Raw genomic sequence first — 57,671 nt, 5'->3', positions numbered from 1 at the left:
TGCTGTTTGTGGTGCAGGTTCGATAACCTTTAAATCAAGCTGTGTCTGCGCAGGATCGTCACGAAGTAGATCGCCATCGGCGGTTGCAAACATGATGGTATCGGCGCGGTCCAGTTCAGGGATGGTTCGGGTTACTTTTGGCGTGACTTTCATGGTGTTTTCGTCACGGGTATTCAGCATGGCGCAATTGAGCGTCAGCGTAACCGCACCTTTCTTGCCAGTTTCACGGACTGCTTTAATCACTTCGGCCAGCGCTTCAGTCAGTTCAGCATCCAGTGTGCCTTTATTGATATAAGCCAGTTGCTGGCTGAATGGTGTGGTGTTCTTTGTTTCTGACATAGTTATCTCCAGTTATAAACGAGGATCGCCTTTCTGAGTGAGTAACCTGCATAACCAGCTACGCCGCCAGAAATTAGCGATTGTTTTTGGATTACGAACAGCCTGCACACCGCGAGTGACGCGCATCAGGTCGCCGTAGTAAAAATTAACGTTACGGAAGGTCATATAAGTCACCATTTGATTAGGTATCTGGCAGGAGTTGAACCCGCGCTGGGTAGGGAGTCCCAGCCGACACCGGAAGCGGACATATTGAATAAAAAGGGCGGCTATCTGTCAGAACATTATCTTCTTCCTCCTGTGAGTTGGTGGAAGACCAGATGGCCGCCAAAGAAAGTTGTTGTTCAGGTTACAGTAAATGAAGGTATATTCGATAAAAAGGCCACTTATGTGGCCTTGTGGGAATGAATAAAATGCTATCGGGACTTAGCCCAGTAACTGGAGTTCGTATAAGTATCAAATTTGTCAATGAAATACTTAGTGTCAATCAGGTAGTTCGGGTAGGCATATGATAATTTTTTTAAATCATCCATTTCAACAAATAAACCATTAGCTTCTTCATCCTTTTCAACGTCAGAGTAGGATGCTATGGCTAAATGTTTTTGGCTGTGCGCGAAAACCTGAAAATAAATATGGTTGTTCTTCAGTGCAATGATAACAAAACCACCTTTTCTATCCGAAAGGTTTAGTTTTTTATCTGAGAATAGTCTATTGAACGAACGTAGTTTATCAATCGCATTTAGTTTTTGGTTAAGGCTTATTAGTCTTTCTTTTATTCTGTTTTTATCTGTTGGGGCTATGAATATAAATCCTTCCTCATCAGCGATAAATTCACTCATCAGTTGGAAAAATTCAATCCAGGACGGGTTTGATTCAAAGGGATTGGTTTTAAGGGCACGTCCCTCACATAAATCTACAACCTCTACTGTGGTAGCCCACAAATGCTGGAGCTTTGTTCTTAGTTGTACTTCTATATCAAACCCTTTCCACTGATGGGTTTCATTTTTAGCATAACAACTATAAATCCTATGAATACCTCGGTACCCAGTCTGTTTTGGAAATTTTATATAATCTTTAACCTTAGATTTATGTGTGGTTCGACTTTTATCTAGTGATGAGTCTAATAAAAGTAACTCATACCGGTTATCGACGATGACTCGGCAACCACCAATGTCACTCATTCGGGTTACAGCTATAGAATTGGGCGTTTTTCCATCAAGAGTTTTACGGCGTAGCTTATCAATAATGGTAGGAAGACGTTTCAATCTACGTGCAATGATAGCATTTTTGTTTATTTTCTGTGCATGCTTCCACACTAGATTTTTAATGATCATCAGTGGGTAAAGGTGAGCTGCTCTATACTGCTGGATAATCTCGATTGATTTATCGATATCACCATTTCCTTTTCGTATGCACTCCCCTGCTTTCTTGACCTGGGATTTAGTGTACTCAAGTATGATTTTTCCTTTCTCATATTGTGCATTTGCCATTGGAACGCCTTCAAGTGACCGCTTGGATAGTGGCACTATAACCCCCTGAAATGATTGACACAAAGGAACAGAATGAATGTGTGCATTTCGTCTGGTTTCTAAGTGTTCACAAAGCTTTTGACATCGAAACTGTGGAAATGTTTTGGCGGTGAGATGGCCGGCGCTTATCTTCGGCTTGCCTCTGAGGGCTGCAATTCATCACACCCCAAAGCATTCCTATGGTCTTAAGGCTTTTTTGGTATCGTTGAATGTGAGAACATATGGATGCTGAGAATTCATTCAGCAGACTACCCGCAAGGGTAGGCGTGGAAACGTAAATGACCCAATATGATTACTTAATCATGTCATTGCTGCTGAGTCATTGTGAACCAGTTACAGCGACACTGATTTTCATCACTATGTTAATCGTGAAGAAGTACTGCTCATAATTTCTCACACATCCTCCCGGGTAACCGGGAGGAACTTCTGTCAACTGCATCTACTTACGAAGTGAGCAGATAGCATCACTAAGTAACAGCGCTTCCCCTTCAAGACATGCAGTATATTCCTTGTATGTTCGTTCTCTCATGGTTCGCAGGCTCCTCTCTTTTCACTGTTAAAGTAATACCGTAGACTTAAACATCAACGGTTAAGATAAGGAGGTTTTTATGTCTAAATTCACATCAAAAGAAGTTGCACTGGCATTTATGCAAGCTAATGGCACAGGAATGAAAGCTGATGATTTTTTAGTTCAACTAATTGATAAGGAAAAGGAATTTGAAGAGCTTCTGTCAAAGGATGACCTCAAAAAATTTTTGAAGACTAGAAAGGTGGAAGCTCTTAAGAAGTTTGTCTCCTGATAGTTTTTGATAGCATACACTGCTAAAAGTATTTCACATCATATTTAGCCCAGCCCACTCGATGAATGGGCTGGAATAAATCATTAGTTCAGCGTCGACTTCTCGCCAGTGTTGCCCATTCTCACGCCGTTCTCGCTCTCGCGCGGGGATAACCTCACACCAACCGGATCGCGCCTGGTGCTACGCCACGTTTACGTGTAGGGGTCTAAACAGGTCATTGACGCTGTAAGTGTTCATATTGTTAAAGAGCGGCGCGGTGCTATGCGCATCTGGCAACGAACACTAACCGTTATGGTTGTTTCGGTTTGTTCGCTGTTCGTGATATTGAGTTTAATCTTTCAAACCAACCTGTCAATGGTTTTGTTTGAATGTTTAAACAAAATAAGATGGGACGAAAAAAAACCAGCACGAGGCTGGTTTGTTTAGAAGGGAGTTTTAATAGTTTAAAGCAAATCCATTTCTACGCGTACACAGACACCTACAATCTCACAGGTAGAGTCAATCGATATGGGTTGGAATGCTGGATTCAACGGCATTAAGTAGACATTTGGGCCGTCAATAGCCAGTTTTTTAACTGTGGTTTCATTGGTCCCGTTAATACGAGCGACAACGATTCTTCCATTTGTTGCTTCTACTTCTGGGTCAACTATAACGATCGAGCCATCAGGGAGTGAAATCCCACTACCTGAAGGTGCAGACATAGAGTCACCGGATACTCGCAAGGAGAATGAATAAGGTGAGACCTTCGCGGTAGTCTCGATCCATTGAGTAACTTCTTCCCAATTACCTTGAATCATCTCTTTCCAGTTACCTGCCTGTACTGATGAAATTAAAGGAACTCGACGTCGCAGGTCGGGGCCGGGTTCAGCATTACCAGTAGTCTCTTCGATTAAACCACCTTCAGTTAACCAGCGCTCGCTCACACCAAGAACATCTGCAAGTTTGCTTATAAATTTTGCAGACGGTTCAGTCCCACCGTTAACCCATTGGCTTACAGTGCCCTTTGATGCTCCAGTAGCCGCCATAAGGTGGGTACTTTTCAGCTTTAACGCTTTCATGCGCCGCGCAATGCGGTCGCTCATGCTTTCAGTGTTCATGTTTAAATAATCAAACAAAATGGAGTTTAAAATCTTGACTATTTTTAGTTTGAAACGTTAAACTTCTTTCCATTGTTCTTACCTCGGAGAGGGAAATGTTAAAGCGAGACCTGATTAACCATTTTGGAACGGCGACAGCTGCTGCAAAGGCGCTTGGGGTTTCTAAATCGACCGTAAGCCTTTGGAAGGAAGTTGTTCCTTGGCAATACGCATTGTTAGCCGAAAAGCAAACAAACGGAGCGCTGGCCTTTGACCCTAAGTCATATGGCAAGACTAACGAATCTGCAGCGTGACAGTAACCACAGCATTAAGAGGTGAGTCGTGGGTAATCAACCAGAGTGGAAAGTAGAACGACAACCGGCATGGCTGGTGGCTGCAATCAAAAAAACGATTACTGGTTTGCCTGGTGGGTATGTCGAAGCCGCTGAGTGGTTGGGTGTGACGGAGAATGCTCTGTTTAACCGCCTCAGAACGGAAGGCGACCAGATTTTCCCTCTCGGGTGGGCCATGGTCTTACAGCGTGCTGGAGGTTCCAGCTACATAGCTGATGCCATTGCCAAACACTCTCAGGGGGTCTTCGTTCCTCTGGCCGATCTTGATGATGTTGATTACGGCGATGTCAATCAGCGCCTGATGGAGTCAATCGAGTGGATTGGCAAGCACTCTCAGTACATCCGAAAGGCCACAGCAGACGGCGTTATTGATGCTGACGAACGGGCCCAAATCGAAGAGAACAGTTATCAAGTGATGGCTAAGTTGCAAGAGCACTTGACCCTGCTGTTTCGCGTTTTCTGTGTTCCCGAGGATGCCGTCCGTCCCCCTGACTGAATAGTCGATCGCCCAATGCGCTAATCGCGCCGGAGGGCCAATGCACCAAAACGAATTTAACTACATAGCCCTACCTGCGTCCTTTTCACGTGAGGACGGGCCATGGATACGAGAGAAGCTGGCAACACTGCCCGTAGGAGTACGGGAAAAAATCGCTTTAGCGTACTCGCAAGCGTGGCAAGAGGCGTTTGACACAGAACCGGTTTCATTCCGGAAAGATAACGCAGCCAGGCGAACGGCTAACCGCCGTTTACGTGAGTTTTGCACGAGGTATACCCCGGCTGTTCAGGGTTATACGTCGCTCCCACCAAGGGTTTGATTTTTTAGTCTTGGGTTTGGGGGAAAGGGGGCGGTGTTGGGTTTAGCCCGAAGGGCTGGAACAGCTTTACCAGAAGAAGCAGATCTAACAGATAGATCACTGTATGGGGTTAAAAACGTCGCTCGGAAATCCAGACGTTTAGCCATCCAAAGGAGTTGAAAGATGAACTATTCAGACGTTAACGAAAAATGGGCTCCAGTGCCGGTAGAGCTTTACGCAAAAGCGTACGAAGTGAGCTCACTGGGACGTGTACGCAGCATCCCACACCTTGCCAATTCTGAATATTTTATTCGCCATATCCACGGCGGCTTCCTGAAAGGCCGGGAACGCAAAGACGGCACTAAAACCGTTACGCTGTCAATACAGCGCCAGCGCACCAAGTTTGTGATTGCTGAGCTGGTGGCTATGGCCTTCGGGGAGGTATCAGCCAATGCTTAACATCCAACCCCGCGAAAAACAGATCGTCGCGTTGAATATGCTGCGCGGCGCTTGGAAGAAAAATAACTCCTTCATGCTGTATGCCCCGGTTGGGTTTGGGAAAACGGCGATTGCTGCACTGATTGCTGACGGCTTTGTTAGTCGTCAGATGCGAGTAATGTTTGTGGCCCCGTATACCGTTCTGCTGGACCAGACAGCGGCACGATTCATGGAATATGGCCTTCCTGGCGAAGAGATCAGTTACGTCTGGCGTGATCATCCGTCATACAACCCGACTGCGCTGATTCAGATCGCCAGTGCCGATACGCTTATTCGTCGTGAGTTCCCGGATAACATCGACCTGCTGATCGTTGATGAAGCCCACCTGAAGCGCAAAAAGCTGCTGGAGGTCATCGACAACCTGAACCGCAACACAAAAACGAAGGTGGTCGGTCTTTCCGGTACGCCTTTCGCCAAGTTTCTGGGCAATTACTATCAGTGCCTCATCAAACCTACGACGATGAAAGAGCTGATCGCTATTGGCGCACTGAGTAAGTATGAATTTTACGCTCCCTCACATCCTGATCTGACTGGGGTGGAAACGTCATACGTCTCTGGTTATGGCAGTGACTACAAAGAAGGCCAGCTCAGCAAAGTCATGAGCGAAGCCAAGCTAGTTGGCGACATCGTGAAAAACTGGCTGGAGAACGGGCAGGACCGCCCAACAATCTGTTTCTGTGTTGATGTAGCCCATGCGAACTACGTCACGATGGAATTTGCTTGTGCCGGGGTAACCGTTGAAGTCATGACGGCAAGCACACCCCATGAAGAACGCCAGTTGGTGATCCGCCGATTCGAACAGGGCATTATCAAAATAATCGTGAATGTCGGTGTGCTGGTCGCCGGGTTCGACAGCGATGTTCGCTGCATCATCTTTGCCCGTCCGACCAAAAGTGAAATTCGCTGGATTCAGACGCTGGGTCGCGGCTTACGCGCTGCCCCTGGCAAAGATCATTGCCTCATCTTCGACCACAGCGGCACGGTGAACAAGCTGGGCTACCCGGACGATATTGAATATGACTACCTCCCATCGTCATCGGACGGCATGGAAGAAGCTCCCCAGCGCGTCGTAAAAGCCGATGAAGCGGAGAAATTGCCGAAAGAATGCAGCCAGTGCCACTTCGTTAAACCAGCGGGTATTTATATCTGCCCTAAATGCGGATTTAAGCCACTCGCCGGGGAAGACGTTGAAACGGATAAATCCCGAGGGCTGACAAAGGTCAGCAAAGCGGAAGTTAAGTACACCACTGAGCAGAAGCAATCATGGTGGTCACAAATTCTTTTCTATCAGCGCACCCGCGCAGCGCAGGGACGACCTGTCAGTGACGGCTGGTGTGCTCATACCTATAAACAAAAATACGGCGTATGGCCTCGGGGGTTACACCACACCCCACAGCAAACCACACCTGAAGTATCGAATTTCATCAAATCAAAACTGATCGCATTTGCTAAGCGTAAAGAGAACCAGGGAGAAGCGGCATGAATACCAAGAAAGCAGCAATAGGCCGCTGGGCAGAAATTTATAAACACTTTGGTCTTCCTGGCATTACCGGGAAAAACCATCTCAAGGGGGAATGTCCTCTGTGTGGTCGTACCGGGAAATTCCGCTGTGACGATAAAAATGGTACCGGGTCTTATATCTGTGTGTGTGGCTCTGGTGATGGTTGGACATTACTAACAGCTAAGACAGGGAAAGAGTTTAAGGTTCTGGCATCTGAAGTGGATCGGCTGATCGGAAACGAATATACCTCAGACCGTACCACCACAAACCCAGCGCGTACCTCGCTGGCGCAGCAGCGTGAAAAGGTAAGTCGTAAATTTGCAAAGCTCACCCCGCTACGCGGTACTGGTGCTGAAGGCTATCTGAAAGGGAGGGGAATTAACTCCCTTCCGGTTGAGAGCATCAGATACTGCGACAAACAGCCCGTAGACGGGAAAAATCTCCAGGCTATTTATGCGCTGGCTACAGATGACAAAGGAGAGCTTTGCTACCTGCACCGCACTCTGCTTGACGGGGATAAAAAGGCCAAAACCGAAGGCTCGGCTAAAAAGATGATGAAGCTGCAGGAAGATAGCTACGTTGAGTACGCCAAATCCGTAGCTATTCGTTTATTCCCCGTAGCCTCGACACTCGGCATTGCAGAAGGCATCGAAACAGCGCTGTCTTGCCATCAGATCACCAAGTGCAACACCTGGGCAACGATGAACACTGCTTTCATGAAAAAGTTCCGCGTTCCTGCCGGGGTAAAGAACCTCATTATTTTTGCTGATGCCGACGCGAACGCCGCTGGTCATGCCGCTGCTTTTGAATGCGCAACTGCAAACCTCCACGCAAAAAACGATCTGGAGACTGTCTCCGTCCGCTGGCCTGCCCAGGGGGATTTCAACGACCTGCTGAACAATGGCTCCGAAGTCTACGAGTGGGTATTTCACAGAGGGATGAAGCAATGAAAAAGCCGGTAAAGGCAAAGGTGAAAACCTACAAGCCGAAGGTATGCGCTCAGTGCGGGGAAACCTTCACACCTACTCGTAACCTTCAAAAAGTGTGTGGCCCTCGTTGTGCCATTGACTACAACCGAGCGCAAAAAGCTAAAAAAGCCGCACAGGAGAGCAAAGCAAGCCTGAAGATTCGCAAGAAGGCGCTCCAGCCTCGTGGGTATTTTGTTAGTAAGGCGCAGACGGCGTTTAACGCTTTCATCCGCGAGCGCGATGAGGGGAAACCTTGCCCATCCTGCGGGAACTACCATCCTCCAATGATATTCGGTGGCCAGTGGGATTGTGGGCACTTTCTAAGTGTTGGTGCACGGCCTGAGCTCCGGTTCGAAGAGATGAATGCTCACCATCAGTGCAAAGCTTGTAACGGTGGCGCTGGGCGCTTCACCGCTAAAAACAAGACGGTACATGAACGCTACAGAGCAACGCTGATCGAATGGTTTGGTCTTGCGCTGGTGGAATGGCTGGAAGGTCCGCACGAGGCGAAGCACTACTCACGAGAAGAGCTTGAAGATATTGCGGCTACTTACCGCCGTAAAACCCGCGAACTGAAAAAGCAGAGGGCAGCATGACATACGACCTTATCTACTGTGATCCTCCGTGGGAATACGGCAACAGAATCAGTAATGGTGCGGCCTGTAATCATTACAGCACTATGAGCATGGAAGAACTTAAACGCCTTCCAATATGGAAAGTGGCTGCTGAAAACGCTGTTCTGGCGATGTGGTACACCGGGACCCATAACCGCGAGGCTGTAGAGCTGGCTGAATCATGGGGATTCCGTGTCAGAACGATGAAGGGCTTTACGTGGGTGAAGCTGAATCAGAACGCTGCTGATCGCTTCAATAAGGCGTTGAGCACTGGAGAACTAGTGGACTTCTACGATCTGCTTGAAATGCTGGACCGTGAAACCCGTATGAACGGTGGCAACCATACCCGCAGCAACACCGAGGATGTGCTGATTGCTACCAGAGGAACGGGCTTACAACGAGCCAGCGCAGCAGTAAAACAGGTTGTGCATACCTGCCTTGGCGAACATAGCGTAAAAACGCTTCACCAGTCGGGAGCGGATAAAGTAGTGGTTGAGCGTCCAGGCGAGCAGCAGCGCCAGCAGCGTCGCCAGCAGAATCAGCCCGCCGCTGACGCGAACAATCTGCTCCAGGCGCTGATTAAAGCTCTGCATTTGCTGATGACTGCTGCCCAGTTGCGCCTCAAGCAAGGTACGAAAGCGCCCAAGCGTCGCTTCTCTGGCGTGATTAGCATCAACGAGGGCCTTTTGCGCCGCCACGTAGTCGCGCATTGTGTCGGGCATTTTATTTTTCATCATGCCAATTTCCAGCAACTCATCAATAGTTTGGCGCAACGTTATGGTACTGGGCCAGTCATCCAGCGTACGGATATTTTCATCCGCCGTTGTTTTCAAATTTGCCAGATAACGAATGTGGGTCTCCACCAACATACCGTCATCGCTACCGGACTTCAGCTCGTTCAGCCTGTCACGCAGATCGTCGACGATTTGATTCTCAATTCTCGCCAGTGTGTAAACCTGCTGCTGTTCGTTTTGCACTTCCCGGGCACGTTTCAGGTATTGCGCCGCATCACCATTTTTGGCCTCAATTTGATCCAGCAGTGTTCCCTGTTGCCAGGTAAAATCCTGCACCAGTGAATTCAACTCGGTCGTAAAATCATCATGCAGCCAATCTATGCGTGCAGACAATTCACTTACTTTTTCTCGCACCAGAAACATGTTATAGAGCACCCTGTCCAGCTCCGTCATCAGGGTACGGCTGTCTTGCAAAATGACCGCCAGTTGCTGCTGTTCCGCGGGCTGCAATCCACGGCTTAACGCCTCAATCTTATCCAGATGCTGGATTATCTGGTTGCGCAGTTGCAGTCTTACCGTGGTATTGGGAGCCAACAGGAACTCATTGAGCTGATCCACCACCAGGTTGAGATTGCCTTCAATTAAAAAAGCGGAATGGACGCGCGGGAAGTAGTCATCCAGCGAATAGCGGATCTGCGAGCTCTGCTCATGCCAGGAATACAGACTGACGCAACTCACGCTTAACGTCAGCAACGCCCCTGTCAGGAATGCCCCGCGCAGACTGCTGCTAATGCTAAGCTGACGAAGACGTTGCAGTAACGACCCGCCCTTCATTTTAATTCTTCCAGTTTGGCGATAGCCTGGCGCTGGTTTTTGAGAAACCATAGCTGCCATTCCATCATCTGCTGTTCAGCAACGCTTTTATTCTCGAATTGCGCAAGCCAGGCCTCATCTTCACTACTGCTGGCGTCTATCGGGACGCTGGTCAATAACGCTCGTATTTCAGGGAGTGGCCGTTTTAGCCGCGCTTCGGCGCTATACAGCGCTCGCCAGGCATCCTTCAATTGCGCGAGACGAAAACTGATGGCGGTATCAAACATCCGCTGCACCAGCTGCTGCCGCTTGAGGATCAGGCGATAATTTAGTGGTGGCTGGTCCATCAGAATGGCCTGCTGAGCAGCACGCGGATTATCGGCGGGCAACCGCGTGACCGGATATTTCCCGGTATTCGCATCGGCAAGGATCCGCTGCCCTTGAGGACTCAATAAATAGCGAATAAAACGACGGGCTTCACCGGCATGCTGGCTATTGTTCAACACCGCCACATAAGTTGGCGACACCGCGGAATGCGGAAAATAGTTAAACGCCAGATGCGGGTCGTTGAGCAGCAGATTGGCGTAATTATCAATCACCGGCCCAGCGACGCCCAATCCACTCTTAATTTTGTCGGCAACGCCGAAACTGCGCGAGGAAATCGTCACCAGATTGCCGGCACTCGCCAGCAGCGTCGCCCATCCTTGTTCCCACCCTTTTTGTTGCAGCAGTGATTCCACCATCAAATGGTTGGTATCCGAACGTGACGGGCTACTCATCAACAGCGCGCCCTGATACCGGGGGTGCGTTAAATCCCCCCAGTCAGTCGGAGCCGGTAAATGCCGCGCCGCCAGCGCAGAACGGTTAATCAACAGGCCAAAACCTGATATTGCCACCGCCACGGACGTAGAACGGATGGACTCCGGCACCAGGCGTTGACTCTCTGGCAGCGCATTATCAAACGGAGCCAGCTTCTGATGCTCCTGCAAATGCTGCAACAACATGGGAGAGGAGGTCAAAATCAGATCAACATTGTCCGCGTTCGCCGTATCGAGCAGTTGTTCCAGAGAGGCACTGGTGCGGTTTAGCGTACGAATCATGACCGACCCTGGCTCGGTTTGCCATTGCTGGATAATCCATGCCGTCGCGCCAGGGGAGAACGTCGTGGCCATGACGAGCTCTTTACCCTGTGCCTGGCTGGCCGTAGACAGCAACGTAAAACAAAGCGACAGGATGATCATCCGCCCCTGGTCGCAAAGCCTGTTTGTGATCCCGTTCATAAATACCAACATGTTCGAAAAATAATATTGAGACAAAACTTACCCGTTTACCCCAACTCAGGGGAAAGGTAAGGTGGTTATAAAAATAACCAAGCCGAAAGCGAAAGCATGGGTACAGAATACCTTAAATTACCGATTAAAATTGTTAGTACCCGCACATGCTGGCTATAAATTCCCGCTAAAAATAAAAAACACACACCTCTGTTAATTTAAAAGAGTCAAAATTAGTCATTCTTTGGTTAAGTTGAGTCAATACTGACACATTTCATCGAGTTGAATTCCATCACCGTTTATTTCACCCTGCACAACGAAAACTCCTGATATTCACATCAATATAAATTTAGGTGATGATATGCTTTCAATATTTAAGACAGGGCCATCGGCAAATAAAGTCCCGCCGGAGCAAGTCCAGGCGACATATGGTCGATACCGGATGCAGGCGCTACTTAGCGTATTTCTCGGCTATCTTGCGTACTATATTGTACGTAATAACTTCACACTCTCTACGCCGTACCTGAAAGAACATCTGGATCTCAGTGCCACCCAAATTGGTCTGCTCAGCAGTTGCATGTTGATTGCCTACGGGATCAGTAAGGGTATTATGAGCAGCCTGGCCGATAAGGCCAGCCCCAAAGTCTTTATGGCATGCGGTCTGGTCTTGTGCGCCATCGTGAACGTCGGGTTAGGTTTCAGCACCGGATTCTGGATATTTGCCACACTGGTAGTGTTCAACGGCTTATTCCAGGGGATGGGCGTTGGCCCCTCATTTATAACTATTGCCAACTGGTTCCCACGTAAAGAACGCGGACGCGTTGGCGCCTTCTGGAATATCTCGCACAACGTTGGCGGCGGTATTGTCGCCCCGATTGTAGGCACCGCTTTTGCCATTCTGGGTAGCGAACACTGGCAAAGCGCCAGCTATATTGTCCCCGCCTGTATCGCCGTGTTATTTGCCTTTATTGTTCTAATGCTGGGTAAAGGTTCGCCACGTAAAGAAGGTTTACCACCGCTGGAAGAAATGATGCCGGAAGAAAAAGTCGTGCTCAACGCCCGACAGGTCACCCAGGCACCGGAGAATATGAGCGCCTTCCAGATCTTTTGCACCTACGTGCTGCGTAATAAAAATGCCTGGTATGTCTCTCTGGTGGACGTGTTTGTCTATATGGTGCGTTTTGGCATGATCAGCTGGTTGCCGATTTACTTGCTTACCGAAAAACACTTCTCAAAAGAACAAATGAGCGTGGCATTTCTGTTTTTTGAATGGGCGGCCATTCCTTCCACATTGCTGGCCGGTTGGCTTACCGACAAGTTGTTTAAGGGTCGCAGGATGCCGCTGGCAATGATTTGTATGGCGCTGATCTTCGTCTGCCTGATCGGCTACTGGAAAAGTGAATCCCTGGTGATGGTAACTATTTTCGCCGCCATTGTCGGTTGCCTGATTTACGTTCCTCAGTTCCTGGCATCCGTGCAGACCATGGAAATCGTCCCCAGCTTCGCCGTCGGTTCAGCCGTAGGGTTACGCGGATTTATGAGCTACATTTTTGGTGCATCACTAGGAACCAGCCTGTTTGGTGTGATGGTCGACAAAATGGGCTGGCACGGGGGATTTTACCTACTGATGGGGGGGATCGTCTGCTGCATCGTGTTCTGCTACTTGTCTCACCGCGGCGCGCTGGAGTTGGAACAACAGCGAAAAGATGCCCAGCAAGAGGAAGCGGCTTTAGAGCTTGCTGATGCCCGGTAATCTGTTCCAGGTCGATAAAAAAGTGCCAGCGATGCTGGCACTTCAGGATATGAATATCCTGGATGAAAAAACGTGTGACACTCATTTTGTTATCATCACTAATGACACGTCGTTTTAATGCTTCTCGTCACCGACCATAAAGCGGATGATCAGCCCACAGGTCGGAGCCAGAAAAAGAAATATTCCCGTGACCATTTCATCACCATGAGTCAGCCACAGAGTAGTGAAGTAAATTAATGCCGCCAGGATAGCCATGCCGATTAAAGAACTGATTGATGCTAACGCGCCCAAAACCTGCCAGATATAGCAACTAACGCACAGAATGCTCAATATGAGAAAGGTCCAGAAATAGAGCATCGCGGTACCTCCTGTCTGCCGTAAAACGTCATGTAAGTCCTTACACTCCTTGAATTTATAGTCTAAGACAATTCCTATACACAGACAATCCAGGCAACATTTTTGTTACAATAAATACGACTATGGCGGCGAACCTCGACATTCGATGGACAGTTAACCAGCACAAAAACAACAGGTTATACCCCTCTCCCTATTTCAGTTTCTCTCCCGCATAAACATTTACGCTTATTGAGGATTTATCTCTGGCTGACATTAATCTCCAGGTGGTAAAGTATAAGCCCGATCATTCATGTCCCCCCGTGGTTTTGTCCTGACTAAGTTTTACACTCTTTACAGGAACCATTGTCCTTCATGGTGGCCTAACGATCAGTATCAGAGTGTAACGCTGTCGACAAAGAATCTTCGCGATACATCTTATTAGTATCAACAACAGGTGCTTATGTTCCCCCAATGTAAATTTTCACGCGCGTTTTTGCATCCGCGCTACTGGCTCACATGGTTTGGTGTCGGTGTGCTCTGGCTCTTGGTGCAACTCCCCTACCCCGTATTGTGCTTTTTGGGTACGCGTACCGGAACGCTTGCTCGCCCGTTTTTAAAACGTCGTGAATCTATTGCCCGTAAAAACCTCGAACTGTGCTTCCCGAATCTGCCACAGGCAGAACGGGACAGACTGGTCGAAGAAAACTTTCGTTCTCTTGGCATGGCGCTGCTTGAAACCGGCATGGCCTGGTTCTGGCCTGACCGTCGCGTGCGTAAATGGTTTGACGTCGAAGGTCTCGACAACCTGAAGCGTGCACAGTCGCAAAACCGCGGCGTGATGGTAGTAGGCGTACACTTTATGTCTCTGGAGTTGGGGGGCCGCGTGATGGGGCTTTGCCAACCCATGATGGCAACCTACCGCCCGCATAACAATAAGTTAATGGAGTGGATCCAGACCCGTGGTCGGATGCGCTCAAACAAAGCCATGATCGGCAGAAATAACCTGCGTGGCATTGTCGGCGCCCTGAAAAAAGGGGAAGCCGTATGGTTTGCTCCCGATCAGGACTATGGCCGCAAAGGCAGTTCGTTTGCACCCTTTTTCGCCGTCAAGGACGTCGCGACAACCAATGGTACCTACGTACTGTCACGTTTATCAGGTGCTGCAATGTTGACCGTCACCATGGTGAGAAAAACGGACAATTCTGGCTACCGTCTGTTTATCACGCCGGAGATGGAAGGTTACCCAACTGATGAGGGCCTGGCTGCGGCTTATATGAACAAAATAATTGAAAAAGAGATTATGCGTGCACCCGAGCAGTATCTCTGGATCCATCGTCGTTTCAAAACCCGCCCGATGGGTGAAGCCTCGTTATATACGTAAAAAGAAAGGCCAGATGGCCTTTCTTTTTTCTGCGGCTGAATTACTTAATGCCCCATTTGTTCTGTAGTTCAGTCATCCGTTGACTGTATTCGCGGGAAAGACAGGCTGGCTTATCCTGCTCTTTCCAGCACTCGTTGCGGCCTTTGATCCAACCGCGCTGCTCGGCTTTCAGCGTCGAATCATTGTTTGATTTCACCAACGCCTGCTTGTAGATGCCATTCAGTTTCAAGTCCATTGCGGAAAGTGACGGGCTCTGACAAATAATGTCCTCCATACTTCCCTTGTCGACCGCGGCACAGGAGAAAGACGGGCCAACATTCACCGATTTTTTCGCCGGCGCATAGCTCTTCTCATCGTCAGGCTGGCAAATCCCGTGCTTACGATTAGGGCCAGTCCAGGAAACGGCCGGGCTACCGTCATCATTACGGGAAATAGAAACGGTATTTTTACCGCTTTTCGCTTCCCAGTAATTTTCGTTGAATGTCTTAACGGTGGCTTTCTCTCCATCAATCCAGACATTACCTTTACCATCACTATTCACACCACCAATACTTGCACAGCTGAAATTCAACGCCTGCGGAGCTGCCGCCATCGACGTCAGTGGGGTAAGAACGAGTGCTAACATCATTAATCTGGTCATTTTTAACCTTTTCATTATCAATTTTTGCGCAAAATTAGCCGCATTATGAGCATGGTGATATGAGAATTCTCTGAGTAATCAGCGCGTCGCTCAGTGGCGATTCATTGCTGAAGGAAATCAAACTGTCGCCGATTCACGACACATGTAAGTTATTAAAATTAAATAAAAAAATGCCTCTTGTCTCGCTTCATTTTTAGGCGTACATTAGCGCCGTCTGGAGCATTACAGCTCAGAATTCTGAGATGATGCAGCGAAACAAACGCGGGGTATTCTCCCTTTCGTTGACGCTGGCGTCAGCTCTCTATCAGGTAAGTGTATGTTCATTTAGGCGTGCTTTAATACGCGGAGTGATGAAAAGTGAAATATTTCTTTATGGGCATTTCATTTATGGTCATCGTTTGGGCCGGTACATTTGCCCTGATGATCTAAATTAAAAGATGCAGCAAAAAACAGGAGCCCTCAGGCTCCTGTTTGCTTTTGTGGGTTAACCGTTTGGTTAATCGGCGCTTTCAGAGGCTGATTTCGTGCTGGAGGGCAGCAAACCATCTGCACGGAACATGGCTTTAATTCCTCGGATCGCCTGGCGAATACGGTCAAGGTTCTCAATTAACGCAAAGCGCACGTGGGTATCGCCATAATCACCAAAACCCACCCCCGGTGACACACAGACCTTCGCGTCATTCAGCATTTTTTTAGCAAACTCAAGCGAGCCCATTGCAGCATACTGCTCAGGAATTTTTGCCCAGACATACATCGACGCCTTTGGCATCTCTACCATCCAGCCCGCTTCATGCAGCCCTTTAACCAGCACATCGCGTCGACGCTTATACTGCTCTGCGATATCCCGTACGCACTGCTGATCGCCTTCCAGTGCGGCAATGGCCGCAACCTGCAACGGTGTAAAGGTTCCGTAATCGTGGTAGCTCTTAATCCGCGCCAGCGCATTAACCAGCGTTTTGTTACCCACCATAAAACCAATACGCCATCCCGCCATGTTATAGCTTTTCGACAGCGTAAAGAATTCAACCGCCACATCGCGGGCGCCAGGCACCTGCATGATCGACGGCGCTTTCCAGCCATCGTAGACGATATCGGCATAGGCGAGGTCGTGAACCACCAGCACGTCGTAGCGTTTAGCCAGCGCGACCACTTTCTCAAAGAATTCCAGCTCAACGCACTGCGCGGTAGGATTGGATGGGAAACCTAAGATCATCATCTTTGGTTTCGGGTAGCTTTCACGGATCGCCCGCTCCAGCTCATTAAAGAAGTCGACCCCTTCCACCAGCGGTACAGAACGCACCTGTGCCCCGGCGATCACCGCACCGTAAATATGAATAGGGTAACTTGGGTTAGGCACGAGGACCGTGTCACCGTGATCGAGCGTAGCCAGCATCAGATGCGCCAGCCCCTCTTTAGATCCGATGGTCACAATGGCTTCGGATTCAGGGTCGATCTCGACATCATAACGGTCCTGATACCAGCGGGAAATCGCCCGACGCAGACGCGGAATACCGCGAGAGGTTGAATAACCGTGGGTATCCGGGCGCTGGGCCACGGTACACAGTTTTTCGACAATGTGAGGAGGCGTAGCCCCATCCGGGTTCCCCATGCTGAAATCGATAATATCTTCGCCGCGCCGACGCGCAGCCATCTTCAGTTCAGCAGTGATGTTAAAAACATAAGGGGGAAGACGATCAATACGCGTAAAGCGACGTTCAGGGCGGGAGTCAGCCATAGTATCCTCAGATTCACGTTAGCGCCCGGACCGTCCGAGCGACGCTGCCACGATGGTGGCACGTTTAGAAAATAGCCTGAATAAATTCCTTCTGTCGAGAGGCAACGCAAAATATTTTCTCCTGCTCTAAAAGAGGATCAATAAAAATAAACAGGGAAATAAACATTTTACGTGGCCTGCAAAAATCACCATTCATTAACATATTGAAGTCATAAATTTTACTCTGAAAATCAATCAATCCTGGAAAATTCGGAGAAACACACTTTTCCTTTACAATCCCCTTTTAATTATATGGTTTTTCCTCATTAGCCCGGCGCAATGGGGATGCTGGTCATCCTTGCTCAGGTTACCTATCATAGAGGTTTAATCTATTCGCAAGAGTCACCCGTGCACGAAATATTCAATATGCTGCTGGCGGTCTTTGATCGGGCAGCGCTGATGCTGTTCTGCCTGTTTTTTCTGATTCGTATCCGCTTGTTTCGAGAACTGTTGCACAAGTCAGCCCACTCCCCGAAGGAACTGCTCGCCGTAACGGCCATTTTCTCTCTGTTTGCCCTGTTCAGTACCTGGTCCGGAGTACCGGTCGAAGGTTCTCTGGTAAACGTGCGTATTATTGCGGTGATGTCGGGGGGGATCCTGTTCGGTCCGTGGGTTGGCATCATTACCGGCATCATCGCAGGTATCCACCGCTATCTGATCGACATTGGCGGCGTCACCGCCCTGCCGTGCTTTATCACCAGTATTTTGGCGGGCTGTATTGCCGGCTGGATCAACCGTAAAATCCCCAAAGCACAGCACTGGCGTGCCGGTATTTTAGGTGGGATGCTGTGCGAAACGTTGACCATGATTCTGGTGGTCGCCTGGGCCCCCACCACCGAACTGGGGCTGGATATTGTCTCAAAAATCGGTATCCCGATGATCCTCGGCAGCGTCTGTATTGGCTTTATTGTGATGCTGGTACAAAGCGTCGAAGGAGAGAAAGAGGCCAGCGCCGCCAGGCAGGCCAAGCTGGCACTGGATATTGCCAACAAAACCCTGCCGCTCTTTCGCCAGGTCAACAGCGAGTCGTTACGTCAGGTATGCGAAATTATTCGCCATGACATTCACGCAGATGCGGTTGCCATCACCAATACCCAGCACGTTCTGGCCTATGTTGGCGTCGGGGAACTCAACTATCGCAATAACGATGACTTCGTCAGCCCCACTACGCAGGAAGCCATCAATCACGGCAAAATAATAATAAAAAACAATGATGAAGCGCATCGAACTCCGGAAATACACTCCATGCTGGTGATCCCGCTCTGGGAGAAAGGCGTCGTGACCGGCACGCTGAAAATCTACTACTGTCACGCCCATCAGATCACCTCCTCGTTACAGGAAATGGCGATCGGTTTGTCGCAGATTATCTCTACACAGCTTGAGGTTTCCCGTGCAGAGCAACTGCGGGAGATGGCAAATAAGGCAGAGCTACGTGCTCTGCAAAGTAAAATCAATCCCCATTTTCTGTTTAATGCGCTAAACGCTATTTCGTCATCGGTCAGGCTTAACCCAGATACCGCCCGCCAGCTGATTTTTAATTTGTCGCGTTATCTTCGCTATAATATTGAATTGAAAGACGATGAGCAGATCGATATTAAGAAAGAGCTGTATCAAATTAAGGACTACATCGCCATTGAACAGGCTCGCTTTGGCGATAAGCTAACGGTTATTTATGATATTGATGAAGAGGTAAGCTGCTATATTCCCAGCCTGCTGATTCAGCCGCTGGTAGAAAACGCCATCGTTCACGGTATCCAGTCGTGCAAAGGAAAAGGCGTGGTCACTATCAGCGTCGCAGAGTGCGGTAACCGGGTACGCATCGCCGTCAGGGATACCGGTCACGGTATCGATCCAAAAGTCATTGAGCGGGTCGAGTCCAACGAAATGCCGGGCAATAAAATCGGCCTGTTGAACGTGCATCATCGTGTGAAGCTGCTCTACGGCGAAGGGCTGCATATCCGCCGCCTGGAACCTGGCACCGAGATTGCGTTTTATGTGCCCAATCAGCACTCCCCCGCTGCCGCACCGGCGACCTTATTGCTTTAACCAGGAGTGAAGTTTTGAAAGTCATCATTGTTGAAGATGAATTCCTGGCCCAACAGGAACTGAGCTGGCTGATAAAAGAACACAGCCAGATGGAGATTGTCGGCACGTTTGACGACGGTCTGGACGTGCTAAAATTTCTGCAGCACAACCGCGTCGACGCCATTTTTCTCGATATTAATATTCCCTCGCTGGACGGCGTATTACTGGCGCAAAACATCAGCCAGTTCGCGCATAAACCCTTTATTGTGTTTATTACTGCATGGAAAGAACACGCTGTTGAGGCGTTTGAACTCGAAGCGTTTGACTACATTCTGAAGCCGTACCAGGAGTCACGGATTGTCGGAATGCTGCAAAAGCTGGAAGCAGCCTGGCAGCAACAACAAACGGGAACCCCACACATAACCCCCATCACGCGTGAGAATGACACCATCAATCTGATCAAAGATGAGCGAATCATCGTGACTCCGATCAACGATATCTACTACGCTGAAGCACATGAAAAGATGACGTTTGTCTACACACGACGGGAATCGTACGTCATGCCGATGAACATCAGCGAATTTTGCAGCAAACTGCCGGCTTCACATTTCTTCCGCTGTCACCGTTCGTTCTGCGTGAATCTGAATAAAATCCGTGAAATCGAACCATGGTTCAATAACACCTACATTCTGCGCTTAAAAGACCTGGAATTTGAAATTCCGGTCAGTCGGAGTAAAGTGAAAGAGTTCAGGCAGTTAATGCATTTATAGCGCTTATTCCACAGAGAAAGAGTGATGAAAGAGTCAGGCTTGCCCGCAGACCAACAGTTTTTTGCCGATCTGTTCAGCGGCCTGGTGTTAAACCCACAGCGCCTGGGCCGCGTGTGGTTTGCCACTCAGCCAGCCAATTTACCGACTGGCAGTTTATGTATTGACCTCCCGCGCCTCGAAATCGTGCTGCGCGGGGAGTACAGCAATAAGCTGGAGAAATCTCAGCACAGTCTGCCAGAAGGCGAAATACTGTTTATTCCGGCGAGAGCGGCGAATCTTCCCGGTAGCGACAAACCGGTAATGTTGTTGAGTTTGGTATTCTCACCGGCCTGGCTGGGCCTGTCGTTTTACGACAACCGTACAGCATCCCTTTTGCGCCCCGTTCGCCGTATTGAATTGCCGCATCCGCAGAGGGGTGAAGGCGAAGCGATGCTTACGGCATTGACTCACTTGAGCCGCTCTCCTCACGCTCAAAGTATCATTCAGCCACTCGTACTCAGCCTGCTACATCTGTGCCGCAGCGTGGTCAATACCCGACCTGAAACGCTGCGCCCGCGCGCTGAATTTATCTATCACAGCATGTGCAATTGGGTACAGGACAACTATGCCCAACCGCTGACTCGCGAAAACGTGGCGCAGTTTTTCAACATCACGCCAAACCACTTATCAAAACTGTTTACCCAACACGGCACGATGGGGTTTGTTGAGTATGTCCGCTGGGTCAGAATGGCGAAAGCACGCATTATCTTACAAAAATATCATCTGCCAATGAGCGAAGTAGCACAGCGATGCGGATATCAGGACAGTGACTATTTTTGTCGCCTTTTCCGCCGCCAGTTCGGCCTGACGCCGGGAGAGTACAGCGCTCGCTTTCAGTAGATCCCATTGCCCAATGATGGCTGTCCTTTGTTTGTAGTATATTGGTGGTTACTCTATTTTTTACAGGTGATGTCATGGCGAAGCTGAGCGGGAAATATCAACGTGCATATCAACGCGAATACGCCAAAGAAGCAGAGAAAAATGCCCTGGTATGGATAAGTCAGGATGACTATTTAGCTGAATGTCTGGATACTCATAAGCAATGTCACCAAGGTTATTCGCTTCAAGAGCAGATAAGCTCATGGCTTTTTATGTTACGCATGAAACGTATTCCGGATTTGTTAGGATTTAAAACCGCGATACAGTCAAATAATATGGAAATCCTACACTCATCTCTGCTGCAATCAGCCATGATTAAACATGCAACACTGGGTGTGGATTCAGGTTGTGACCACTGTATTAATATATGGACAACCCTGGATGTGCTTGCAGCAGGTCTGTTCGATCGCGTTCCGCTGTTATTACCTGAAAAATTAGGTATGAGTGATAACGGACACCCCGTTGCTATCGCGATGACTAATTTAATGATGGCGCTATGGTACCAACGTGCTGACTTTAAAGCCGATGCCAGAAAAAGAGCACAAAAGGTTCTGGCAACGAAGCAAGCGTCGGCCGACGTGTGTACCCTCCGCTATCTGATAGCACTCCTTGAAGAGGATGTGACAGAAGCAGGCACGCAACTCGATTTATATTGTAAAAGCGTATCTGCATTGAGGGAGCCGGGGATCACTAAGCTCCATAAAATGTTCTGGTCATATGCACATGGCTTATACAATATGGCTTTTATTATATTGGGCAGAGAACAAGCCAGTTTGATGCAAACACCAGAAGCGGATTGTTTTATTGATGACCTGGCGGAATGGCAAATTAAGCATAATTATCGCCATGGACCACTTTTTTTTGCATATCCTGAACCTATTGACGTTATTAATACTCTCATCTCGTGCACACCCCCAGAATGTTCTTTGCATCAACCCTACCTGGGTACGGATAAAAAATACAGAGAGGAAAGATACCTGCACGCAGAATGTTTTGAACAAAAGATGATAAAGATAATTTTGGATAAAGTTGTCGGTTAAAGCAGCCAGGCCGGACCAGACGCAGATACGTCATCATCCGGCCTGCCACGCAGACTCAAAACGTTAATTCTGTCTCCAGCAGCGCCAGAATACTTTCGGCATTTTCAGCGGCAAACAATGACTGGCGGAACGATTTATTCACCAGCTTACGCGCCAGCTGCGAAAAGACTTTCACATGGTTAATACCTTCATCCGCGCCCAGCGTCAGCATAATGACCAGTTCAACTTCACCCATTTCTGACTGCCAGTCAACCGGCCCGGCAAGCCGGGCTATGCTGATGCTGGAATGGCGGATCCACTGAGATTTCGTGTGCGGAATAGCCACGCCAAACCCGACGGCGGTAGTGACAATTTCCTCCCGCTGCCAGACATCCTCTTCCAGTTCAAACGGATGTTCAGTTCGTCCATTCACGCCAAGATTGCCGCACAGGAACTGGATCACCTGCTCTTTGTTGCTAAGATGTTCGCCAACAAAGATGTTCTCCAGTGCCAGCAACGGACGGACGTCTTTTTGCGGTGTAAACTGGTTCAATAACGCTTCTATTTCCTGCGCGCTGCGACATTCGCAGGCCTGTAGCGCGAGTTCCCGACATGCCTGACTATCCAGTTGACGGAGCTGACTTTTCAACGCCGGAACCCGCGGGCTGCTCATACTTAACTCGTCAAGCCCTAAGCCTACCAGCAGCGGCAAATAACGACTCTCCCCGCCCAGTTCACCGCAGATGCCAACCCATTTACCGCGATCATGCGCCACCCGGACTATCTGCTGCAACATACGCAGAAACGAAGGGGTAATCGGATTGTACAGCGGCGAAACACGCGGATTATTACGATCGACCGCGTACAGGTATTGGGTCATATCGTTTGAACCAATGCTGAAGAAATCCACTTCCTCACAAAAATGATCGATGATGTAACACACCGACGGCACTTCCACCATAATCCCCAGTGGGATGGCTGAGGCATGGCGTAAACCGTCCGCTTTCAGCTCAGCCATCGCTTTTTGCAGTTCGCTTTTTACCCACAGGATCTGGTCAAGGCTGTGCACCATCGGGATCATCAGCTGTGCGTTACCGAAGGTCGCCGCGCGTAAAATGGCCCGGAGTTGCGTGCGAAAAAGTCCGGCAAATTCAGGATAGATACGCACCGCGCGATAGCCGAGAAACGGATTCTCTTCCTGCGGAATATTGAGGTAAGGGATACTTTTATCACCGCCAATATCCATGGTACGAAAGATAACCGGTTTGTCGCCAGCGGCCAGCAGTACCTGCTGGTAGGCTTCAAACTGTTCCTGCTCATCAGGAGCGCTGTCCCGGTCCATAAACAGCATTTCGGTACGAAACAGACCAATACCTTCAGCACCGTTGGCAAAAGCCCCGGGGGCTTCCAGCGCGGTGCCAATGTTTGCCGCAACGTCGATTCGCTGACCATCGCGCGTCAGTGCAGGCTGTGCGGCATCAAGCGCCTGTCGCTGCTGGCATTCGTCGGCAAGCTTTTGTGCAATGCCATAATATCCACGCACGCCATCATTAGGATTGATCGCCAGTACGCCGCAGCGGGCGTCCAACACTGCCTGCTGCCCGACATACCGACTAATGGCCTCCACGGGCAGACTGCTGAGCACCGGGATCGCCGATGCGCGCGCCAGGATCAGAGTATGCGATGTACGCCCGGTCTTCTCGAGGATCATCCCGGACAGATGTTGTAAATTAAGGCTTAAAAACTGGCTAGGGGTAAGGTCTTCGGCAACCAGAATAGTCGGTTTGTCCAACACCAATGCATTACGTGGTCGTCTTTCAGGCCAGGTGATGTGCAGCAACTGCTCGCTGATATCACGAATATCACTGACTCGCTCACGCAGATAGTCGCTCCCGGAAGCTGACAGTTTTTCACATACCTGCTGCATATTAGCGATAATCGCCGCGCCCAATCCCAGATGCTGCTCGAGCATTAAGCGGCGAATGTTACCCGCAAACTCATCGTCCTGAATCAACGACAGGTGCGCACTCAGGATAGTTTTGCTCTCACCGTCACGTTCACGCAGTTGCTGATTAAGCTGTTCCGCCAGCGTCGCCAGGCTGTGCTCCAGCCGGGTGTTATCCTCCGCACTCACCGCAATAACGCGATAGCTTTCCAGGTTATCACTCTGCCATAGCGTCAGCATACCTGCACCTACGCCGCCCGCCAGCACGTTGCCATACAGCAAATCCGGGTTAAGGCGTATCAGCGATCGCGGCAGCGGATGTGCCGCCAGCTCTGCAGGCGTGGGCTGAACGCTGTCGCTGTCGATAAACCGGTGCTGGAGATAGGATTCCAGCGCACGTCTGGCCGGTTCTTCATCGCTACCGATCAGGGTTAAACTACAACTGTCATTAAACAGCGTTCCTGTGCCGATCAGCGCCAGCGAACTTTTCGCATCGGCCCGCGAGTTCTGCCGATGATTGATAAACGTCACCTCACTTTGCCACTGACTGCACTGTTCTTTCAGCTCCCACGCAGGGCGCGCATGCAGGCCATTGGGCAGCGGGCAAAGAAATTGAATCGTAAGCATAACAACTCCTGGTTAGCGCGAAATCAGCACCTGAAATCCGTCAGATGAACAACGGTTTCGCACGTAAGATGTGAAATAAGAGCCGACAGCAGTTGCTGTGTCTGGCTGATGTCACGACAGTCAGCAATCGACGCCGCGCAGTGCCCATGGCGGGTGGCGGGCCCCAGCACCACCGTCGGGATGCCCGTGCCGCTGACATGCACCGCCCCGCCGTCGGTGCCACCGTTGCTGAACATATCCAGCTGTAGCGGTATCCCCGCCTCAGCGGCAATGTTTTCGATCCATGCTGTTAATTTTGGTGGGGCAATAAGCGACTTATCGCTCAACACCAGCATCGGGCCTTTACCGAGCTGTCGGTGGTTCGCCGCGCCATAGTCAAAGTTTTTTGCCCAACAGGCGGTATCCAGCACAATCGCTATATCAGGCGCTACCGCCCGCGCTGCCGTTTGCCCTCCACGCAGCCCGACCTCTTCACTGGAACTGGCCACCAGCCAGACCTCACAAGGCAGTTCAGCGCTATGCCATTCACGCAGCAGAGCTATCAGCAAATAGCACCCGAGTCGGTCATCAAAGGCCTTGCCCATCACACGCTGATGCGGCAAAACCTGAAAAGTCGTGTCGAAGGTGACGCGATCGCCCGGGCGAACACCAGCCTGAATCACCTCGTCATAAGAACGTGCGCCCATATCGACCCGCAATGCGCTAACGTCACTGCCGTTGCGCTCCCCGTCAAGCAGCCCGGGGATTTTGCTCTCTTCCCGCGTGGTGATACGAACCGGCTGCAACTGTCTGGCCGCCATCCGCACATTGCCCACCGGCAAGACATCAATCGCCCCTTCGCTGGAGATACTGCGTACGATAAATCCCACTTCATCCATATGGGCGCAGATCATCACCTTCGGACCCGTTGATTCATTGAGGCGGATCAGTACCGATCCCAGACCATCGAAGCGCACCTCTTTATGCAGGCGATCCGCCTCTTTGAGTAAGATCTGACGAACCTCGTGTTCTGATGCGGCGATCGCATCCGCCTCGCTCAGGGCTTTCAGTAGCGATAAATCCATTACGCTTCTCCCGTGTGTAACAATGTTTTCGGCATGTTGTAGAGCACTTCACTACCGTCTGGTGTGACTAACACCACGTCCTCAATACGCACGCCCCCCAGCCCCGGCAAATAAATCCCCGGTTCGACGGTCAGCAGCATACCCGCCATCAGTTCGGTGGTATCGGTTGGGGAGAATCTTGGGTTTTCATGCACTTCAATGCCGATAGCGTGTCCGGTGTTATGGCCAAAGCAATCACCATAGCCAGCGTCGGCAATGACCTGGCGGGCCGCGGCATCTACCTCATGGCAAGGCCGGCCAGGGCGAATTGCTGCCACTGCCGCACGCTGCGCCGCAAGAACCGTCTGATAAACGGAAAACAGCACGCTTTCTTCTGCCGCTCCTGCATCAGAGATCCAAAACGTTCGCGTCATATCCGAACAATATCCCTGACACTGTGCGCCAAAATCCAGCGTGATAAACTCACCCGCCTCGACACGCTTGTCACTGGCTTTCCCGTGCGGCAGCGCGCCGCGCCAGCCGCTGGCGACAATGGTGTCAAAAGAGGCTTTTTCCGCACCCTGCCTGCGCATAAACCACTCCAGCTCAGCAGCTATCTCACGTTCACTAAGACCCGGCTGAATAAAACGACGAATGTGCTCAGCGCTGAGATCGGCAACCCGGCAGGCTTCGCGGATACAAGTAATTTCCTGCGCAGTTTTTACCTGCCGGAGCACATCCGGTACAGCACTCACCAACCGGGCATGCAGTTTGTCTGACCACCTGTTCGCCGTTTCCCAGCTCACCTGCTCGCCTTCAAATCCCACCGCGGACAGCTTTTCGTCATCAATAATGTGATTTATGCACGAATACAGCGTCTGCGTCGCATCGAGTAAATGGATCTGGTAGCCACGCGTGCGCGTTTCGACATCCGTGTAGTAACGCGAGTCGACCAGGATATGCGCACTTTTATGACTGACAAACACAAACCCGGAACTGCTGGAGAGCCCCAGATGCGGCTGTTTATTCTGTCGTGATGAAAGCAGTACCGCATCGAGGTGCTGCGCCGTTAGCCATTCCCGCAGTGAGATCAGTAAGCTCATGGTAACAATCCTTATACTCAGAGGCTTTCAATCAGCAGTTTGCCTTTGCGGTACATCATGTGGCGCAGGAACACCACCATCAGCGCCGTAATCACCGCTCCCAACACAATCCCCGCGATATAGACGCCGAGATTGGTGACCAACGGCCACGCCCAGATAGCCGACTCGGGGAACCACTGCACCGCGCCCAACCAGACAGCGGCTGTCGAACCCACAATCGCCCCAACCATATACGAAGGGATAGCCGTAATCGGGCTTTCCAGCGCAAAGGGAATTGCCCCTTCACTGATGCCCATAAACGCAAGGAACATCGCCGTTTTCCCTTGCGGGTAAAGCTGGGCACTGAACAGGCGATGACCGGTTAAACGACGGTCAATCAACGTGGCAAGCCCAAGGCCAATCGGCGGAATAACAATCGCAATAGAACGCGCCGTCACTGGCAAAACATGGTCTGTCGTAAAGCTGAAGGCAACAAATCCTGCGGCCTTATTGATAGGACCGCCGAGGTCAATCGCCGTTGCCGCCGCGATCCCCATGGCATACATCAGTGTGCCTTTCTCTCCGGCTGCCGTCAGCAGAGTACGAATGCCGCCGTTGATCCAGCCACCAAACGGGGTGATCACGTAATACATTGCCAGCATGACAAAAATAGCGGAGAGGATGGGCAGTAAAAAAGTGGTTTTGAACGCCAGCAGGAAATCCGGTAACTGGATTTTTTGGTTCATCCACTTCACCAGATATCCGGCGACAATCGAGATAATCAGTGCACCAATAAAAGTTGACGGGACGGGAGCACTGGTTGCCCACTGTAGAGTAGTGGGGTCGAAATTCAGTATCTGAGTCGGCTGGGTAGACATCAACCCACCGATAAATCCAGCAGGAAACGCCAGCTTACCGCCGATAGAGTTAGCCACAAACGCAGCAAACATCGGAATCGCAAAACCAAACAGCACGCCACCAAAGGATTGCGACAACCAGGCAAACTTCAGTAGAGAGAGATTAAAGCCATCGAATTTCCCACTATTTAGCGCATCCATAATGCTGGTGTCAGCGGGAATCTTGAGCCAGCTGTAGGCGATCAGTTGCGAGAAGGCGAGGATCACCCCGCCCATGATTAACGTCGGAACCATGCGCGAAATACCCGACATCACGTGCTGCGGGAGTTCGCCCCAAAAGCTATTGCGGGAGACCTGGGGATTTTTTATTGCCGCTGCCGCACCTGATGCGCCAGGCACAACGGTTGCACTGCGTTTTTTAATGGCCATACGTGTTTCCCTGTAGACAATTATTGTTGTTCTGCGGCAACCATCTCTTCGATCTCTTTAATGATGCCAGCAGCATTTTTTATTGCGTCCTGCAACGTAATTTCGTACACATCGCGCGTTTCAAAACGTTCGTTATCTTCCGGGGTGACGGCAACAGAATGGATAATTAACGTCGCCTCCGCGATATCTTGCGGCGTCAGGCGGTTTTGAATACCGTCTGCGCCCTGGGTTTCAATTTTCACTTCATAGCCGGCTTCAACTGCCGCCTCTTCCAGCGCCTGAGCGGCCATAAAGGTGTGGGCCAGGCCCATAGGGCACGCACAGACTGCAATCAGTTTTTTGCTCATAACAGATTCCTCGTAATAGTTAACGAGTGAAATTATGGCTGCAGGAAAGCAATGACCGTTACCAGATAAATAATGCTTTTACTGGACAAATAATTCCGCAATGCGGAAATGTGATGTGTGTCGGAAAGGGGAATAGCAGACGAAAAAAAACCGCGTAAATAACGCGGTTTCGGAATCTTGTCGTGAAACAATTACAGAATATGCCCCAGCGTCTGGCGCAGATGCGCACCGGAGCCCAGCAGGCCTGGGTTATCATGCACAATCAAATACACCGGAATATCCTGTACGTAGGCTTTAAAACGACCTTTATCTTCAAAGCCACCGCGGAAACCCGATGCTTTAAAGAATTCAAGGAAGCGCGGCACAATCCCGCCGGCAATATAAACACCGCCAAAGGTCCCCAGCGTTAACGCCAGATCGCCACCAAAGCGTCCCATGATCACGCAAAACAGCGACAGCGCCCGACGACAGTCAGTGCACGAGTCTGCCAGCGCACGTTCGGTGATATCCTTCGGCTGCAGGTTTTCCGGCAGACGTCCGTCGGATTTGACGATAGCGCGGTACAGGTTCACCAGCCCCGGACCGGACAGCACGCGTTCTGCAGAAACATGGCCAATCTCAGCGCGCAGGACTTCAAGAATAATCGCCTCTTCTTCGCTGTTAGGCGCAAAATCTACATGGCCGCCCTCTCCCGGCAGGCTCACCCAGCGCTTATCGACGTGCACCAGATGCGCTACGCCTAAACCGGTTCCCGCACCGTACACGGCAATCGGTTTACCTTCTACCGGCTCCGTGCCACCAAATTGGATCAAATGCTCTTTTTTCAGCATCGGGATCGCCATCGACACGGCGGTGAAATCATTGATGATTTCCAGATGGCTAAAACCGAGATTCTTTTTCATTTCAGCAATAGAAAACGCCCAGGTATGGTTGGTCATTGCCACCCAGTCGCCGGTAATCGGACAGGCAATCGCAATACACCCGTCTTCGACGCTGACGCTATGCTCATCCAGGTACACGCGAACCACGGCCTCAAGGCTGGGGTAATCCAGTCCTGAATAGGTCTTAGCCTGCGAAATTTCACCGCTGGCAATGTCGCACAGAGCAAGACGCGCGTTGGTGCCGCCAACATCACCTACTAAAGCATATTTTGTCATTCTTCTACTGCTCCGCTAAAGTCAGAATAAATCTTTGCCACACTGTAAATTCATGGGGGCATAACAACAACGGCCTGAAGGTTGATGCCGGTAAAATATCGACCTAGATCACAGAATTACTTTATCGTTTCAGCACCATTTGCAGCGATGTCAGCAGGCAGGCTGTGCAAACTATGCTTATGACTCTATTTGAGGGAATAGAAAATGCTCCATCCGCGAGCCAGAACGATGCTGTTGTTATCCACTCCCGCACTGATCATTGGCGTTGCCTCAAGCCTGGTGCTGATCATCGTCATGAAAGTGGCCGCCGTTTTACAGCAATTTTTATGGGAGCGCCTGCCCACCAGCATCGGCATTGCTCATGACTCTTCGCTGTGGATAATCGGTATGCTCACGCTGACCGGGATACTGGTCGGACTCGTCATTCGCTACAGCCACGGTCATGCGGGACCGGACCCAGCCTGTGAACCGCTAATCGGAATGCCGGTCCCCACGTCAGCACTGCCGGGCCTCCTGGCTGCGCTGATCCTCGGCCTGGCCGGCGGCGTCAGTTTGGGGCCTGAACACCCAATAATGACCGTGAATATCGCGCTGGCGGCGGCGATTGGCGTGCGTCTGTTCCCTCGAATTAATAAGCTGGACTGGACCATTCTCGCCTCTGCGGGCACCATCGGAGCGCTATTTGGTACGCCTGTCGCCGCGGCACTGATATTTTCACAAACGCTGAATGGCTCCAACGATGTGCCGCTATGGGATCGCCTGTTTGCACCACTACTGGCTGCTGCTGCCGGTGCACTGACGACTGACCTGTTCTTTCATCCGCATTTTTCATTGCCCATCGCCCAATATACTCAGCTACAGCTGACCGATATTTTTAGCGGCGCGGTGGTTGCCGCCATTGCCATTGCGGCAGGCATGGTGGCGGTGTGGTGTTTACCCCGTTTACATCAGTTGATTCATCGCCTGAAACACCCGGTATTGATCCTCGGCGTCGGCGGCTTTCTGCTTGGGATTCTGGGCATTATTGGGGGACCACTTACCCTGTTTAAAGGGCTGGATGAGATGCAGCAAATGGCGTTTAGCCAAACGCTGGGGGCATCAGACTATTTCATGCTCGCGGTGATCAAACTGGCGGCGTTAGTGATTGCTGCCGCCAGTGGTTTTCGTGGAGGACGTATTTTCCCGGCGGTATTCGTTGGCGTGGCACTGGGATTGATGCTGCATGCCCATGTCGAAGCGGTTCCGGCAGCAATCACCGTCTCCTGTGCCATTCTGGGACTGGTGCTGGTTGTCACCCGCGACGCCTGGCTAAGCCTGTTTATGGCGGCTGTAGTGGTCCCCGACGCCAACCTGCTGCCTCTGCTGTGCATCGTCATGCTTCCCGCCTGGCTGCTGTTGGCAGGCAAACCAATGATGATCGCCAACCGCCCCGATCAATAACTATCCCCCGTTACGGGATTCCAGCGCACGGGTCACCGTGCGCAGAAGCTCAGGCAGATCGACTTTTGGCAACATCACTTCAATTAACGAAAGCCGCTGCGGGCACGCCAGCCGGGCCAGAACTTCCTCCAGCTGTACAGCCTGCGTCACGCACCAGCACTCCGCCTGACACTCGCGGCTCAGCGCCTGTGGCACCTGCGTCCAGTTCCATCCGGCAATGTCGTTATAACGCTGGTTTGCCCCGTGAATAGCCCGCTCCACGGTATAGCCGTCATTATTGAGCAGCAAAATAACCGGCGTTTGTCTGTCTCTGAGCATCGTACCCAATTCCTGAATGGTAAGCTGGGCAGCACCATCGCCAATAATCAGGATCACCCGCCGATCCGGGTATGCCGTTTGCGCTCCCAGTGCGGCGGGTAAGGAATAACCAATCGATCCCCACAGCGGCTGTACCAGTACTTCCGCCCCGGAAGGTAACGAGAGCGTAGCGGCGCCAAATGCCGCGGTCCCCTGATCGACGAGGATAATGTCGTCAGGCGCCAGGTATTGCTGCACCGTATGCCAGAAGTTTTCCTGTGTCAGTGGCCCCTTTTCAACCTGACGTCGCCCGACAGGCGGGCGTTCTGGCGGCAGAGAAAACGACAGCTCCAGGCACAACTCCCGTAGCGTGGTAACCGCCTGCTCCATCGGGATGTTAAACCACTGGCTTCCCACACGTGAAGCATGCGGTTGAACCTCAATCGTGCGCTCCTGCGGCAAGCATTGTGTAAAACCGGCGGTTAGCGTGTCGACAAAACAGGTACCCACGCAAAAAACGGTGTCGGCATCTTCTATCGCCCGGCGCACATATTCACTGCTGGCCCCCGCGCTGTAGGTGCCAACAAACGCAGGATGACGTTCATCAAAAAGCCCTTTACCCATTAACAGTGTGGCATGAGCCATTGGCGTTTCTGCCATCCAGCGCTGCAAAACAGGCTGCAAACCAAAGCGCTGCGCAAGAAAATCCGCCAGCAACGCCACGCGCGAGCTGTCCAACAAGCGCTCACGGGCCTGATAACGAAACGCAGCAACGACGCTACTTTCCGATTCACTCAGAGGAATAATCAGTCTGTCCTGTGGGGGCGTGGCGGGCTGTTTGGCGACATCGGCAGGCAACATCAGATACCCTGGCCGACGTTCGGTTAACATGACCCGTAGCACGCGATCAATTTCATAGCAGGCGTTTTGCGCATCAAGCACCGCGCTGGCCGCCGTTACCGCTTGATGCATGCGATAAAAATGCAGAAAATCGCCGTCGCCCAGGGTGTGATGCATCAGCTCCCCACGCCGCTGGGCGCCGCTGCACGGCGCGCCCACTATCTGCAGCACGGGTACATATTCTGCGTAACTGCCTGCGATTCCATTAATGGCGCTTAACTCCCCGACGCCAAAGGTGGTGAGAAGCGCCCCTGCCCCGGCGACCCGGGCATAGCCATCCGCCGCATAAGCCGCATTTAATTCGTTTGCGCAGCCAACCCAACGCACGTCGGGGTGGTCAATCACGTGGTCAAGAAACTGCAAATTATAATCGCCCGGCACACCAAAAAGATGGCCAACACCACACCCTGCCAGTCTGTCCAGCAGGTAATCAGCAACGGAATACGCGGTTTGCATGACAGCTATCCTTCTGACGGTAACCTCATGTTGAGTATCGAAGAACTGTGATGACTGTCCAGAAAACACGACGTGGAGGGGTGGAAAGCAGGATTTACAGTTTTGCCGGTGAAATACCATTGAAGAATCGACCGTGTAACCGTATACACTAAAACATATACGTCATCTTGATATCAGGAAGGGGTCTACATGGTTTATCACGCGGATGAAAATCGCTATCAGACAATGGAGTACCGCCGCTGCGGTCAGAGCGGACTCAAGCTACCGGTTATCTCTCTGGGCTTATGGCACAATTTTGGCGACACCACGCAGGTAGAAAACAGCCGAAGCCTGCTACAGCGCGCGTTCGATCTGGGGATCACCCATTTTGATCTCGCCAATAACTACGGCCCACCTCCGGGCTCTGCCGAGCGAAATTTTGGCCGTATTTTGCAGGAAGATTTTTTACCGTGGCGGGATGAACTCATTATTTCCACCAAGGCGGGCTACACCATGTGGGATGGCCCCTACGGCGACTGGGGTTCGCGTAAATACCTGATTGCCAGCCTCGACCAGAGCCTGAAACGTATGGGTCTGGAGTACGTGGATATCTTCTACCACCATCGTCCCGATCCCGAAACGCCGCTCACAGAAACCATGAAGGCGCTGGATCACATTGTTCGCCAGGGAAAAGCGCTGTATGTCGGACTGTCTAACTATCCCGCCGACCTTGCCAGACAGGCGATTGAGATCCTCGACGACTTAGGTACCCCGTGCCTGATTCATCAGCCGAAATATTCCATGTTTGAACGTTGGGTTGAAGGGGGATTGTTGTCACTGTTGCAGGAAAAAGGCGTGGGCAGTATCGCTTTCTCTCCACTGGCGGGCGGGCAGTTAACCGACCGTTACCTGAACGGGATCCCGGCGGATTCTCGTGCGGCAAGCGGTAGCCGTTTTCTCAACCCGGATCAGATAACGCCCGAGAAACTGGAAAAAGTCCGCCAGCTGAACGCAATGGCTGAGCGTCGGGGACAAAAGCTCTCCCAAATGGCCCTGGCCTGGGTGTTGCGAGAAGACAAAGTCACCTCAGTGTTGATTGGTGCCAGTAAAACAGCGCAAATTGAAGATGCTGTTGGCATGCTGGCAAACCGTCATTTGTCTGCAGAAGAATGCGCAGAGATTGACGCCATCCTGAATTGTTTGAAATAAAGACACATTTATTAACAAAAAGTGCTCTCTTTCATGATTTAAGAGTTCAGGCGATTAAACGGGGCTTTACTGCCCCGTAATATTGCATTAACAGGCCGGCTACGGCTCGATCGTGAAGGAGAGAAAAAATGTTCAGGTCACTGATTCTGGCTGCAGCCTTATTGGCTTTCACGCCGCTGGCCGCAAACGCTGGTGAAATCACCCTGCTGCCATCAATAAAATTGCAAATTGGCGATCGCGATAATTATGGTAACTACTGGGATGGCGGCCACTGGCGCGACCGGGGTTACTGGCACAATAATTATGAATGGCGCAAAAATCGCTGGTGGCGTCATGATAATGGTAATCATCGTGGCTGGGATAAGCGCAAAGCGTACGAGCGCGGTTATCGTGAAGGCTGGAACGATCGCGATGACCATCGCGGTCGCGGCAAAGGCCACGGACGTGGTCATGGCCACCATCATTAATGTAACAAAAAGCCAGTAAGTCATCCCTTCGTACGAATGGCGAAAGCATTTTCGATGGCAAATTTAAAAAGGGTCTCTGTTTTTACAGGGACCCTTTTTGCGTGATGCTTACCCAAAAGCCAGACTTCGCGCGCCAACAGCAGGACCTTCCTTCGTTTTCTCAACTTTCCTTATCATTTCACTAATTCGCAAAATCGGAAAAAAAAATTCCGATTTATGATGTTTTTTTTTGAACTTTACGCCATAAATATTAACATTAATTTAATATTATATTATAAAAGTTGGGGGTGAACGCTAATGAAAAAACAAGAACGACATAAAGCCATTCGCGTCAAGCTGGTAACTGATAAAAAAGTTTATGTTAGCGAATTAGCGAGGGAATTATCAGTAACGACTCGTACTATCCGTAATGACTTAAACGAGTTATGTCAAAATACACGTTTCTCATTATTTCATGGTGGCGCACAATTAAAAAATACACCTGATGATGAATCCTTATTTGAACAATCATTTACAAAAACAATATTGAATGGATTTAAAAGTAACAAAGAGACTACGCCTACCGCTACCCGTTCTACACAAAATAACTATATTGATGAAAGTATTTATATCCTCGGATCGTTTAACGTCGATATTGTCTCTGAAACAACGACACTGCCCCAGGTTGGGCAAACAATACGCGCATCTGCAACCCATTTTTATGCTGGAGGAAAAGGTACAAACCAAGCTGTCGCTGCGGCAAAAATAAATAACAACGTTCACTTGACGGTTAAGTTAGGAGCAGATGAGTTTTCAAAAAAAGCGAAGCGCTATTTAACAAACACTGAAATCTCATCATTTTCTTTTTTTGAAAATGAAATGTCATCAACTGGCATTGCTATCGTCTGGGTTTCTGGCGCCACCGGAGATAACATGATCAGTATCGATCTTGGGGCCAATGAAACATTTACCCAAGAGGATATTTTGCTGGATATTGATACCATTCGCAATTGTAAGGTTTTTTTGACTCAACTAGAAAATAATTTTCCCATAACCCGTTATGCAGTAATGCAAGCAAAACTTGGGAAGTCTCTTGTTGTATTGAATCCGGCCCCCTATGTTTCAGAAATAAAAGAAATATTGCATTTAATAGATATTATTACACCGAATAAAATTGAAGCCGAAGCATTGTCTGGCATTAGCATTGTCGATATTTATTCGGCAAAAAATGCGGCCAAAAGCATCCACATTCAAGGCGCAAAATGCGTCATTATCACGTTAGGTAGCGAAGGTTGTCTGATTTTTGATGGTAAAGTTTTTACTCATATTCCTGCCTATAAATCAGCGGTCGTCGATACTAGTGGAGCAGGTGATGCCTTTACCGGGGCGCTGGCTGCATGTATTGCAAACGGTAAAGGACTCATCAATGCAGCGCAGTATGCTTCTGCGTTTGCATCATTGAAAGTTGAACGCAAAGGTGCATCAAACATGCCCAGTAACTCGCTCGTTTATCACCGAATGCAGTAACTGTTGAGAGCATTACCCCCTACACCTATAGGATAATCATATGAAAAATAAAATGTTTTATCGTGTTATCAGTGCAACTATCGGATTAGCACTCTCCGCCTCCTTCGCCGCACCTGCTATTGCTGATGATACGCAGATGCATAAACCTAAAGTCGCGCTGGTCATGAAATCACTGGCAAACGAGTTTTTCCTGACAATGGAGACAGGTGCAAAAGATTATCAGAAAAAAAATGCAGACAAATTTGACTTGATTTCTAACGGAATCAAGAACGAAACGGATACAGCAAATCAAATTCAGATCGTAGAGCAAATGATCGTCTCTAAAGCTGATGCCATCATCATTGCACCATCAGACTCTAAAGCACTCCTGCCCGTAATTAAGAAAGCGATTGATGCAGGAATAATTGTTATTAACATTGATAATAAATTTGATGATGGCGTACTTAAAGATAAAAACTTAAACATTCCTTTTGTTGGCCCGGATAACCAAAAAGGTGCAAAAGATATTGGTGACTATTTAGCAAAACACCTTAAACCGGGCGATCAGGTCGGTATTATCGAGGGTATTCCAACCTCCAGCAACTCTCAGCAGCGTACTCTTGGGTTCCAGAATGCAATGGCTCAGGGTGGAATGAAAGTGGTTTCTGTTCAATCTGGTCAATGGGAAATTAACAACGCTAATGCAGTTGCCGCTGCAATGTTAAGCGAATATCCCGATATCAAAGCGCTGTTAGCAGATAACGACAATATGGCATTAGGTGCTGTTTCCGCGATTCGTTCAGCAGGAAAGAAAGGACAGGTTATGGTGGTTGGCTATGACAATATTGAAGCGATTAAGCCGATGTTGAATGATGGCCGCGTATTAGCGACAGCGGATCAATTTGCATCCCAGCAAGCGGTATTTGGCATTGATGCCGCACTTGACGCGCTCAAAAATGGCAAAAAACAGAGTGAGTTATCCAGCAACGTTGAAACACCAATAAAACTTATTGTTAAACAATAAGCTAATAACAGTACGCCGCTGTGATATTGCAACGACACGGGTATCACAGCAGCTTACCGGATAGGGTCAGAATATGAAAAGTGGGCAAGAGATCCTCGTAATACAGGGAATAGGTAAAACCTATAATGAACCTGTCCTGGTGGATGTGACACTAGCGTTATATCCAGGAAAAGTATTAGCGCTGACGGGGGAAAACGGAGCCGGAAAAAGTACCTTATCAAAAATCATTGGGGGACTGACTAGCGCAACCGCCGGACAGATGATTTATCAGGGTCAACCTTACGCACCAGCCAGCAGGAAAGAGGCTGAAAAATTGGGTGTTCGCATGGTAATGCAGGAACTCAATTTACTCCCTACGCTATCGGTGGCAGAGAATCTGTTTCTCGAACAGCTCCCTCACCGATTTGGCTGGATTGATCGTAAAAAGTTAGAGGAAATGGCTCGCCCCGTCATGGCAATGGTTGGACTGCAATCAATCGACCCGAATACTCTGGTGGGTGAATTAGGTATCGGCCATCAGCAAATGATTGAAATCGCCAGAAACTTAATAGGTGAAAGCCGAGTACTTATTCTGGATGAACCGACAGCCATGCTCAGTAGCCGCGAGGTTGAATTATTGTTTAAACAGATAGCACTATTCAAAGCCCGTGGCGTTTCAATAATTTACATCTCTCACCGACTGGATGAGCTAGCAATAATTGCGGATGACATTGCGGTACTGCGAGATGGCCATTTGGTTTGTGTAGACGAGATCAAGCACTTTACCAGCGATCAAATTGTTTCCCTGATGGTCGGACGCGATTTGGAAAGTTCATTTGATTTAAGTAGCCGCCAGGCTGGACGGCCCATTCTCAAAGTAGAAAATTTCAAGCGGGGGAAAATTATTCGGGATACCTCATTTACGTTGTACAGTGGTGAAGTATTAGGTATTAGCGGTCTGGTTGGCTCTGGTCGAACCGAACTTCTGCGTGCTATTTTTGGCGCGGATAAAATTGATAGTGGCACGCTACAGACTGGCGACCCATTAAAACCGATAGTAATTCACTCTCCTGCAGATGCCATTCGACACGGTATTGCATTAGTCACAGAAGACCGTAAAGGTGAAGGCCTTTTATTACCCCAATCAGTTGCAGCTAATATTTCACTGGGCAACAGCGACAAGATAAGCCATCTGTCGGTCGTTAATACTTTGAGCGAAACGACGTTAGCGAACAAACACATTAAAAGTTTAGGTGTCCGTACAGCCAACACTTTGCAGGCCGTGGAAAGTTTATCAGGTGGCAATCAGCAAAAAGTGCTAATTAGCCGTTGGCTGGAACGAGATTGCGAGGTTGTCTTATTTGATGAGCCCACTCGTGGTATTGATGTCGGTGCAAAACAAGATATCTACCAATTATTGAATATGTTAACGGAAAAGGGAAAAGGTGTTGTTGTCGTTTCCAGTGACCTTCGCGAACTCATGCTCGTTTGCGATCGTATTGCGGTAATTTCCGATGGAAAGTTAGTGAACACATTTTCGCGGGAAGACTGGAGCCAGGATCGAATTTTAGCAGCAGCATTTTCTGCATATCAGCATGCAGAAAAGACTTCCAGCGAATAGCCGGGGATAAAAAATGAAGAACAACTTAGCGACAAAACAAGCGGCAGCAGAGAAAAGAAACGCCCAGTCGTCATGGACAGGACTAAGTAGCTACATCGGGTTACTCGGGGCATTATTAGCGATGATCGTACTCTTTTCATGCCTCAGCGCGCATTTCCTGAGTATGAACACTTTTAGTACTATTGCGAATCAAATCCCTGACTTAATCGTTATGTCGGTGGGGATGACATTTATATTAATTATTGCCGGTATCGATCTTTCCGTGGGGTCACTACTGGCTCTTGCCGCTGCAGTGGTAAGCGTTACCTATTTAAATTTCCATTGGACGCCGTGGCTAGCAGCTCTTTCTGGTATCGCACTCGCAACATTGGTTGGTGCGCTAACAGGCTTGATTACTGTGGCCTGGCGTATTCCGGCATTTATCGTCTCTCTTGGGGTGCTGGAAATGGCGCGTGGCGCAGCATACCAGTTGACTGATTCGCGGACAGCTTATATCGGTTCTATTTATGACTATCTGGCCGACCCGATTTTCTTCGGTGTCTCCCCTTCTTTTATCATTGCGATCGTAGTCATTATTGTCGGGCATTTAGTATTAACCAGAACTGTATTTGGCCGCCATTTGATTGGCATTGGTACAAATGAAGAGGCCGTACGATTATCAGGCATAAATCCAGGCCCTTATAAGATTGCTGTATTTGCACTTATGGGGGGATTATCCGGTCTGGCTTCACTGTTTCAGGTGGCACGTCTTGAGGCCGCAGACCCGAATAGCGGCGTTGGCATGGAGCTACAGGTTATTGCTGCTGTCGTGATTGGCGGCACAAGCTTGATGGGAGGACGAGGTTCAATTATTTGTACTTTTCTTGGCGCGTTAATTATTTCCGTTCTGGCAGCAGGGCTGGCGCAAGTTGGCGCAAGCGAGCCCACAAAACGCTTCATAACAGGTGCAGTTATTATTGTTGCAGTAGTACTTGATACCTACCGTAGCCACCTAAATAAAAAATAATCGACATGGTTACCCGGCACTATCGGGTAACCATAAGTCTGCTATAAACCAAGCGCCGTCCCTACCAGCAGCCAGAGATTTAGCGCCACCACCAGTACCACAATCATCCAGCCAACATATTTAACCCAGACGGTGTTAACTAAATCCCCCATTAACGTACCGTTACTGGTGAATATCAGGAGTGGTACCAGCGCCAGCGCGATACCGAAACTCAGCAACACCTGGCTCATGACCAGAATACGGGTGGAATCCAGTCCCATCAGAATGACGATGAATGACGGCATCATAGTAACCGTACGACGAACCCACAGCGGGATATGAAAACGGATAAACCCCTGCATCACAACCTGTCCGGCCAGCGTGCCGACAACTGTTGAAGAAAGCCCCGCCGCCACCAGGCTGAGACCAAATACCGTCGCCGCCGCATGACTCAACAACGGTTCCAGCGTCAGATAAGCCTGATCGAGATCGGTAATGCCGGTATGACCACTGAAGTGAAAGGCTGCGGCAGCAGTAGCCATCATTGCCAGATTGACAAACCCGGCAATGGTCATGGCGATAGCCACATCCCACTTAGTTGCCGCGTAGCGCTGTTGCCGTGTCCCGCCATGAAGATGCTGAGTTAAAGAGGAGTGCAAATAAATGACGTGCGGCATAATGGTCGCGCCGAGTACGCCGGCTGCCAGAAAGACCGCCTCAGAGTTCGGCAGACTGGGAATGATCATGCCCTTACTCAGCTGCGCCAGATTCGGCTGCGAGAAGATCAGTTCGACAATATATGCCGCGGCCACAAACAACAGTAATCCACCAATTACTTTTTCCAGTGGTTTTTGCCCGCGACGTTGCAGCATCAGGATTAAAAATGTGGCGATACCGGTCAGCACCGCCCCCTGTAACAGCGAAACGCCGAGGATCAGCTTAAAGCCAATCGCGGCACCGATAAACTCGGCAAGATCGGTCGCCATAGCAATGATTTCAGCCTGCACCCAGTAAAACCACACCACCGGACGTGGGTAGTGATCGCGAATTTGCTCGGCGAGGTTTTTACCGGTGGCAATCCCCAGCTTGGCCGACAATACCTGAATCAGCATTGCCATCAGGTTTGCCCAGACGACGACCCACAGCAGTTTATAGCCAAAACTGGCCCCGGCCTGGATATTGGTGGCAAAGTTACCAGGATCGATATACCCGATAGCCGCGATGAATGCAGGCCCCATTAACGCAAGTTTCAACTTGCGTGCTGCCCGTCCACTGCTTGTCTCAACGCGATCGTTCGTCATTTTCGTGCCTCAAAAACATAGCCTTTGCTATGTTTCAAATTACGTCAATTGAGAATGATTATCAAATTCATTTTGATGGATAAAAATGATTTCTTTGATAGTGCTGGTCTATAAATAGATCGGGGACCTGGAAATACCGATGAAATGTTTAATTAATGTTATGAGATTAGCACAATGACATAACTTTTCACTTCCATACTAAACATCACGGAAGTGTATTACCGATCACTAATTTTGAATCTCGTCACAGGTCCTTATTATAGTGTGTGTTTGATCTCGTTTTCTTTGGTGTTGTTACATAGAATGTGCAAGGAAATTAAACCTGCCTCATGTTTGGAGCAAATATGGACCGCGTTCTTCATTTTGTCCTGGCCCTTGCCGTGGTTGCGGTACTCGCACTGCTGGTAAGCAGTGACCGTAAACAAATTCGCATTCGTTATGTTATTCAATTACTTGTTATCGAAGTGTTACTGGCGTGGTTCTTCCTGAATTCTGATGTCGGGCTGGGCTTCGTGAAAGGCTTCTCCGAGATGTTTGAAAAACTGCTCGGTTTTGCTAATGAAGGGACAAACTTTGTCTTCGGCAGCATGAACGATAAAGGCCTGGCATTCTTCTTCCTGAAAGTACTGTGCCCAATCGTCTTCATTTCCGCCCTGATCGGTATTCTGCAGCATATCCGCGTTCTGCCTGTTATCATCCGCGCAATTGGATTTTTGTTATCCAAAGTCAACGGTATGGGCAAGCTGGAGTCCTTCAACGCCGTCAGCTCGCTGATCCTGGGTCAGTCTGAAAACTTTATTGCCTATAAAGATATTCTGGGCAAGATGTCACGCAACCGCATGTACACCATGGCAGCGACGGCAATGTCCACCGTTTCCATGTCCATCGTCGGCGCGTACATGACCATGCTGGAACCAAAATACGTTGTTGCTGCATTGGTTCTGAACATGTTCAGCACCTTTATTGTACTGTCGCTGATCAACCCTTACCGCGTGGATGCCAGCGAAGAAAATATTCAGATGTCTAACCTGCATGAAGGACAGAGCTTCTTCGAAATGCTGGGTGAGTACATTCTGGCAGGCTTCAAGGTCGCGATTATCGTGGCAGCAATGCTGATCGGTTTCATCGCGCTGATTGCCGCGCTGAACGCCCTGTTTGCCACCGTCACCGGCTGGTTTGGCTACAGCATCTCCTTCCAGGGCATCCTGGGCTACATCTTCTACCCGGTTGCATGGGTGATGGGTGTGCCGTCCAGCGAAGCGCTGCAGGTGGGTAGTATCATGGCGACTAAACTGGTTTCCAACGAATTCGTGGCCATGATGGACCTGCAGAAAATCGCGTCTACGCTCTCTCCACGCGCGGAAGGTATTCTGTCTGTGTTCCTGGTCTCCTTCGCTAACTTCTCTTCCATCGGTATCATTGCAGGCGCAATCAAAGGCCTGAACGAAGAGCAAGGCAACGTGGTATCCCGCTTTGGTCTGAAGCTGGTATACGGCTCTACGCTGGTGAGCGTACTGTCCGCATCCATCGCAGCACTGGTGCTGTAAGACAGTAGCATCGCAATCGTAGTGACTCGGCCGGGGAGATTCTCCCCGGTTTTTTTATGTCCGTCATTTGGTGATCTGACAGAGGAAGCAGAGGATCGTGCAGAAAGTAGAAACAAAAAACCCCCGCTTTTCAGCGAGGGTCTTAATTTTGGTGGAGCTAAGCGGGATCGAACCGCTGACCTCCTGCATGCCATGCAGGCGCTCTCCCAGCTGAGCTATAGCCCCACGATGCCTTTACGTACCAAATTTAGTGGGATTAAATTTGGTGGAGCTAAGCGGGATCGAACCGCTGACCTCTTGCATGCCATGCAAGCGCTCTCCCAGCTGAGCTATAGCCCCGTCACGTAAAGCTTGTCGAGTTGACGGGCGGCATAATATGAATTCCCTTCGCGCGTGTCAACGGCAAAATTAACTCACTGAATTCAATCGCTGAAAAAGCAGGCAAATGAAGAACATTGCGCAACAACTCGCATTCAGTAGTTAAACGCGTCACGGTTTCTAGTAAAATGGTGCTATAAACTGAACCACTAATTAACCCCACGACTACTCAGGGAATCGTTATGTTCAAGGAACGGATGACGCCAGAAGAACTTGCTAATCTGACCGGTTACAGCCGGCAGACCATTAATAAATGGGTGCGCAAGGAAGGCTGGGCTACGTCACCAAAACCGGGCGTTCAGGGCGGAAAAGCTCGTCTGGTTCACGTCAACGAACAAGTTCGCGAATACATTCGCAGTGCAGAGCGTTCAGCTGAAGGTTTATCGGATAACTTATCTTTAGCTGGCGACTCTTCTATTGAAACACTGCTGATCACCCTCGCGAAAGAAATGACGCCAGCAGAACAGAAAATGTTTACGTCATTGATCCTGCGTGAAGGCATTACCGGTTTGTTACAACGCTTAGGGATCCGCGACAGCAAATAATATGAAAAAATTACGCAGCAAAATGACCACCGAAGAGCTGGCTGAATGTCTCGGAGTCGCGAAACAAACGGTCAATCGTTGGATCAGAGAACAAAACTGGAAAACCGAAAAGTTTCCCGGTGTGAAGGGTGGTCGCGCAAGGCTTATTCATATTGATGCCGGCGTACGGGAATTTATTCTCAATATCCCAGCTTTTCGCAAAATCCCGGAATTTTATCAGGCTGAAGAACCCGTTGCAGAATACACGCACGTTGTCCGTAGCCACGCCTGTCGCCAGATAATCAGCGCGTTGGATAACATGTCACCAGCGGAACAAGAAAAACTGGCGCTGTTTCTTTCGCGCGAAGGTATTCGTAGTTTTCTCACCCGTCTGGGTATTGATGAATCCGAATAAATGCCAAAAAAAACGGCAGGATCTGCGCCTGCCGTTTTGTTGTCTCTCAGACTGTCTTACTGCTGCTTTTCACGCTCAGCAATAAACGCCAGCGCTTTGTTAATACGTTCAATGCTGCGGGATTTACCAATCGCATGCACCGTAACGTCTAATCCTGGAGACTGGCCTGCACCGGTAACCGCAACGCGCAGCGGCATACCGACTTTACCCATCCCCACTTCCAGCTCATCAGCGGTAGACTGAATGGCGTGATGTACGTTTTCAGCGGTCCATTCGGTGATGGCAGCAATTTTATCACGCACCACTTCCAGCGGCTGACGCGCAACCGGACGCAGGTGTTTCTTCGCAGCATCCGCATCGAACTCAGCAAAGTCTTCATAGAAGTAGCGGCAGCTCTGCGCCATCTCTTTCAGGGTTTTGCAGCGCTCGCCCAGCAGTTTTACCAGCTCGGACAATTGCGGACCCACGCGGGTATCGATATTTTCCTGCTCAATGTGCCACTGCAGATGCGTTGCCACATATTCAGGCGCCAGAGTGTTAATGTAGTGATGGTTCAGCCACTGCAGTTTTTCGGTATTGAATGCGCTCGCCGATTTGCTTACCGCACCAAGAGAGAACAGCTTGATCATCTCTTCGCGGGTGAAGATTTCCTGATCGCCGCTGGACCAGCCCAGACGCACCAAATAGTTCAGCAGCGCTTCCGGCAGGTAACCATCGTCGCGATACTGCATCACGCTGACCGCACCGTGACGTTTGGACAGTTTTTTACCGTCGTCGCCGTTGATCATCGACACGTGCGCGTAAACCGGCACCGGCGCGTTCAGCGCCTTCAGGATGTTGATCTGACGCGGGGTGTTGTTGATATGGTCTTCACCACGAATAACGTGGGTAATTTCCATATCCCAGTCATCAACAACCACACAGAAGTTATAGGTTGGAGAACCGTCGGTACGGCGGATGATCAGATCGTCGAGTTCCTGGTTGCTGAATTCGATCGGCCCACGGATCTGGTCGTCAAAAATAACGGAACCGTCCTGCGGGTTGGCAAAACGCACCACGCAAGGTTCGTCATCGGCGTGATGTTCGTGGCCGTGGCGGCAGCGACCGTCATAACGTGGCTTCTCACCTTTCGCCATCTGATCTTCACGCAGCTGTTCCAGACGCTCTTTGGAGCAATAGCATTTATACGCTGTACCCGCTTCCAGCATCTCATCAATAACGGCGTTGTAGCGATCAAAACGTTTGGTCTGGAAGTACGGACCTTCATCCCACTCCAGATTCAGCCAGTTCATGCCATCCATAATGGCTTCGATAGCTTCCGGCGTGGAGCGTTCGAGATCGGTGTCTTCAATACGCAGCACAAACTCACCGCTATGGTTACGTGCAAAAAGCCAGGAATAAAGAGCAGTACGCGCACCGCCGACGTGCAGATAACCTGTCGGGCTAGGCGCGAAGCGAGTTTTGATTTTCATGAAATGGCCTTACGTTTATAAAGATGCCGACAACCGGCAAATCCTGGGAAGATTATCAGGCCCGTATTCTATCACCGTGGTCTGATTCCTCAATGTTGTTCAGGTTGGAACATCACGCTTTGCCATTTTCGTATACAAATCATGCCGCATGGACTATTTCGCGATCGTTTTGTTTAAATTTACGACGAACGAACAATTTCTTTAGAAAATGCGTTGACTCATTTTCAACTCTCCCTATAATGCGACTCCACACAGCGGGGGTGATTAGCTCAGCTGGGAGAGCACCTCCCTTACAAGGAGGGGGTCGGCGGTTCGATCCCGTCATCACCCACCAACTACTTTATGTAGTCTCCGCCGTGTAGAACAGAAAATTGAGAAGTGGGTGATTAGCTCAGCTGGGAGAGCACCTCCCTTACAAGGAGGGGGTCGGCGGTTCGATCCCGTCATCACCCACCACTTTCTCGCCAGCTGGATTTTCTGTCAAAATATGAAGTACCGAAGTGGGTGATTAGCTCAGCTGGGAGAGCACCTCCCTTACAAGGAGGGGGTCGGCGGTTCGATCCCGTCATCACCCACCACTTCGGGGCGTTAGCTCAGTTGGTAGAGCAGTTGACTTTTAATCAATTGGTCGCAGGTTCGAATCCTGCACGCCCCACCAATGTAAAAAGGCGCCCTAAAGGCGCCTTTTTGCTATGCGTAGAATTTAACAATTCAGCCATTCTCTGCCTGATGCACTGCGCTTATCAGGCCTACGGTCTACGTCGTTGTAGGCCGGATAAGACGTCAGTCGCCATCCGGCACACATCACATCGTCAATGCCCCAACCAGTTTCTCCAGCGCAGGTGTTGCCTGCTGTTGGTCATACACAATATATAAATCAGCAGGAATGCGTTCTTCCAGCGGGCGGAATACCACGCCAGGCCAGTTCATCTGCGCATAACTATCTGCAATTAACGTAATACCAATCCCCATACTGATCATCGCCAGCACCGTTTGTGGCTCCCTCACCTCACGAATAATCATCGGTGAAAATCCGGCGCTCTGGCACACACGCTGCAAAAATGCCCAGTCAGTATGAATGGAAGGCATCGTGACAAAATATTCATTACGCAGCGCTTCCAGCGGCACGGCGTCACGAGCGCTCAGCGGATGTTCTTCCGGCATCGCCACCAGAAATGAAGACTCATGCAAGCGCAGGCTGGTAAATCCGGGCGAGGGTGCTGTCGCCATCCGCCAAATTCCCGCATCCAGCTCACGCCGCTCCAGCAGCGTCATCTGCATTGCCGGCATGTTTTCGCGAAACAGCACCTCAACGTTCGGGTTCTCTTTCAAAAATCGCCGCATCACCGGGCGCATTTTTCCCCACATCGCCGTGCCTATTACGCCCAGTTCGACTCGCCCTGCCTCACCGCGGCCAATCTGCTCCACGCGTGCCAGCGCCTGGTTAGCGCTGGATAACAGGCGGCGTGACTCTTCCATCAGGATTTTTCCGGCGTGGGTTAACGTCACGCTACGGGAATGCCGGATAAACAACAGTGTGCCGAGCTGCTGCTCCAGCTCTTTGATGTGAATACTTAGCGGGGGTTGTGACATATTCAGGCGGGCAGCCGCACGTCCAAAATGCAGTTCTTCTGCGACTGCCAGAAAATAACGCAGTAACTTCAGATCGATACGATGCGTGCGTTCCATGAGTAATGCGCTCCAGCGGAGAAGGATAATGCGCAAAGTTACCACATTGCATCACAGAACATAAAACGGCGGGCAGCATTCGCCCGCCGCAGGTAAGGATTAATGTGCCAGCGATTTCTGCACGGACCTTTCCGGCTCATGCTTGTATTTGAAGAACAGCGCAAAAATGACGGCCAACGCCAGCGCATAAGCCGCAAACACCAGCCAGATGGTTTGCCAGTCCTTCACGCCATCGATGGAGAAATAGTCCACCGCCATGCCGCTCAGGATTGAACCTACCCACGCCCCGACGCCGTTCACCATGGTCATAAACAGCCCCTGTGCGCTGGCGCGAATGTTGGAACTGACTTCCTGCTCGACGAACACCGATCCGGATATGTTGAAGAAATCAAACGCGCAACCGTAAACGATCATCGACATCAGTAACAGCACAAAGCCAAACGGTGACGGATCGCCAAACGCAAAGAAACCAAAACGCAGCGTCCACGCCAGCATGCTCATCAGCATCACCGTTTTAATCCCAAAGCGTTTGAGGAAGAACGGAATGGTGAGAATGAAGCCCACTTCCGCCATCTGCGACACCGACAGCAAAATAGAGGGGTATTTCACGACAAAGCTGCCAGCAAATTCAGGGTTACGGGCAAAATCATGCAGGAACGGATTACCAAAGACGTTGGTGATTTGCAGTACCGCCCCCAGCATCATGGCAAAGAGAAAGAATATCGCCATACGCGGATTTTTAAACAGCACAAACGCATCCAGTCCCAGCTTACCGGCAAGCGTCGTTGCCACTTTCTTCTCAGCAACCGGGATTTTCGGTAAGGTAAACGCGTACATCGCCAGCAGTAATGAGGCGCCGGAGGCGATATACAGCTGGGCGCTGCTCAGTTCCAGTCCCATCAGGCTTACCGTCCACATCGCCACAATAAAGCCAATCGTGCCAAACACGCGAATCGGCGGGAAAGCCGTGACCGGATCCTGGCCGGATTGCGCCAGGCAGGAGTATGAGACGCTGTTCGACAACGCAATCGTCGGCATATAAGCCATGGCGTTAATCAGCATCACCCAGAACATGGTATCTGCATCGGTCACGGTGGTGGCATACAGCAGCACACCCGCGCACACCAGGTGACACAGCATGTAGGCGCGTTCGGCGCGCAGCCATTTATCCGCGATGATCCCCATGATGCCAGGCATAATAATCGCCGCCAGCCCTTTCGAGCTATAAACCATACCCACGTTGGCACCGGTAAAATGCAGGGTGTTGATCATGTAAGAACCCAGGGTCACCAACCAGCTTCCCCAGATGAAATATTGCAAAAACGACATGAGCTTTAAGCGTGAGGCGATACCCATTTTTCCGTTCCTTGCCAAAAAAGTAAGACCCCGCAAGCGGGGTCAGTTATCGTTTTTATTCAGGCCAGCTTGCGCAAGAAGCCGCAGATCAAATTGATGAAGTTCTGTCGAGAGAGTTCCGCCGCCGCCAACGTCTGGGCATGGGATAACTTCACATCCCCCAGCCCTTCTGCCAGGTTGGTGATGGCAGAAACCGCAACCACCTTCAATTCACAGTGACGTGCAGCGATAACTTCAGGGACCACCGACATACCAACCACATCACCGCCAATAATCTGCATCATGCGAATTTCTGCCGCCGTCTCAAAGTTCGGTCCCGGATAGGAGACAAATACGCCTTCGCTCAGCGGGAATCCTTCTTCTTTCGCTACGGTTTGCAGGATCGCACGGTAGTCTGCATCGTAGGCGTTCGCCAGCGAGAAGAAACGCTCGCCAAAACGCTCATCGTTGAGTCCAACCATTGGCGTGCCTGGCATGGTATTAATGTGATCGCTGAGCGCCACCAGGCTGCCCGGACCGACTTCAGGACGTAAAGAGCCCGCCGCGTTGGTGCAAAATAGCAGTTCGCAGCCCAGCAGTTTAAGGGTACGAATAGCATCGGTCATCACCGTCATACCGCGACCTTCGTAAAAGTGTCCACGCCCTTTCATGCAGGCCACAGGAACGCCAGCCAGATTCCCCAGCACCAGTTCCCCCGCATGTCCGTGTACGGTGCTAACCGGGAACCCTGGCAGCTTCTCGTAAGAGATCGCCACCGCATCCTCGATTTGCTCGGCCAACGCGCCCAGCCCGGAGCCGAGGATAAACGCCACGCGTGGCGTGAAGTCAGGTTTATAACCACGAATGATATCGGCGCTATACCAGGGATTCTGCGAGAAAAGAGTGTGGCTCATGAGATGTCCTTAAAACTGAGTAATCGAAAATAACGTAGCGTACCCCGATGTTATAACGAGACTACGCAATCGATTACCAATACAGTTTTTCCCGTCGATCGATAGTAAATCGGTATGGATGAGTTGCGCTAAACCCGCCCAACTTCACATTATTCTCCTGCCGGAAATGGCATGGGGGGCGCTTATAACTGATACAGCGGATCCCGTGCGCGACCGGCGGTTAATTCACTGGCCTGTATGCGCACTACGTCCCACAATGCCTGAGCGGCGGTCGATAAAGAGCGATTTTTACGTCGAGCCAGCATCAGCTGTCGTTCAATCACCGGCGTCAGACGTTTGACCTGCAAATGGCTGCCCTGCGGCAGAGGGAGCGCCAGCGCGGGCAGAACGCTGATACCAATCCCCGCTTCGACCATCGGAAATAGCGTTGCCGGGTGGCCTATCTCCTGCACAATGTTGGCATCAATGGAGAAATGGGCCAGTGCCGCATCAATCAGCGGTCGGCTACCAGAGGCGTAATCCTGCAACACCAGACGTTCGTGCAGGAGATCCTGCCAATTAACCCACTCCCGCTCGGCTAAAGGATGATCCTCCCGACACAGCAGCAGGAAGGGTTCCGACAGCACCGCTTCACACTGCAGGTCCGTTGCCGCCCCCGGATCAATAACAATGCCGAAATCCACTTCCCCCTGACGAATACTTTCCAGTACCCACTGCTGCGGCCTGTCATGCAGGACAAAATCGATCGCGGGATAAAGCGCATTACTCTGGGCAATACACTGGGGAATAAGATGGGCAGAGATGGTCTGGCTGGCCGCGACACGAACTGTACCGGTGAGCTGCGTGCCAACCTGCCCGGCTTCGCGCAGCGTGCTGTGCAGCTCATCCAGGATACGCTCAAGGCGTGCTGCCAGCTGTTGTCCGGCGTCGGTAAGCACCACCTCTCGCGTGGTCCTGTCCAACAGGCGCACGCCCGTCTGCCCTTCCAGCTCTTTTACGCTGTGGCTCACCGCCGACTGGCTTAAGCCGATGATATCCCCCGCCCGACTAAAGCTTTTAGCCTGAGCGACGGTGACAAAGATACGCAGTTGACGCAGAGAGTAATTCATCGATTTAATTCATATATGGATGCAATAAATCAATTTTATTTCTCAAACAGAAAAACGCAAACTAGTACGACCGAATTCCAGGAGCTTTTATGAAACTTTTTCGTATCCTCGATCCGTTCACGTTGACGCTGATTACCGTTGTGTTACTGGCATCTTTTTTTCCCGCCGAGGGTGGATTTGTCCCTTTCTTTGAAGGGTTAACCACCGCAGCGATTGCCCTGCTGTTCTTTATGCATGGGGCCAAACTCTCACGAGAAGCCATTATTGCCGGCGGTAGCCACTGGCGGTTGCATCTGTGGGTGATGTGCAGCACCTTTGTCGTCTTCCCGGTGCTGGGCGTGCTGTTTGCCTGGTGGGCACCGGTTAACGTCGATCCGATGCTGTACACGGGTTTCCTGTATCTGTGCATTTTGCCTGCCACGGTGCAGTCGGCGATTGCCTTCACCTCGCTGGCCGGTGGTAACGTGGCCGCCGCCGTGTGCTCTGCCTCCGCCTCCAGCCTGTTAGGTATTTTTCTCTCACCGTTGTTGGTCGGTCTGGTGATGAATATGCATGGCGCAGAAGGCAGCCTTGAGCAGGTGGGTAAAATCATGCTGCAGCTGCTGCTGCCGTTCGTGCTGGGGCATCTTTCACGCCCGTGGATTGGTAACTGGGTGTCACGACATAAAAAATGGATCGCTAAAACGGACCAGTCTTCGATTCTGCTGGTGGTTTATTCTGCCTTCAGCGAAGCCGTGGTGAATGGGATCTGGCACAAAGTCGGGGTAGGTTCACTGTTGTTTATCGTGGTAGTCAGCGTCGTACTGCTGGCTATTGTGATCGGGATAAATGTCTTTGTGGCGCGTAAATGCGGTTTCAATAAGGCCGATGAAATCACCATTGTATTCTGCGGGTCGAAAAAGAGCCTGGCGAACGGGATCCCCATGGCAAACATTCTGTTCCCGACGTCGGTGATCGGCATGATGGTGCTGCCGTTGATGATATTCCATCAAATCCAGCTGATGGTCTGCGCGGTGCTGGCTCGTCGCTATAAGCGACAAACTGACGCCTTGCAGGCGCAGCAGGAAGGCCGCGCCGCAAAGGCTTAAAGCGGACGTTTCAGGGGCTGTACCAGCTGCGTCAGCCCCTCAGTTTTAATCAGCAACGTAATTTGCATCAGTTCACCCAGTTTGCCCGGTGGAAATTCATCCTTACGGGCAAACCACAGCAGATACTCTTCCGGCACATCAATCAACCGACGCCCTTTGTATTTGCCAAAGGGCATGACGGTATTAGCGATGTCAATCAGTTGCTCTTTTTCCATCTCAGGCGCCCAGTAAGCGGATCATCTCCGCTTCATCAATCACAGCGATACCCAGCTCCTGTGCTTTGGCAAGCTTGGAGCCTGCGGCTTCACCGGCAATCACCAGATCGGTTTTCTTCGACACGCTGCCCGCCACTTTCGCCCCCAGTTCGGTCAACCGGGCTTTGGCGTCATCGCGCGACATCCGGCTCAGGCTTCCCGTCAGTACCACCGTTTTCCCGGCAAACGGGCTGTCGATCTCTTCGGCGTTGATGACCACCGGCGCAGGCCAGTGAATGCCCTGTGCCAGTAGCTGGCCAATGACCTCACGGTTGCTCTCTTCGGCAAAGAAGTTAAACACGTGAGTGGCCACCACAATGCCAACGTCAGGGACTTTTTGCAGCTCCTCAATGGACGCCGCTTCCAGCGCATCCAACGTACCGAAATAGCTTGCCAGACCTGCGGCCGTGGCTTCGCCCACTTCACGGATACCCAACGCATAGAGAAAGCGGGCAAACGTGGTTTGTTTGGCTTTTTCCAGCGCATTGACCACATTTTGTGCCGACTTCGGCCCCATGCGATCCAGCCCCGTCAACTTACCGGCCGTTAACTGGAACAGATCGGCTGGCGTATGGACATACTCTTTCTCGACCAGTTGATCGATAATCTTATCGCCCATGCCGTCCACATCCAGCGCCCGACGCGAAACAAAATGCTTGAGGGATTCTTTACGCTGTGCACCGCAAATGAGACCACCGGTGCAGCGGGTAACGACTTCACCTTCCACACGCTCAACGTCAGAACCACACACCGGGCAATGGGTTGGGAAGACGATTTCACGCGTCTCTTCGGGGCGCTCGGAAAGCACCACGTTCACCACCTGCGGGATCACATCACCCGCGCGGCGAATCACCACCTTGTCACCAATGCGTAAACCCAGACGATCGATTTCATCGGCGTTGTGCAGCGTGGCGTTACTGACCAGCACCCCTGCTACCTGTACCGGTTCAAGGCGAGCAACGGGGGTTATCGCCCCGGTACGTCCGACCTGAAACTCAACGTCGCGCACAAAGGTCATCTGTTCCTGCGCCGGGAACTTAAACGCCACCGCCCAGCGCGGCGCACGGGCCACAAAGCCCAGTTGCTCCTGCAGCGCCAGCGAGTTGACCTTAATCACCACGCCGTCAATGTCGAAGCCGAGCGTTGGTCGGTCTGCTTCAACCTGATGATAGTAAGCAAGTACTTCCTCCGGAGAGTCGCACAGCGTGACCCTGTCGCTGACCGGAAGTCCCCACGCTTTGAATTGCAGCAAACGCCCCAAATGGGTATCCGGCAGTTCACCCCCTTCCAGCACGCCGACGCCATAGCAGAAGAAAGTCAGCGGTCGCTTCGCCGTGATACGCGGATCGAGCTGGCGTAATGAACCGGCTGCCGCGTTACGAGGGTTAGCAAACACTTTATTGCCAGTACGACGCGCGTCTTCATTGATTTTTTCAAAACCCGCCTGCGGCAAAAAGACTTCGCCACGTACTTCCAGACGCGTTGGAATATTGTCGCCGCGCAGCTTGAGCGGGATCGCGCGAATGGTACGCACATTCGAGGTAATGTCTTCACCGGTCGTGCCATCACCGCGCGTTGCCGCGCTGACCAGCACGCCGTTTTCATACAGAATGCTTACCGCCAGACCGTCCAGCTTCAGTTCACAGCACCAGGTCAGCTTATCCGTACTCTTCAGTCGGTCCTGTACGCGTTTATTGAACGCGAGAAAACTCTCTTCATCAAATACGTTGTCCAGCGACAGCATCGGCACTTCATGACGTATCTGACTGAAGGACGCCAGCGGAGCCGCACCGACGCGTTGCGTCGGCGAGTCGGGCGTAATCAGATCCGGGTGCTGAGCTTCCAGTTCACGCAGTTCGCGCATCAGGCGATCATATTCCGCATCGGGAATGTCCGGTGCGTCCATCACATGGTAAAGATACTCATGATGGCGAAGCGTGGTTCGCAGTTCTGTCAGTTGTTGTTCGATTGATTCCATATCGCACCATCAATGATAAAAAACCCCCGACAGGCGGGGGTTCAGAAAGGAGATGTCACGCCAGAGGGCAATCAGGCGTGAGATTCTATAACGTCGCGGATGCGGTCCTGATACTCGCGCAGTTTCTGCGGCGTCATCATGCGACGTTGATCGTCGAGCACCACACCCCCCACTTCATCGGCGATGTGCTGCGCTGACTGCAGCATCAGCTTAAAGTTTTGCAGCTCATCCCCGTAGGACGGCACCTGCATAAAGATAGTCACGCCAGGCGTAGTGAAATCGCCAGTCATCTCAGGGTCGAATGTCCCCGGATTCACCATATTGGCCAGACTGAACAGTGACGGGCCGCTGCCATCGGGGCTCAGATGACGATGGAAAATATTCATATCGCCAAATTTAAAGCCTGCCTGCTGAATGCTGTTGAGCAGCACTTCACCATTGAGTTCGCTACCATGATGTGCCGCCACGTTCATAATAATGACCGTTTCTTTAGGCTGCGGTTTTTCCACAACGGGCGCTGGCTCAACGACCGGCTCTGGCTGCGGTTGCTCAACGACAGGCTCGGCTGGCTGGAAGGCCTGCGGTGCAGGCTGTGGCGCATGCTGCACCGGCTGCTGAACTTGCGGCGCGACCGGCTGGTGCTGCATCGGCTGCTGTGGTACAGGCTGATGCGACACCGGTTGTACAGGCTGCTGCACAGGCTGAACATGCGGCGGCGGTACCGGCGCTTGAGCGGGCTGCTGCGCGGGTTGACGCGGCTGAGCAGACGCATAAGGCGGCTGGTACTGGTGTTGCGGCGACTGAGGAGGAACACCATGTTCCTGACCGCTGCCGGGAGCATGATTCACACGATGTACGCGGACTTCGCCCACGCCTTCGTCTTCCTCGACGTTATCGCCGATAGAATCCTCGTCATCACGTTTAGACTTCATGCGTTTCAGTGGGCGATCGCGGAATATAGAAGACCGTTCTTTACGGCTAGTCCAGAAACCATGTACCAGTAAAGCGATTATGGCGATCGCGCCAACAATGATTAATATCAGACGCAAATCCTGCATCATTATATTCTCTGTTGTTCTAACACCTTGCCACCACGGCAAACATTTACTCACTAAGAGTATTTGCCGATTACGTCTAGTGCAAGTGTACTCTTGGCTTTCACAGCATAAAGATGAATAAAATCGTGCTTTTTGCTGTTTTTTCGAACATTTCTGAACAGCTTAACGCTCAACAACCCGGTAATATACGCGAAGTTGACCTGGACTTAGACCACAAGGAGCATGTCCCGACTATGGTTTCATCATCTGCAAGTGTACCACGCAGCGGTTTTTATTATTTTTCTCAGGGATGGAAGCTCATCAGCCAACCGGGGATCCGTCGCTTTGTTCTCCTGCCGTTGCTGGTGAACATTTTGCTGATGGGGGGCGCGTTCTGGTGGTTATTTAGCCAACTGGATAGCTGGATACCCGCTCTAATGAGTCATGTTCCGGACTGGCTACAGTGGCTCAGTTATTTGCTGTGGCCCATTGTGACATTCTCCGTGCTGCTGGTATTTGGCTATTTTTTCTCCACGCTTGCCAACTGGATCGCGGCACCGTTTAACGGCTTACTGGCTGAACAACTGGAAGCGCGGCTGACCGGCGCAACGCCACCCGACACCGGCGTGCTCGGTATTATGAAAGATGTTCCGCGTATTATGAAACGTGAATGGCAAAAGCTGGCCTGGTACCTTCCGCGCGCTGTCGTACTGCTGCTGCTCTATTTTATCCCCGGCATTGGACAGACCGTTGCGCCAGTACTGTGGTTCCTGTTTAGCGCGTGGATGCTGGCTATCCAATATTGTGATTACCCGTTTGATAACCACAAAGTGCCGTTCAAAGAGATGCGTACCGCCCTGCGCGCGCGCAAAGTCACCAATATGCAGTTTGGCGCGCTGACCAGCCTGTTCACCCTGATCCCGGTGCTCAACATGTTTATCATGCCGGTTGCCGTTTGCGGTGCCACCGCGATGTGGGTAGATTGCTATCGTGCTAAGCACGCGTTATGGAAGTAATGCAAAAATGTGTAAATGCGGGCCGTCTTATGCCCGCTCTTATTCCATACTGCAAGGCATTATTTCTCATCAGCATATAGATATGCGATTTCCTTACTTCCCCATACTTTCTCAACAGGTATGCTGATGCGGTATCCCAATTTCATACAGTTAAGGACAGGCCATGAGTAAGATTTTTGAAGACAACTCGCTGACTATCGGTCATACGCCGCTGGTTCGACTGAACCGTATCGGTAACGGACGCATTCTGGCGAAGGTAGAATCACGCAACCCGAGCTTTAGCGTCAAATGCCGTATCGGTGCCAATATGATTTGGGATGCCGAAAAACGTGGTGTGCTGAAGCCGGGTATTGAACTGGTTGAACCGACCAGCGGCAACACCGGTATTGCCCTGGCCTACGTTGCTGCCGCGCGCGGTTACAAGCTGACCCTGACGATGCCGGAAACGATGAGCATTGAGCGTCGTAAGCTGCTGAAAGCGCTGGGTGCAAATCTGGTGCTAACTGAAGGCGCAAAAGGCATGAAGGGCGCGATTCAGAAAGCAGAAGAAATTGTTGCCAGCAATCCGGAAAAATTCCTGCTGCTTCAGCAATTCAGTAACCCGGCTAACCCAGAAATTCACGAAAAAACCACCGGCCCGGAAATCTGGGAAGACACCGATGGTCAGGTGGATGTGTTTATCTCCGGCGTTGGCACCGGCGGTACGCTGACCGGCGTTTCCCGCTATATCAAAGGGACCAAAGGCAAAACGGATTTGATCACCGTTGCCGTAGAACCGACAGATTCTCCGGTCATCGCTCAGGCGTTGGCGGGTGAAGAACTCAAGCCCGGCCCACATAAAATTCAGGGCATTGGCGCTGGTTTCATTCCGGGCAACCTCGATCTGAAACTGATTGATAAAGTGGTCGCCATCACTAACGACGAGGCTATCTCTACCGCGCGTCGCTTGATGGAAGAAGAAGGTATTCTGGCAGGTATCTCTTCAGGAGCCGCGGTTGCTGCCGCGCTTAAACTCCAGGAAGATGAAAGCTTTACCAATAAGAATATAGTGGTTATTCTACCGTCATCGGGTGAGCGTTATCTGAGCACTGCACTGTTTGCCGATCTCTTTACTGAGAAAGAACTGCAACAGTAATGCCAGCATGTTAAAAACGCGTAAAAAAGCACCCTTTTGGGTGCTTTTTTGTGGCCTGCTTCAAAGTTTCACCCCACCTGGCATTGATTCAACCCGCCGGAACTGGTATTTAACCAAACTAATTATTTTGATGCGCGAAATTAATCGTTACAGGAAAAGCGCGAGCTGAATCGATTTAATGATTTGGTTCAATTCTTCCTTTCGCGGCATAATGTTTAATGACGAAAGAAACGTCAGTGGCAAGAAGTTGCCCGCAACGGATTGCACCGAACTCCTTTTGTGTCGCGACCTGTTTAGGTCGACGCTAACAATACAGGCTAAAGTTAAGCCGCCAGGCTAGACTTTAGTTCCACAACACTAAACCTATAAGTTGGGGAAATATAATGTTCCAGCAAGAAGTTACCATTACCGCTCCGAACGGTCTGCATACTCGCCCTGCTGCTCAGTTCGTTAAAGAAGCAAAAGGCTTTACGTCTGAAATTACTGTGACTTCCAACGGCAAAAGCGCTAGCGCCAAAAGCCTGTTTAAACTGCAGACTCTGGGCCTGACTCAGGGCACCGTTGTTACCCTTTCCGCAGAAGGCGAAGACGAGCAGAAAGCAGTTGAGCATCTGGTTAAACTGATGGCTGAACTCGAGTAAGTTCAACGAGTTCTTTTCAATATCAGTCACAAGTAAGGTAGGGTTATGATTTCAGGCATTTTAGCATCCCCGGGTATCGCTTTCGGCAAAGCACTGCTGCTGAAAGAAGACGAAATCGTCATTGACCGGAAAAAAATTTCTGCCGACAAGGTTGATCAGGAAGTTGAACGTTTTCTGAGCGGTCGTGCCAAGGCATCTGCGCAACTGGAAGCGATCAAAACCAAAGCTGGTGAAACGTTCGGTGAAGAAAAAGAAGCCATCTTTGAAGGGCATATCATGCTGCTCGAAGATGAGGAGCTGGAGCAGGAAATCATAGCCCTGATTAAAGATAAGCACATGACGGCTGACGCAGCTGCGCATGAAATTATCGAAGGTCAGGCCACCGCTCTGGAAGAGCTGGATGATGAATACCTGAAAGAACGTGCGGCTGACGTACGTGACATCGGTAAACGCCTGCTGCGTAACATCCTGGGTCTGGCAATTATTGACCTGAGCGCTATTCAGGACGAAGTTATCCTGGTTGCCGCCGATCTGACACCGTCAGAAACCGCACAGCTGAACCTGAATAAGGTGCTGGGTTTCATCACTGACGCGGGTGGACGTACT

Annotated in this window: 53 protein-coding genes, 6 tRNA genes and 2 pseudogenes (2 of these 61 running past the window's edge); 34 read left to right on the top strand and 27 right to left on the bottom strand. The window is 50.6% G+C overall.

Translation table 11 applies throughout. The features are described 5' to 3' along the window. From FDW98_RS08415 to FDW98_RS08410, 3 genes are all read right to left on the bottom strand, one after another. A protein-coding gene (locus FDW98_RS08415) for a hypothetical protein (protein ID WP_000005081.1) crosses the window boundary here: on the bottom strand, nt 1-339 show its 5' portion. It extends 21 nt beyond the left edge of the window; the window shows 339 of its 360 coding nt (coding positions 1-339); it begins with the start codon at nt 337-339; its stop codon lies off the left edge, out of view. A 12-nt stretch (nt 340-351) separates the two neighbouring features. Further along, the gene (locus FDW98_RS23385) at nt 352-504 is read right to left on the bottom strand and encodes a hypothetical protein (RefSeq protein WP_162875782.1); all 153 of its coding nucleotides are present in this window, start codon (nt 502-504) and stop codon (nt 352-354) included. Nucleotides 505-752: 248 nt separating this feature from the next. Continuing rightward, entirely contained in the window at nt 753-1,826 is a 1,074-nt protein-coding gene (locus FDW98_RS08410) for a RelA/SpoT domain-containing protein (RefSeq protein ID WP_096756300.1), read from the bottom strand. Nucleotides 1,827-2,473: 647 nt separating this feature from the next. Between FDW98_RS08410 and FDW98_RS08405 the strand changes: the two genes are divergently transcribed. Next, nucleotides 2,474-2,665, top strand: a complete 192-nt coding sequence (locus FDW98_RS08405) for a hypothetical protein (RefSeq protein WP_096756299.1) — start codon at nt 2,474-2,476, stop codon at nt 2,663-2,665. 443 nt (nt 2,666-3,108) lie between these two features. On the opposite strand, the gene FDW98_RS08400 is transcribed toward FDW98_RS08405, so the two are convergent. After that, complete coding sequence (locus FDW98_RS08400; RefSeq protein ID WP_096756298.1) at nt 3,109-3,747, bottom strand: LexA family transcriptional regulator; 639 nt, start codon at nt 3,745-3,747, stop codon at nt 3,109-3,111. Nucleotides 3,748-3,857: 110 nt separating this feature from the next. Here FDW98_RS08400 and FDW98_RS08395 point away from each other — a divergent pair, with 110 nt between their 5' ends. The 7 genes and pseudogenes from FDW98_RS08395 to FDW98_RS08360 all read left to right on the top strand — a co-directional run. Then, the gene (locus tag FDW98_RS08395; RefSeq protein WP_096756297.1) at nt 3,858-4,055 is read left to right on the top strand and encodes a Cro/CI family transcriptional regulator; all 198 of its coding nucleotides are present in this window, start codon (nt 3,858-3,860) and stop codon (nt 4,053-4,055) included. Between the two features lie 28 nt (nt 4,056-4,083). Then, nucleotides 4,084-4,590: a YmfL family putative regulatory protein gene (locus tag FDW98_RS08390; protein WP_096756296.1), complete on the top strand. Its 507-nt coding sequence runs from the start codon at nt 4,084-4,086 to the stop codon at nt 4,588-4,590. A gap of 481 nt (nt 4,591-5,071) precedes the next feature. Beyond that, on the top strand, nt 5,072-5,347 hold the full coding sequence (locus tag FDW98_RS08380) for an NUMOD4 domain-containing protein (protein WP_096756294.1): 276 nt from the start codon (nt 5,072-5,074) through the stop codon (nt 5,345-5,347). Further along, entirely contained in the window at nt 5,340-6,869 is a 1,530-nt protein-coding gene (locus FDW98_RS08375; protein ID WP_096756293.1) for a DEAD/DEAH box helicase, read from the top strand. Before FDW98_RS08380 ends, FDW98_RS08375 begins: the two co-directional genes overlap by 8 nt. After that, nucleotides 6,866-7,837 (top strand): toprim domain-containing protein, encoded by a 972-nt coding sequence (locus FDW98_RS08370; protein WP_096756292.1) that lies wholly within the window; start codon nt 6,866-6,868, stop codon nt 7,835-7,837. Before FDW98_RS08375 ends, FDW98_RS08370 begins: the two co-directional genes overlap by 4 nt. Beyond that, a complete protein-coding gene (locus FDW98_RS08365) occupies nt 7,834-8,451 on the top strand; it encodes a recombination protein NinG (protein ID WP_096756291.1) in 618 nt (205 codons plus the stop codon). Before FDW98_RS08370 ends, FDW98_RS08365 begins: the two co-directional genes overlap by 4 nt. Continuing rightward, nucleotides 8,448-8,927, top strand: a pseudogene (locus FDW98_RS08360) (MT-A70 family methyltransferase); the annotation flags it as partial. The gene FDW98_RS08365 and the pseudogene FDW98_RS08360, both read left to right, overlap by 4 nt. Here FDW98_RS08360 and pgtB read toward each other — a convergent pair. Then, nucleotides 8,916-10,037: pseudogene (gene pgtB / locus FDW98_RS08355) on the bottom strand (two-component system sensor histidine kinase PgtB); the annotation flags it as partial. The pseudogenes FDW98_RS08360 and pgtB sit on opposite strands and share 12 nt — an antisense overlap. Continuing rightward, nucleotides 10,034-11,257 carry a phosphoglycerate transport regulator PgtC gene (pgtC, locus tag FDW98_RS08350; protein WP_135912847.1) on the bottom strand — a complete coding sequence of 408 codons (1,224 nt, stop codon included), beginning with the start codon at nt 11,255-11,257 and terminating at the stop codon, nt 10,034-10,036. The pseudogene pgtB and the gene pgtC, both read right to left, overlap by 4 nt. A gap of 391 nt (nt 11,258-11,648) precedes the next feature. On the opposite strand from pgtC, the gene pgtP reads away from it, so the two are divergent. Continuing rightward, nucleotides 11,649-13,040: a phosphoglycerate transporter PgtP gene (gene pgtP / locus FDW98_RS08345; protein ID WP_096756290.1), complete on the top strand. Its 1,392-nt coding sequence runs from the start codon at nt 11,649-11,651 to the stop codon at nt 13,038-13,040. Nucleotides 13,041-13,154: 114 nt separating this feature from the next. Here the strand turns inward: pgtP and FDW98_RS08340 are convergent, their stop codons facing one another. After that, a complete protein-coding gene (locus tag FDW98_RS08340; RefSeq protein WP_096756289.1) occupies nt 13,155-13,397 on the bottom strand; it encodes a YfdY family protein in 243 nt (80 codons plus the stop codon). A 439-nt stretch (nt 13,398-13,836) separates the two neighbouring features. On the opposite strand from FDW98_RS08340, the gene lpxP reads away from it, so the two are divergent. Then, nucleotides 13,837-14,757 carry a kdo(2)-lipid IV(A) palmitoleoyltransferase gene (lpxP, locus tag FDW98_RS08335; protein ID WP_096756288.1) on the top strand — a complete coding sequence of 307 codons (921 nt, stop codon included), beginning with the start codon at nt 13,837-13,839 and terminating at the stop codon, nt 14,755-14,757. A gap of 40 nt (nt 14,758-14,797) precedes the next feature. Here the strand turns inward: lpxP and FDW98_RS08330 are convergent, their stop codons facing one another. Beyond that, entirely contained in the window at nt 14,798-15,412 is a 615-nt protein-coding gene (locus FDW98_RS08330; protein WP_096756287.1) for a lysozyme inhibitor LprI family protein, read from the bottom strand. 342 nt (nt 15,413-15,754) lie between these two features. Between FDW98_RS08330 and ypdK the strand changes: the two genes are divergently transcribed. Continuing rightward, nucleotides 15,755-15,826: a membrane protein YpdK gene (ypdK, locus tag FDW98_RS08325; protein WP_010723117.1), complete on the top strand. Its 72-nt coding sequence runs from the start codon at nt 15,755-15,757 to the stop codon at nt 15,824-15,826. 67 nt (nt 15,827-15,893) lie between these two features. On the opposite strand, the gene alaC is transcribed toward ypdK, so the two are convergent. Continuing rightward, a complete protein-coding gene (alaC, locus tag FDW98_RS08320; RefSeq protein ID WP_096756286.1) occupies nt 15,894-17,132 on the bottom strand; it encodes an alanine transaminase in 1,239 nt (412 codons plus the stop codon). A 387-nt stretch (nt 17,133-17,519) separates the two neighbouring features. On the opposite strand from alaC, the gene FDW98_RS08315 reads away from it, so the two are divergent. The 4 genes from FDW98_RS08315 to FDW98_RS08300 all read left to right on the top strand — a co-directional run bounded on the left by FDW98_RS08315 (nt 17,520) and on the right by FDW98_RS08300 (nt 21,924). After that, the gene (locus tag FDW98_RS08315) at nt 17,520-19,217 is read left to right on the top strand and encodes a sensor histidine kinase (RefSeq protein WP_096759361.1); all 1,698 of its coding nucleotides are present in this window, start codon (nt 17,520-17,522) and stop codon (nt 19,215-19,217) included. Between the two features lie 14 nt (nt 19,218-19,231). Continuing rightward, nucleotides 19,232-19,966, top strand: a complete 735-nt coding sequence (ypdB, locus tag FDW98_RS08310) for a two-component system response regulator YpdB (RefSeq protein WP_096756285.1) — start codon at nt 19,232-19,234, stop codon at nt 19,964-19,966. Between the two features lie 24 nt (nt 19,967-19,990). Continuing rightward, nucleotides 19,991-20,845, top strand: a complete 855-nt coding sequence (locus tag FDW98_RS08305; RefSeq protein WP_096756284.1) for an AraC family transcriptional regulator — start codon at nt 19,991-19,993, stop codon at nt 20,843-20,845. A 74-nt stretch (nt 20,846-20,919) separates the two neighbouring features. Continuing rightward, a complete protein-coding gene (locus FDW98_RS08300) occupies nt 20,920-21,924 on the top strand; it encodes a hypothetical protein (protein WP_096756283.1) in 1,005 nt (334 codons plus the stop codon). A 55-nt stretch (nt 21,925-21,979) separates the two neighbouring features. Here FDW98_RS08300 and ptsP read toward each other — a convergent pair whose 3' ends face one another. From ptsP to glk, 6 genes are all read right to left on the bottom strand, one after another. Next, nucleotides 21,980-24,475: a phosphoenolpyruvate--protein phosphotransferase gene (gene ptsP, locus FDW98_RS08295; RefSeq protein WP_096756282.1), complete on the bottom strand. Its 2,496-nt coding sequence runs from the start codon at nt 24,473-24,475 to the stop codon at nt 21,980-21,982. Between the two features lie 23 nt (nt 24,476-24,498). Continuing rightward, on the bottom strand, nt 24,499-25,539 hold the full coding sequence (gene ypdE / locus FDW98_RS08290; RefSeq protein ID WP_096756281.1) for an aminopeptidase: 1,041 nt from the start codon (nt 25,537-25,539) through the stop codon (nt 24,499-24,501). Further along, nucleotides 25,539-26,621, bottom strand: a complete 1,083-nt coding sequence (gene ypdF, locus FDW98_RS08285; RefSeq protein WP_096756280.1) for an aminopeptidase — start codon at nt 26,619-26,621, stop codon at nt 25,539-25,541. Before ypdF ends, ypdE begins: the two co-directional genes overlap by 1 nt. 17 nt (nt 26,622-26,638) lie before the next feature. Then, a complete protein-coding gene (locus FDW98_RS08280) occupies nt 26,639-27,886 on the bottom strand; it encodes a PTS fructose transporter subunit IIC (protein ID WP_096756279.1) in 1,248 nt (415 codons plus the stop codon). A gap of 20 nt (nt 27,887-27,906) precedes the next feature. Beyond that, nucleotides 27,907-28,233 carry a PTS fructose transporter subunit IIB gene (locus FDW98_RS08275; RefSeq protein WP_096756278.1) on the bottom strand — a complete coding sequence of 109 codons (327 nt, stop codon included), beginning with the start codon at nt 28,231-28,233 and terminating at the stop codon, nt 27,907-27,909. A 191-nt stretch (nt 28,234-28,424) separates the two neighbouring features. Then, entirely contained in the window at nt 28,425-29,390 is a 966-nt protein-coding gene (gene glk / locus FDW98_RS08270; RefSeq protein WP_096756277.1) for a glucokinase, read from the bottom strand. A 204-nt stretch (nt 29,391-29,594) separates the two neighbouring features. Between glk and FDW98_RS08265 the strand changes: the two genes are divergently transcribed. Then, complete coding sequence (locus FDW98_RS08265) at nt 29,595-30,830, top strand: ion channel protein (protein WP_096756276.1); 1,236 nt, start codon at nt 29,595-29,597, stop codon at nt 30,828-30,830. Here the strand turns inward: FDW98_RS08265 and FDW98_RS08260 are convergent, their stop codons facing one another. Then, a complete protein-coding gene (locus FDW98_RS08260) occupies nt 30,831-32,483 on the bottom strand; it encodes an alpha-keto acid decarboxylase family protein (RefSeq protein WP_096756275.1) in 1,653 nt (550 codons plus the stop codon). Nucleotides 32,484-32,672: 189 nt separating this feature from the next. On the opposite strand from FDW98_RS08260, the gene mgrA reads away from it, so the two are divergent. The 6 genes from mgrA (at nt 32,673) to FDW98_RS08230 (ending at nt 39,253) form a co-directional block, all read left to right on the top strand. Further along, nucleotides 32,673-33,671 carry an L-glyceraldehyde 3-phosphate reductase gene (gene mgrA, locus FDW98_RS08255; protein ID WP_096756274.1) on the top strand — a complete coding sequence of 333 codons (999 nt, stop codon included), beginning with the start codon at nt 32,673-32,675 and terminating at the stop codon, nt 33,669-33,671. 128 nt (nt 33,672-33,799) lie between these two features. After that, nucleotides 33,800-34,138: a DUF2502 domain-containing protein YpeC gene (gene ypeC / locus FDW98_RS08250; protein WP_096756273.1), complete on the top strand. Its 339-nt coding sequence runs from the start codon at nt 33,800-33,802 to the stop codon at nt 34,136-34,138. 297 nt (nt 34,139-34,435) lie between these two features. Continuing rightward, nucleotides 34,436-35,644, top strand: coding sequence for a PfkB family carbohydrate kinase (locus FDW98_RS08245; RefSeq protein WP_096756272.1), 1,209 nt, complete (start codon nt 34,436-34,438; stop codon nt 35,642-35,644). A 40-nt stretch (nt 35,645-35,684) separates the two neighbouring features. Next, nucleotides 35,685-36,647 carry a sugar ABC transporter substrate-binding protein gene (locus FDW98_RS08240; protein ID WP_096756271.1) on the top strand — a complete coding sequence of 321 codons (963 nt, stop codon included), beginning with the start codon at nt 35,685-35,687 and terminating at the stop codon, nt 36,645-36,647. 73 nt (nt 36,648-36,720) lie between these two features. Then, nucleotides 36,721-38,247, top strand: coding sequence for a sugar ABC transporter ATP-binding protein (locus FDW98_RS08235; protein ID WP_096756270.1), 1,527 nt, complete (start codon nt 36,721-36,723; stop codon nt 38,245-38,247). Between the two features lie 13 nt (nt 38,248-38,260). After that, complete coding sequence (locus FDW98_RS08230) at nt 38,261-39,253, top strand: ABC transporter permease (RefSeq protein WP_096756269.1); 993 nt, start codon at nt 38,261-38,263, stop codon at nt 39,251-39,253. Nucleotides 39,254-39,294: 41 nt separating this feature from the next. Here FDW98_RS08230 and FDW98_RS08225 read toward each other — a convergent pair whose 3' ends face one another. After that, nucleotides 39,295-40,533, bottom strand: a complete 1,239-nt coding sequence (locus FDW98_RS08225; RefSeq protein WP_096756268.1) for an Nramp family divalent metal transporter — start codon at nt 40,531-40,533, stop codon at nt 39,295-39,297. 344 nt (nt 40,534-40,877) lie between these two features. On the opposite strand from FDW98_RS08225, the gene nupC reads away from it, so the two are divergent. Further along, entirely contained in the window at nt 40,878-42,080 is a 1,203-nt protein-coding gene (nupC, locus tag FDW98_RS08220) for a nucleoside permease NupC (RefSeq protein WP_096756267.1), read from the top strand. 149 nt (nt 42,081-42,229) lie between these two features. On the opposite strand, the gene FDW98_RS08215 is transcribed toward nupC, so the two are convergent. Next, nucleotides 42,230-42,305, bottom strand: a tRNA-Ala gene (locus tag FDW98_RS08215). A gap of 38 nt (nt 42,306-42,343) precedes the next feature. Then, nucleotides 42,344-42,419 (bottom strand) — tRNA-Ala (locus tag FDW98_RS08210). A gap of 221 nt (nt 42,420-42,640) precedes the next feature. Between FDW98_RS08210 and FDW98_RS08205 the strand changes: the two genes are divergently transcribed. Further along, nucleotides 42,641-43,003 carry a YfeC-like transcriptional regulator gene (locus FDW98_RS08205; RefSeq protein ID WP_096756266.1) on the top strand — a complete coding sequence of 121 codons (363 nt, stop codon included), beginning with the start codon at nt 42,641-42,643 and terminating at the stop codon, nt 43,001-43,003. Nucleotide 43,004: 1 nt separating this feature from the next. After that, on the top strand, nt 43,005-43,397 hold the full coding sequence (locus tag FDW98_RS08200; RefSeq protein WP_096756265.1) for a YfeC-like transcriptional regulator: 393 nt from the start codon (nt 43,005-43,007) through the stop codon (nt 43,395-43,397). Between the two features lie 56 nt (nt 43,398-43,453). Here the strand turns inward: FDW98_RS08200 and gltX are convergent, their stop codons facing one another. Then, a complete protein-coding gene (gene gltX / locus FDW98_RS08195) occupies nt 43,454-44,869 on the bottom strand; it encodes a glutamate--tRNA ligase (protein ID WP_096756264.1) in 1,416 nt (471 codons plus the stop codon). Nucleotides 44,870-45,127: 258 nt separating this feature from the next. On the opposite strand from gltX, the gene FDW98_RS08190 reads away from it, so the two are divergent. The 4 genes from FDW98_RS08190 to FDW98_RS08175 all read left to right on the top strand — a co-directional run bounded on the left by FDW98_RS08190 (nt 45,128) and on the right by FDW98_RS08175 (nt 45,527). After that, nucleotides 45,128-45,203 (top strand) — tRNA-Val (locus FDW98_RS08190). Nucleotides 45,204-45,249: 46 nt separating this feature from the next. After that, a tRNA-Val gene (locus tag FDW98_RS08185) sits at nt 45,250-45,325 on the top strand. Between the two features lie 46 nt (nt 45,326-45,371). Further along, nucleotides 45,372-45,447, top strand: a tRNA-Val gene (locus FDW98_RS08180). A gap of 4 nt (nt 45,448-45,451) precedes the next feature. Further along, a tRNA-Lys gene (locus tag FDW98_RS08175) sits at nt 45,452-45,527 on the top strand. Nucleotides 45,528-45,673: 146 nt separating this feature from the next. Here FDW98_RS08175 and FDW98_RS08170 read toward each other — a convergent pair. The 4 genes from FDW98_RS08170 to FDW98_RS08155 form a co-directional block, all read right to left on the bottom strand. Beyond that, nucleotides 45,674-46,558: a LysR family transcriptional regulator gene (locus FDW98_RS08170; protein WP_096756263.1), complete on the bottom strand. Its 885-nt coding sequence runs from the start codon at nt 46,556-46,558 to the stop codon at nt 45,674-45,676. A 99-nt stretch (nt 46,559-46,657) separates the two neighbouring features. Continuing rightward, on the bottom strand, nt 46,658-47,914 hold the full coding sequence (locus FDW98_RS08165; protein ID WP_096756262.1) for a nucleoside permease: 1,257 nt from the start codon (nt 47,912-47,914) through the stop codon (nt 46,658-46,660). A 59-nt stretch (nt 47,915-47,973) separates the two neighbouring features. Then, entirely contained in the window at nt 47,974-48,807 is an 834-nt protein-coding gene (xapA, locus tag FDW98_RS08160) for a xanthosine phosphorylase (protein WP_096756261.1), read from the bottom strand. 182 nt (nt 48,808-48,989) lie between these two features. Next, nucleotides 48,990-49,916 (bottom strand): LysR family transcriptional regulator, encoded by a 927-nt coding sequence (locus tag FDW98_RS08155; RefSeq protein WP_096756260.1) that lies wholly within the window; start codon nt 49,914-49,916, stop codon nt 48,990-48,992. Between the two features lie 89 nt (nt 49,917-50,005). Between FDW98_RS08155 and FDW98_RS08150 the strand changes: the two genes are divergently transcribed. Next, complete coding sequence (locus tag FDW98_RS08150; protein WP_096756259.1) at nt 50,006-51,004, top strand: bile acid:sodium symporter family protein; 999 nt, start codon at nt 50,006-50,008, stop codon at nt 51,002-51,004. On the opposite strand, the gene FDW98_RS08145 is transcribed toward FDW98_RS08150, so the two are convergent. The 3 genes from FDW98_RS08145 to zipA all read right to left on the bottom strand — a co-directional run bounded on the left by FDW98_RS08145 (nt 51,001) and on the right by zipA (nt 54,297). After that, a complete protein-coding gene (locus tag FDW98_RS08145; RefSeq protein WP_045445890.1) occupies nt 51,001-51,219 on the bottom strand; it encodes a DUF3820 family protein in 219 nt (72 codons plus the stop codon). The genes FDW98_RS08150 and FDW98_RS08145 overlap by 4 nt on opposite strands. Nucleotide 51,220: 1 nt before the next feature. Further along, the gene (gene ligA / locus FDW98_RS08140) at nt 51,221-53,236 is read right to left on the bottom strand and encodes an NAD-dependent DNA ligase LigA (protein ID WP_096756258.1); all 2,016 of its coding nucleotides are present in this window, start codon (nt 53,234-53,236) and stop codon (nt 51,221-51,223) included. A 71-nt stretch (nt 53,237-53,307) separates the two neighbouring features. Further along, entirely contained in the window at nt 53,308-54,297 is a 990-nt protein-coding gene (gene zipA / locus FDW98_RS08135; RefSeq protein ID WP_096756257.1) for a cell division protein ZipA, read from the bottom strand. Nucleotides 54,298-54,527: 230 nt separating this feature from the next. Here zipA and cysZ point away from each other — a divergent pair, with 230 nt between their 5' ends. From cysZ to ptsI, 4 genes are all read left to right on the top strand, one after another. Next, nucleotides 54,528-55,289, top strand: a complete 762-nt coding sequence (cysZ, locus tag FDW98_RS08130; protein ID WP_096756256.1) for a sulfate transporter CysZ — start codon at nt 54,528-54,530, stop codon at nt 55,287-55,289. Nucleotides 55,290-55,452: 163 nt separating this feature from the next. Further along, the gene (cysK, locus tag FDW98_RS08125; protein WP_096756255.1) at nt 55,453-56,424 is read left to right on the top strand and encodes a cysteine synthase A; all 972 of its coding nucleotides are present in this window, start codon (nt 55,453-55,455) and stop codon (nt 56,422-56,424) included. A 383-nt stretch (nt 56,425-56,807) separates the two neighbouring features. Beyond that, on the top strand, nt 56,808-57,065 hold the full coding sequence (ptsH, locus tag FDW98_RS08120) for a phosphocarrier protein Hpr (RefSeq protein WP_002913505.1): 258 nt from the start codon (nt 56,808-56,810) through the stop codon (nt 57,063-57,065). Nucleotides 57,066-57,110: 45 nt separating this feature from the next. Further along, a protein-coding gene (gene ptsI / locus FDW98_RS08115) for a phosphoenolpyruvate-protein phosphotransferase PtsI (protein WP_096756254.1) crosses the window boundary here: on the top strand, nt 57,111-57,671 show its 5' end (the start). It continues 1,167 nt past the right edge of the window; the window shows 561 of its 1,728 coding nt (coding positions 1-561); it begins with the start codon at nt 57,111-57,113; the stop codon falls past the right edge of the window.

Source organism: Citrobacter sp. wls711, assembly GCF_005281055.1.
GTDB classification, from domain to species: domain Bacteria; phylum Pseudomonadota; class Gammaproteobacteria; order Enterobacterales; family Enterobacteriaceae; genus Citrobacter; species Citrobacter gillenii.
This window is presented reverse-complemented; position numbering and strand designations above follow the sequence as displayed.

Coding starts and splice junctions, on each gene's coding strand:
- FDW98_RS23385 (WP_162875782.1), bottom strand. CDS start 504: ATGACCTTCCGTAACGTTAATTTTTACTACGGCGACCTGATGCGCGTC.
- FDW98_RS08410 (WP_096756300.1), bottom strand. CDS start 1,826: ATGGCAAATGCACAATATGAGAAAGGAAAAATCATACTTGAGTACACT.
- FDW98_RS08405 (WP_096756299.1), top strand. CDS start 2,474: ATGTCTAAATTCACATCAAAAGAAGTTGCACTGGCATTTATGCAAGCT.
- FDW98_RS08400 (WP_096756298.1), bottom strand. CDS start 3,747: ATGAGCGACCGCATTGCGCGGCGCATGAAAGCGTTAAAGCTGAAAAGT.
- FDW98_RS08395 (WP_096756297.1), top strand. CDS start 3,858: ATGTTAAAGCGAGACCTGATTAACCATTTTGGAACGGCGACAGCTGCT.
- FDW98_RS08380 (WP_096756294.1), top strand. CDS start 5,072: ATGAACTATTCAGACGTTAACGAAAAATGGGCTCCAGTGCCGGTAGAG.
- FDW98_RS08375 (WP_096756293.1), top strand. CDS start 5,340: ATGCTTAACATCCAACCCCGCGAAAAACAGATCGTCGCGTTGAATATG.
- FDW98_RS08370 (WP_096756292.1), top strand. CDS start 6,866: ATGAATACCAAGAAAGCAGCAATAGGCCGCTGGGCAGAAATTTATAAA.
- FDW98_RS08365 (WP_096756291.1), top strand. CDS start 7,834: ATGAAAAAGCCGGTAAAGGCAAAGGTGAAAACCTACAAGCCGAAGGTA.
- pgtC (WP_135912847.1), bottom strand. CDS start 11,257: ATGATCATCCTGTCGCTTTGTTTTACGTTGCTGTCTACGGCCAGCCAG.
- pgtP (WP_096756290.1), top strand. CDS start 11,649: ATGCTTTCAATATTTAAGACAGGGCCATCGGCAAATAAAGTCCCGCCG.
- FDW98_RS08340 (WP_096756289.1), bottom strand. CDS start 13,397: ATGCTCTATTTCTGGACCTTTCTCATATTGAGCATTCTGTGCGTTAGT.
- lpxP (WP_096756288.1), top strand. CDS start 13,837: ATGTTCCCCCAATGTAAATTTTCACGCGCGTTTTTGCATCCGCGCTAC.
- FDW98_RS08330 (WP_096756287.1), bottom strand. CDS start 15,412: ATGAAAAGGTTAAAAATGACCAGATTAATGATGTTAGCACTCGTTCTT.
- alaC (WP_096756286.1), bottom strand. CDS start 17,132: ATGGCTGACTCCCGCCCTGAACGTCGCTTTACGCGTATTGATCGTCTT.
- FDW98_RS08305 (WP_096756284.1), top strand. CDS start 19,991: ATGAAAGAGTCAGGCTTGCCCGCAGACCAACAGTTTTTTGCCGATCTG.
- FDW98_RS08300 (WP_096756283.1), top strand. CDS start 20,920: ATGGCGAAGCTGAGCGGGAAATATCAACGTGCATATCAACGCGAATAC.
- ptsP (WP_096756282.1), bottom strand. CDS start 24,475: ATGCTTACGATTCAATTTCTTTGCCCGCTGCCCAATGGCCTGCATGCG.
- ypdE (WP_096756281.1), bottom strand. CDS start 25,539: ATGGATTTATCGCTACTGAAAGCCCTGAGCGAGGCGGATGCGATCGCC.
- ypdF (WP_096756280.1), bottom strand. CDS start 26,621: ATGAGCTTACTGATCTCACTGCGGGAATGGCTAACGGCGCAGCACCTC.
- FDW98_RS08280 (WP_096756279.1), bottom strand. CDS start 27,886: ATGGCCATTAAAAAACGCAGTGCAACCGTTGTGCCTGGCGCATCAGGT.
- FDW98_RS08275 (WP_096756278.1), bottom strand. CDS start 28,233: ATGAGCAAAAAACTGATTGCAGTCTGTGCGTGCCCTATGGGCCTGGCC.
- glk (WP_096756277.1), bottom strand. CDS start 29,390: ATGACAAAATATGCTTTAGTAGGTGATGTTGGCGGCACCAACGCGCGT.
- FDW98_RS08265 (WP_096756276.1), top strand. CDS start 29,595: ATGCTCCATCCGCGAGCCAGAACGATGCTGTTGTTATCCACTCCCGCA.
- FDW98_RS08260 (WP_096756275.1), bottom strand. CDS start 32,483: ATGCAAACCGCGTATTCCGTTGCTGATTACCTGCTGGACAGACTGGCA.
- mgrA (WP_096756274.1), top strand. CDS start 32,673: ATGGTTTATCACGCGGATGAAAATCGCTATCAGACAATGGAGTACCGC.
- ypeC (WP_096756273.1), top strand. CDS start 33,800: ATGTTCAGGTCACTGATTCTGGCTGCAGCCTTATTGGCTTTCACGCCG.
- FDW98_RS08245 (WP_096756272.1), top strand. CDS start 34,436: ATGAAAAAACAAGAACGACATAAAGCCATTCGCGTCAAGCTGGTAACT.
- FDW98_RS08240 (WP_096756271.1), top strand. CDS start 35,685: ATGAAAAATAAAATGTTTTATCGTGTTATCAGTGCAACTATCGGATTA.
- FDW98_RS08235 (WP_096756270.1), top strand. CDS start 36,721: ATGAAAAGTGGGCAAGAGATCCTCGTAATACAGGGAATAGGTAAAACC.
- FDW98_RS08230 (WP_096756269.1), top strand. CDS start 38,261: ATGAAGAACAACTTAGCGACAAAACAAGCGGCAGCAGAGAAAAGAAAC.
- FDW98_RS08225 (WP_096756268.1), bottom strand. CDS start 40,533: ATGACGAACGATCGCGTTGAGACAAGCAGTGGACGGGCAGCACGCAAG.
- nupC (WP_096756267.1), top strand. CDS start 40,878: ATGGACCGCGTTCTTCATTTTGTCCTGGCCCTTGCCGTGGTTGCGGTA.
- FDW98_RS08205 (WP_096756266.1), top strand. CDS start 42,641: ATGTTCAAGGAACGGATGACGCCAGAAGAACTTGCTAATCTGACCGGT.
- FDW98_RS08200 (WP_096756265.1), top strand. CDS start 43,005: ATGAAAAAATTACGCAGCAAAATGACCACCGAAGAGCTGGCTGAATGT.
- gltX (WP_096756264.1), bottom strand. CDS start 44,869: ATGAAAATCAAAACTCGCTTCGCGCCTAGCCCGACAGGTTATCTGCAC.
- FDW98_RS08170 (WP_096756263.1), bottom strand. CDS start 46,558: ATGGAACGCACGCATCGTATCGATCTGAAGTTACTGCGTTATTTTCTG.
- FDW98_RS08165 (WP_096756262.1), bottom strand. CDS start 47,914: ATGGGTATCGCCTCACGCTTAAAGCTCATGTCGTTTTTGCAATATTTC.
- xapA (WP_096756261.1), bottom strand. CDS start 48,807: ATGAGCCACACTCTTTTCTCGCAGAATCCCTGGTATAGCGCCGATATC.
- FDW98_RS08155 (WP_096756260.1), bottom strand. CDS start 49,916: ATGAATTACTCTCTGCGTCAACTGCGTATCTTTGTCACCGTCGCTCAG.
- FDW98_RS08150 (WP_096756259.1), top strand. CDS start 50,006: ATGAAACTTTTTCGTATCCTCGATCCGTTCACGTTGACGCTGATTACC.
- FDW98_RS08145 (WP_045445890.1), bottom strand. CDS start 51,219: ATGGAAAAAGAGCAACTGATTGACATCGCTAATACCGTCATGCCCTTT.
- ligA (WP_096756258.1), bottom strand. CDS start 53,236: ATGGAATCAATCGAACAACAACTGACAGAACTGCGAACCACGCTTCGC.
- zipA (WP_096756257.1), bottom strand. CDS start 54,297: ATGATGCAGGATTTGCGTCTGATATTAATCATTGTTGGCGCGATCGCC.
- cysZ (WP_096756256.1), top strand. CDS start 54,528: ATGGTTTCATCATCTGCAAGTGTACCACGCAGCGGTTTTTATTATTTT.
- cysK (WP_096756255.1), top strand. CDS start 55,453: ATGAGTAAGATTTTTGAAGACAACTCGCTGACTATCGGTCATACGCCG.
- ptsH (WP_002913505.1), top strand. CDS start 56,808: ATGTTCCAGCAAGAAGTTACCATTACCGCTCCGAACGGTCTGCATACT.